Source organism: Escherichia sp. WS1265, assembly GCF_046487585.1.
In the GTDB taxonomy this organism is placed as follows: domain Bacteria; phylum Pseudomonadota; class Gammaproteobacteria; order Enterobacterales; family Enterobacteriaceae; genus Escherichia; species Escherichia coli.
This window is the reverse complement of the sequence record NZ_JBJQJE010000015.1, coordinates 1-57,671: the sequence shown is the minus strand read 5'-3', so window position 1 is coordinate 57,671 and position 57,671 is coordinate 1. Positions and strand designations below refer to the sequence as shown.

The window sequence follows — 57,671 nt, the reverse complement described above, 5'->3', positions numbered from 1 at the left end:
CGATGAGCGAATCACTCAATGATCTATTTTCATTAGTCAAATAAACTCAAAATCAGACGCCAGAACAAATATTCTGGCGTCTCAGAGAAAAGAATCTTATTAATTCTCTGTTACTCTATAAATTCTTAATCACTTCATTGATGGTATTTTATATGTTTAAAAAATCCGTTTTATTTGCAACACTATTATCTGGCGTTATGGCATTTTCCACCAATGCAGATGATAAAATAATTCTGAAACATATCAGCGTCTCGTCAGTATCAGCATCACCGACAGTTCTGGAGGATGCCATTGCTGATATAGCCAGAAAATATAATGCTTCATCCTGGAAAGTCACATCGATGCGAATTGATAATAATTCAACCGCAACAGCAGTATTGTATAAATAAGGATGTTCACAATGGAAAAATACCTGCACCTGTTAAGTCGGGGAGATAAAATTGGCCTGACATTGATTCGTCTGAGTATTGCGATTGTTTTTATGTGGATTGGGTTATTAAAGTTTGTCCCTTACGAGGCAGACAGCATTACACCATTCGTCGCAAACAGTCCACTAATGTCGTTCTTTTATGAACACCCGGAAGACTATAAACAGTATCTGACTCACGAAGGCGAATACAAACCAGAAGCAAGGGCATGGCAATCGGCCAATAATACCTATGGTTTTTCCAACGGTCTTGGCGTCGTGGAGGTGATTATTGCTCTGCTGGTTTTGGCTAATCCTGTCAATCGCTGGTTAGGTTTATTGGGAGGGCTGATGGCATTTACCACACCGTTGGTAACACTCTCATTTTTAATCACCACCCCGGAGGCATGGGTACCCGCATTGGGTGACGCTCATCATGGTTTCCCTTATTTATCTGGTGCTGGTCGCCTGGTATTGAAAGATACTCTGATGCTGGCAGGTGCTGTCATGATAATGGCAGATTCGGCGCGGGAAATTCTTAAACAACGCAGTAATGAATCCAGTTCAACGTTAAAAACTGAATATTGATAATCCGAACACTGTCTGTTGTTCACTTTTTCAGGCATCAGGCTTTCCTTGCTAATGGGTGAAGCCTGACGCCATATTACCGGAGATATGACAGAGTGAAGATCAATATCACTCCCCTGTTAAAAGATTCTTGTCGTCTCAGGTAAAATACATGATTAATATCAATCATGCATTTTTACAGCAAGACAACCACGAACAAATTCAGGATTAAAATGTTTTACCGACTCCCCAACATAACCCAAATCAAGCGAACTAATTTGTGCCATTTCTTTCTCTGTCAGTGAGAAATCCCAGATAGCAAAATTTTCTTCGATACGCTGTTGATGTGTCGATTTCGGAATAACGACCACTCCCCGTTGAATATTCCAACGCAGAATGACCTGAGAAATCGATTTTTGATGGGCATCTGCAATACTCTGAAGCAGATTATTTTCAAAGGGTTTATGTCGTCCACCACCTAACGGAGCCCATGCTTCAGGCTGCACGTTATAATACTTCATGGTTGCCAGCGCCTCTGGTTGGGCAAAATAGGGATGCAACTCGACCTGGTTGACCATCGGTTTAACTCTTACCGTTTCACAAAAGTTCGCCAGAACATGAGGGTAGAAATTGGAAACCCCAATCGCTTTTAATTTGCCCTCTTCATAGGCATCTTCGAGTGCACGCCACGCACTGAAATAATCGCGCATGGCCTGGTGCAATAAATAGAGATCGAAGTATTCCAGTCCCGATTTTTTTAATGATGCTTCAATACCTGCTGCTGCAATATCCTGATTCACCATATCCTGCACCCACAATTTAGACGTTATAAATAACTCTTCTCGGGTACATAAACCTTCAGATATGGCTTCACGAACGGCTTCACCGACGGCATCTTCATTACCGTATACCGCTGCAGTGTCGATGAGTCGATAACCCGTGCGGATAGCATTCAACACTGACTGTTTGCACACGTCTTTATCGGTAACCTGAAAAACACCAAATCCCATCATCGGCATTTTCAGATTGTTACTTAATACGGAAAATTCCACTGTCAGTCCCTCCATTAGGTATGAACAATGAGTCTACGTTAAAACGTAACCTCAAATTAGTATGTGGATTTTGATATCACTTATGCAAAAAATTCATTAATAATGTAGGACTGAAACCTCTCTATTTTCGGGGACAACGAAGCAGACGCTACCAGTGCTTTTGCCTTCGCCCTTGCTGTTTTTGATACACTTAGGGCCCAGGGCATAACGAAAATGTGCGATATGACAAAGAATTAACGGAGAATGTGATGATCAGGCAGAAGATTCTACAGCAGCTCCTGGAGTGGATTGAGTGCAATCTCGAACACCCTATTTCAATCGAAGATATCGCACAGAAATCTGGCTACAGCAGACGCAACATCCAGCTTCTGTTCCGAAATTTCATGCATGTGCCTTTGGGAGAATACATTCGCAAACGAAGGCTTTGTCGTGCCGCCATTCTTGTCCGGCTCTCCGCGAAATCTATGCTTGATATTGCACTCTCTTTGCATTTTGACTCACAGCAGTCATTCAGCCGCGAATTTAAAAAGTTATTCGGCTGCTCTCCCCGTGAATACCGCCACCGTGATTATTGGGATCTCGCAAATATCTTCCCTTCTTTTTTAATACGTCAACAGCAAAAGACGGAGTGTAGATTAGTCAACTTTCCTGAGACACCTATTTTTGGCAATTCATTTAAATATGACATTGAAGTGTCGAATAAATCACCGGATGAAGAAGTCAAACTGCGACGTCATCATTTAGCCAGATGTATGAAGAGTTTTAAGACGGATATCTATTTCGTCTCCACATTCGAACCGTCAACAAAATCGGTCGATTTGCTCACAGTTGAAACTTTTGCCGGTACGGTATGCAAACAAACCGATTCAGAGATGTCGAAAGAGTGGACAATTAACCGAGGACTGTATGCCTCTTTCCGCTATGAAGGTGAGTGGGAGCACTACCCTGAATGGGCGCGAAACCTCTATCTGATGGAATTACCCGCCAGGGGGTTAGCCAGAGTGAACGGCAGTGATATTGAGCGGTTTTATTACAATGAAGATTTCGTAGAAAAGGATAGCAATGATGTTGTTTGCGAAATTTTTATCCCCGTTCGTCCGGTTTAGTTGTCGCTATATCTAAATGAATATATAACGAGACTACTGTCAGGAAATTCAATAAATAATGGCGTTGAATATGTCAACGCCATTAATGTTTATTAGAATGCTACTTTCATATTCTTAAAATTATTTCATCGCCTCCTCGTCCTTTGCCGTATCGGCATCCACCGCGGTAATGGTCACCGTCACTGGCTTCATTTCGTACCCGCCATACGTCAGGGCGTTAAATGTGAACGTATAGACACCAGGCTTGCTGGTACTAAATTTACGCGTGATTTTTCCGCTCACGAAATGGTCATTTTTCGACGGCAGGAATTGATAATCCTTCTCCGTCACTCCTTCCGGAGCCTCAATGTCGACCCACACATTCCCCCCAACAGGGTTATTTGCCGAGAACAGGGTAACCGTCATTGTTGCGGTCTGTACCCCATCCGCCACCAGAGAAGTCACATCAGATGATGCGGCGAGCACCGCGTTTTTATCATCCGCGACGAATTTAGATTCAGCAGTTTTCGTCGATTCCTGACCGTTGGCCTGTTCCACTTTCGCCGTGAGTGTATATTTCGCTGCGACAGTGGTCGTGGCGGTGAAAATAGCCTGCCCTTGCTCATTAGTTTTCGCCGTCCCATCGGGATCCAGAGCTAAATTTGCCGGGCTAGCAGTCAGCGTCACCTCGCTATCTTTCAACAGGTTGTTATTGGCATCAGTCACCGTAACTTTATACGTCTGTTTGGCTTTGCCATCCGCCAGTGCATAGTTGCCAATCACCTCAATACCGGAGACGGTTGCGGTCGCCTTATCGGCCACAAACGTTATAGTCTGCGCATCCGAAGGCTGGTCATTTCCTGCCGATGCCGTGATCTCATACGTTCCGGCAGTCACTGAAACCACCTGCAACTCTGCTTTCCCCTCATCGTTGGCTTTCACCCAGACATTATCGCCTGTAAGCGGCTTGACACCCCGGGGCAGATTAAAGGTCACCAGGCTCCCTGGAACAGGGTTACCATTTTTATCCTCAACGGTCGCCGTCAGCGTAAAGGCATCTTTGCCGTTTGCCACTTTTTGAACGGCGGTGTCTACCTGCAGGTTTGCCTGACCGGTGCTGGCATCCGCGTTAAATTTCACCGTGACCGTCTTCTGAGCACCATTCACCGAAGCGGAAATATTGTGTTCTCCCGCAACCGTTGACATAAGCTCAATATCCGCTTTACCTGCCGCATTGGTTGTTACTGTATTCCCCGTCTTGCTCGTCACACCCTGCGGTAAAGTCAGCGTAACTTCTTGCCCCTGCAACGGGTTACCATAGCTGTCCACGACGGTCAAGGTTACCTGGTTAGCAGACTGTCCATTTGCCAGTTGGTTATTCATCTTCACCGCCATATCACTGATCACTGCCCGGGAAGCGTCGCCTGCAACATTCAGCACCAGTGGCTGAGCAACGGCATTTTGGCCGTTCACTCGCGGCATCACAGACAACTGACCCGCGGCAGATCCCAGCGTTAAGGTCGCCACGTAGACCCCATTACCTTTCTCTGTCCAGTTTCCTGCTGAAGGACGCTCACTCCCCGTGCTGGCGGCACCGCTAAACACTGGTGCATCTGGCTTCAGCCCGGTGACCGGGTTCCCGTACGCATCCTTCACGGTGAAGGTGAGTTCCGTCGTCGTTTTAACCGTTGGAGTCTTATTGTCCGCAACAAGCGTAGAGTTAGCTGATGACATATCTCCAGCGATGACCGTCAACTGCGCGGCTTCGGTGGCTGCTGGCTGGCCGTTGAAGAGAGGCATGACGCGAAGCTCGCCCGTCTTTCTGCCTGTAGTCAACGTAGCAACATAGGAACCGTCACCTTTTTCGGTCCAACTGGAAACGGTCGCCCCTTCAGAGGCGGTCCCCGTCAAACTTGCCGACAACGAAAGACCACTGATAGCGTTGCCATGTGCATCTTTTGCAATAAGCGTCACGGTTGTGCTTTCGCCGGCTTTTACGTGATCTTCTGCGACGGAGACTTTCGACTGGTTTGAAGATAACGCATCAGCCACCACGGTTACTTTTGCCGCGTTTGCTGCCGCATCCTGTCCATTTAGCTTCGGCATAACTTCTAATTCACCCGCCGTAGAGCCGAGAGTAATTTGCGCAGTCCACGTCCCATCACCATTATTTGTCCAGCCCGATGCCGTAGAACCTACAGCAGCGGCACCCGCTAATGACGGTGCATCCGGATTGAGGCCTGTTACAGGGTTGTCATTGGCATCTTTTGCCGTCCAGATTGCCGTAACTGTACCGCCGACCACCGGTTTATCAGGATTCAGGGTGATGGACGAATGTGCTGCATCAAGCGGCCCGGCAACAAACTTCAGCGTTTGTTGTAATGTGCCCAGCTGATACTGCTCGCTGAAGGCACGCACAACAACGTTTCCGGCACGGGTCGAAGAAACCGTGGCGCTGTAAACCCCTGGTTTTATTTCCGAAATGGCACCAACGGTAACACCATTAGTGTCTTGCGGAACAAGTCGCAGGCGGCTGGCTTCTCCCGTCACCGGATTACCCTCGGAGTCCACCGCAGTCAGCGTCAGCGTGTAGGCTTGCTGACCATCAGCAACCACGTCACCTGACGGCTCGTTAGCGCTCAGGGTGGAGTTTGCCACATCCATCATCGTGGCCCGCAGTTCTGCAGTGACGGTTTTGCTCATGCCATCAACGCTAACAGTAATCGTTGCCTCACATGACTGCGTTCCGGTAGTAAAGACAGACTGATACACCCCTGCTTCAGTTTCGGTGAACTCACCCAGTGTTGGCTTTGCCTGTGATTTAGTGGCCTTCAGAGAACGAGTCACAATATTTCCAGCCGGTTTGAAAGTTAGTTCAGTCTTGATCTGATCTTTCATGCCCGTGACTGGCTGACCCTCGGCGTCGCGCAGAGACAGCACCAGCGGCTTTTGCTCATTACCGTTAGCAAGCATTTGAATACGGCTCTGACCGTCAAGCGTTAACGCCGTACGATCGGCGTTCATACCAGCTCCGCTAATAACCACTTCTGTCTGCACACGTTTCGAGGCATTGCCTTTGTTATCGTAGGCAATCGCTGAAACCGCATAATAATTGTCTTTGCCTGCCTGATAAGCCGGGAGCGTCACTTGCCACTGATTGCCCTGCCCCGTAATTTTTCCGCCTGCGGCCAGCAAAGACGGCGCTTCCCATTGCACATTTTTCAGACCGTGAGTTGCTTTGCTGACCACAAGCCCCAGGGAAACCGTCTGGCCGCCCTTGCCTTCAATACGCTCAGGCAGAGCAATACGGATCACTTCAGATTTGCGATACTCAAGAACGATATTGTTATTACGCTCAACCAGGTCATAGCGGCTGCCTGCCAGCATTCGACGCTCGCGAATACTGTCTGTATCGAGTTGTTTTTCCAGAGGTTCGCCAATCCGATAATTAACTTCCAGGCCAAAGCGAGTGTCATTCTCACCACTCTTGCCCTGCTTATGCCCGGCGCTCAGTGTCAGAAGAGGCACTGGTGTATAGGTTACCTCGGCAGAAATAGCATGCGGGTCTTTCTGGCGTTTATCTTTACCAAACAGCCCGACTTCATCACCATAATACTGCTCATACATCAGGCTTGCGCCAAGCTGCGGCCAGGCAGGTAAATAGCCCTCAGCACGAATATCCCAGCCATTCGCCGGGCGTTCCTGATAATCCTCAACATCCGGTGATTTTTTCCAGCCAGAAGCCCGGATATAACCATTGGCGCTCAGTTTCAAATAATCACGCCAGTATTCCGCACCAACACCAATGCGGGTATGACTACGGGATAAATCATGATCGATAAAAGTATTCACCCCCGCCATCCAGTCATTTTCTGAAAAATGACGCCAGCCAAAACCAATATTTGACTGAGTACGATCGTCGGTACGATGTATTGCCCCCTGAGTGAACAACATATTTGTCGGTGTATCATAAATCGGATAAAGCATTTCCAGCGAAGAATCCTTCAGCGAGAAATCTTTATCGACATTCAGTTTGACGCGCGCAGTACCGTATTTCCCGAGCCACTCCTGAATTTCCTGGTTAGCTTTAGCGGTGGCCATTCCGGTAATAAAGTTACGTGTCGCATCGCTATCTGGCTGACTGCTTAAAAATGTCCCGGCATTTGCGGCAAACGACGCGACATTTTTCTCCACATTATTATCAGCAGCTACTGTGGTATTTTCCATGCTCAAACGTGGCTGAACCGTATGCTGCGCACGTGCTGCCATTACTGGCGTAAAGGTGACAGCGAGTGGAAAAAGAACCTGAACAGAGATATTTGCCCACGCCACGCAGCGGGCCAGAACTGAATAACGAAATCGTGGTTGTTTATGACCTGTTTTATAACGTGACATTGAGATAATTTCCTGATGAACGAATTAACGAACATAGGCAGACACAAATAATGGCGTCTGCTTGTCAGAAAAACCGGGAATTTCCCGGTTTCCTTTTCCGCAGAAAAGGAAATACCTTTATGTAAGAAAGTACACCGCCACCTAATATATCCAGTGTCTGTAGCCACTCATCAGGTGGTTGGGCGCGGGATTATATTTTTATTTATGGGTAAAAATTTAGATTTTTGTGCAAGTTATTAAATAGATACTTAAGTTATATTTCTTACTCTGCGGGCAGTGAATAATTCATTATTAAGAGTGAATAATAATGACCCGTCTTTAATTAACTGCTATTGGGAGTACGTCGAAGTGAGTATATACGCCAGGATAAACCAATATATTTTTTATGGACATTCATTTATATTCATCGGACTGTAAATTCCGGGGATATCGAACTTGCACGACTAATCTCAACCCTCAAACAGATTTATGAATTTTGTTCATAACCCCTGACAAATCCTGCCGTCTAATCGAGCTTTTCCCTTTACGTTATGCTTCTCATGAACGATAATGGAAGGATAACACCATGCAAAAAGTAAAACTGAACAACGGTATTGAAATGCCCCTGTTGGGCTTTGGTGTATTTCAGATGACCGATGCCGCCGAATGCGAAAGAGCGGTCATTGACGCTATTAACAGCGGTTATCGACTGATTGACACCGCCGCCTCTTATCAAAATGAAATCCAGGTCGGAAACGCACTGAAACAAAGCGGTATCGCCCGTAACGAACTCTTTGTCACCACGAAACTCTGGTTGCAGGATACCAGTTACGAAGGGGCCAAAGCCCAGTTCGAACGCTCTCTGAATCGACTGCAACTTGATTACGTTGACCTGTACTTGATTCACCAGCCATATGGCGATGTCCACGGAGCCTGGCGTGCCATGGAAGAGCTGCAACAGGCCGGTAAAATTCGCGCTATTGGCGTCAGTAACTTCCATCCTGACCGACTGGCTGACCTTATCGCCTTTAATAACGTCGTTCCGGCGGTAAACCAGGTTGAAGTTAACCCTTTCAATCAGCAGCTACAGGCCGTTCCCTGGATGCAAAGTCGTGGCATTCAGCCAGAAGCCTGGGCACCGTTTGCGGAAGGGAAAAATGGTCTGTTCCAGCATCCTGTTCTCACGGCAATTGGCGAGAAGTATGGCAAAAGCGTGGGCCAGGTTGTTCTGCGCTGGATCTACCAACGAGGCATTGTTTCACTGGCAAAATCAGTGCGAAAAGAACGCATGGAAGAGAACATCAACATTCTCGATTTTGAACTCAGCCCTGAAGATATGCTGCAAATTACCGCCCTGGATACCGCAACCAGCGCGTTCTTCTCTCACCGCGATCCCGCAATGGTGGAATGGCTGACTGGCCGCAAACTTGATGTTTAAGCCGCGATAAAAGAGGTATTCATTCAATGCAAAAACGTTATCTGGGTAAATCCGGACTCGAAGTCTCCGCCCTTGGGCTCGGTTGCATGGGCTTAAGCCACGGCTACGGCCCGGCGACCGATACCCGTCAGGCTATCGAACTTATTCGTGCTGCGGTTGAACGTGGTGTCACCTTCTTCGATACCGCCGAAGTGTATGGTCCGTATCTGAATGAAGAAGTGGTCGGCGAAGCCTTAAAACCGTTTCGTGACCGCGTGGTAATTGCCACTAAATTCGGTTTTACCTTCGGCGATGATAATAAGCAGCAGATTTTAAACAGCCGTCCGGAACATATCCGTGAAGCCGTTGAAGGATCATTACGTCGTCTGAAAACAGATGTTATTGACCTGCTGTATCAACACCGTGTTGATCCGGATGTTCCTATTGAAGATGTTGCAGGAACGGTGAAAGACCTCATCGCAGAAGGTAAGGTCAAACATTTCGGTCTGTCTGAAGCAGGAGCACAAACCATTCGTCGTGCACATGCGGTACAACCTGTCACCGCCCTGCAAAGCGAATATTCCATGTGGTGGCGTGAGCCTGAACAGGAAATTCTGCCGTTGCTGGAGGAACTGGGAATTGGTTTTGTCCCCTTCAGCCCACTAGGTAAAGGTTTCCTGACAGGGGCGATTAAGCCGGGAACCACTTTCGGCAAAGATGATTACCGCAGCACCGTACCGCGTTTCGCAACACAAGCCATTGAAGCCAATGAAAAACTGGTCACCTTGTTAGGTGAACTGGCTGCGGAGAAAGGGGTAACGTCTGCACAAATCGCACTGGCATGGCTATTAGCACAAAAGCCGTGGATTGTTCCCATCCCTGGCACCACTAAACTGAACCGGCTGGAAGAAAACCTGGCCGCTGCTGACATTGTTCTTTCGCAGAAAGATACGCAGCAGATAACCGAGGCGCTGGAAACAATTAAAATCGTCGGTGAACGTTACTCGCCTGAACATCAGGCACGCGTAGGCCGCTAATACCCAAACGGGTCCAGGATAAAGGACCCGTTATTCGGTGTAGCGAAGCGCATCGATCAACAGCGCAAAAGCTGGCGGATGCTGCTTGCGGCTGGGGTAGTAAAGATAATACCCAGGAAAAGTTGGACACCACTCCTGTAACACCTGAATAAGCTTGCCTGACTTTATATACTCCTGAACCATGTCTTCAGGGACACAAGCGATCCCAAACCCTGATAAGGCGGCATCAATTCTTTCTGGCAACGGACTACACGTCAGCTGCCCATCAACCTTAACGCGAAGCGGTTTCCCTTCTCGCTCGAACTCCCAGTGGTAAAGCCCACCGGCAGTTGGCAAACGCATGTTGATGCAGCGATGATTTTGTAGCTCGTGAGGCGTTTCAGGCGCAGGGTTTGCAGCAAAATACGCCGGAGCTCCCACCACAGCCATCCGCATATCTGGTCCAATCCTGACTGCAACCATATCTTTATCAACATTTTCACCCAGTCGTATCCCGGCATCAAAACGGCCTTCAACAATATCGACAAAACCGTTATCCACCACCAGTTCGACATTGATTTCGGGATACTCTCTGAGAAAAGGTTTTAGCTTCGGCCAGACCAGACTTCGCGCGGCATGTTCCCCGGCAGATAACCGAATATTCCCGGAGGGCGTGCCGTTCAATTGAATAAGTGATTCCAGTTCCTGTTCAAGCTCGTCAATACGCGGTTCAAGGCAGGCAATGATTCTCTCCCCCGCTTCTGTGGGAGCCACACTGCGGGTAGTTCGTGTCAGGAGGCGGATATTGAGCCTTTCCTCCAGAGCCTTCATTGCATGGCTAAGTGCAGACTGAGAGACGCCGAGTTTGCCCGCTGCTTTGGTAAAACTTCGCTCTCTTGCCACCACAAGAAAGATTTGCAGTTCGTTGAAGTTTTCTTTGAGCATTGGCGATTTCCTTGTAGAAGCATCCTCTTCACAGACACTCATGAAGAGGGGCATAGATGCTATTATTTTAACCACATTATTAGTAACAATGATAATCTGGCTGTATCGAAAATAATTCTAAACTTTCAGGAGATTTATTATGAATAAACGTATCCTCACGATTGCGCCATTCTTCTTACCGATATTCTGACACACATCATTAACTTTCTATTTTTACTCTTTTCTCCACCATAAAATCAATAAAAGCACGAACTTTAGAAGGCATTCTCACCCGTGATGAAACATAAATATAAAATCCAGGAAATGAAACAGCCCAATCCTCAAGAATCGGCTGTAACTTGCCCGCATTGATATGTTCAGCGATTGCAAAATCCAGATGTTGAATGATACCCGTTCCATTCAGCGCCATTCGTATCATGCTTTCGTCATCATTAGAAATATACTTACCTGAAACCTCTATTTCGAACTCTTCATTACCCCCCGCAACATTAGAAAACTCCCATGCAGAGAGTGCACCGCTACTTTTATGCCGCAACCGAAGGCAATTATGGTTACTCAGTTCCTGAGGCGTTTCAGGAATACCGTGTTCTTTTAAATAATCTGGCGATGCCACAGTAACCAGTTTAATAAGCGGAGAAACAGGAATGGCCGTCATATGCTCATCCAGTCCTTGCTCAAGACGTATGCCCACATCACAGCCGTCCGCAATAATGTTAGATAAACCGTCATCCATAATGAGTTCTATCTTTGTTTTGGGATAACGAGTAAGAAACTCGCCAATATGAGGCTCAACAAGCATCCGTGCTGCAACACGGGAGGAATTTATTCTCAACAGGCCTGTAGGTTCAAGTTGGGTATCACCAACATCTTTCAAAGCATCATCAATTTGCCCCAAAGCCGACACCAGCACTTCATACAGACGCTGTCCTTCCTCAGTAAGCGACATATTGCGGGTCGTACGGTATATCAGCTTGGTGTTAAGACGTTCCTCAAGAGATTTTAAATTCTGGGACAATGCGGCCCGCGTAATACCCATTTCAGAAGCGGCTCTGGAAAAACTGCCGGCACGAACAATCAGCGCAAACCAGGCAAGAGAAGGCAAAATTGAAGGCTCTATTTTCATCATTGTAAACCTTAACTTAACACTGTGATAGATATTAGACCATTGATGATAACCAATACAAGTCATACTATTACGCCGTTCTCGATATGAACACAAATGCCAGTTGCGGATAATAGAAATGATATTTAAATCTGTTTAGGCAAATCCCCGGAGCTTGAAATGAAAACTGTTTCGATAAAACACACTTACTGGGATATAGCTGCTGATATCTATTTCCCTGACGATTTTAATAGTGAAAAAAAGTATCCTGCCATTATCAGCGCCCATCCAATTGGAAGCTGCAAAGAACAGACATCGGGTAGTGTGTATGGTGCCGCCCTGGCAAAAGCTGGCTTTATCGTCATTGCTTTTGATGCCAGTTTTCAGGGAAGCAGCGGTGGAGAACCGCGTTATCTGGAAGATCCAACAATGCGAGTAAAAGACTTCAGCATTGTCGTTGATTACCTTACCACCTTACCTTACGTTGATGCCGGGCGTATTGGTGTACTGGGTATTTGTGGTGGAGGTGGATATGCCATTAATGCCGCAATGACAGAACGTCGGATTAAAGCCATTGGTACTGTCACGGGTGCAAACTACGGGCGTCTTATGCGTGAGGGATTTACAGCGTTTAATCCTATCGGAGCACTCGAAGCAATGGCGCAACAAAGAACAGACGAAGCTAACGGCGCAAAACTTCGCGTAGATGATTTGCTCCCTTCTTCTCCGGAAGCAGCTCTTGAAGCGGGATTAACAGAAATAGACCTTTTTGAAGCAACAGAATATTATCGTTCGCCACGAGGCTGTGCACCTAATGGGGTAAATCGTTCGCTATTCTCACATCAGACTGTTGCCGTGGGTTGGGATGCATTTCATCTTGCAGAAGTGCTGTTAACTCAACCAATAATGGTTGTGGTGGGCGATAGAGTGGGCGCATTTGGTGCCTACCGTGACGGCTGCGAAATTATTGGCCGCGCTGCCTCAAAACATAAAGAGCTGGTCGTGGTTGAAGGTTATTCACATTACGACCTGTATGATAAGCCAGAACCTGTGAAACAGGCACTCGACAAATTAATTCCTTTTTATAAAACACATTTGTAATAATCTTACAGGGAGATTCCTTATCTCCCTGACATTTATCCTTTATTGACTACACAACAATAATAAAATTACTCAAAAAGAAATTTCATTAAAGAAACAAAAAAGCAGCAACTCAATTATTAAGATTATTAGAAACCCTTTGAAGGAATTATAAATAAAGCCATAAATCTTGGTTCCAAAGCTGGCAACAACTAACCAGTTAAAACATACGCATCAAAATCAGATAAACATTTGAGGTATTGTTATGACAAATAAACACCCATCATTGTTTTCTCCTTTTATGCTGACAGAAAAAATAAAGCTACGTAATCGTATCGTTATGGCTCCTATGACGACCTGGTCAGCGAATCCTGATGGAACCATCTCTGAGCAAGAACTCGAATTTTATAAACGTCGCTCACAAAATGTTGGTTTAGTAATAACAGGATGTACCTATGTCACGCCAAGCGGCATTGGGTTTACTCATGAATTTGCCGCGTATGACGACCGTTTCATTAACAGCCTTGAAAAGTTAGCAGCGGCAGCCAAAAGTGGCGGTGCTCCGGCTATTTTGCAGATTTTCCACGCCGGTAATAAAGCCATCCCGGAGCTTGTACCAAATAACGATGTTATTAGTGCCAGCGCATCAAGCGTAAAATCTGGTGACTTTATGAATAGAGTGGTACAAAGCAGGGAAATGACTGAAAACGAAATTCAGGAAACCATTAGAGCATTCGGAGATGTCACAAAAAGGGCGATTAAAGCAGGTTTTGATGGCGTTGAACTTCATGGTGCGCACGGATTCCTTCTACAGAATTTCTTCTCCCCTCTATTTAACCAGCGTAATGACCGATGGGGAGGAGATCTCGAAGGACGTATGCGCTTCCCGCTGGCCGTATTACAGGAAGTAAAAAATGTAGTCTATGAATATGCGATAAAGCCCTTTGCCATCGGTTACAGAATATCTCCTGAAGAATCTGCAACAGGGGGGCTGCGGATAGAGGATACTTATAAACTCCTTGATCGGCTCATTTCATCCGGTATTTCGTATATACATACCTCGCTGGTCAGTATTAACGATAGCTACCCTGTTGAGTCGCCAAATGGCCCCCGAACTATTGAATTGATTTTAAATCATATTGCAGGCAGAGTGCCGGTAATCGCCGCAGGTAAAATACGCACACCGTCTCAGGCTCAAGAAGCAATTTCCGCTGGCCTGCCACTTGTTGCGATCGGTAAAGGGCTGGTGATAAATCCAGAATGGGTGACTTTAGCTGAATCAGGTAGAAGCCATGAAATTCAAACAACCCTTAATCCACAACTTGTTCCTGAATTAACCATTCCGGATAAACTATGGGATCAAATTCAGGCATCTAGAGGAACTGGCTGGTTTCCGTTAATGGATTAAATATCTATTACTCTCCCGAGAGTAAAACTATCAAATCAATGAGTAACCGATACAGCCTCACAAATTCTTTCAGATAATTAACCCGTCACTGCGGCACGTTCTCTCATAAGGCGTGCCTGCAGTGTAATCCAGTATGTATCCGGCATAGTTGACGGTTTAATAAAGCTCAATTCCTCGCCCAGGTTACCAACAACGATATCTTGTATAACACCCCAGGAGATACGACATTATGATGAGATGAGGTATGCTCCTCAGCGCCAATCAACGCCAGGACTGGGCCAGTCTTGAGATCAGACTCATTCCCGGAACTGACTTCAGGCGACATATATCAATGACGTTGGGGCAATAAAAGATAGCCGATGTAATACATCTATTCAAATTTGTGATACATGTCAAAAAATTGGTTGACCAAACTCGTTATTTATATAAGGGCACTTACGAAGTGCGCTCTTTTTTAAAGCGAGGAAGTACCAATGAAAGAGAATAAAGTACAACAAATCAGTCATAAACTGATTAATATCGTTGTTTTTGTCGCAATTGTAGAATACGCCTATTTATTTCTCCATTTCTATTAATAACGGCAGTAAACTGTTCACTGCAGTGATATTTAAAATATGCATCCTCTCCCTTTTTGTAAGTAATTATTATATCCGTGGGAGAGGAATACACGCTGTCAAGTAATCAATCAAACTGCGATAAATCATCGGCCAGTAAAGTGGAGATAGCCTCCATTCTCGAAAAATTCATACTCTCAGCGAAACCATCATCAATCACTCATCCAGGCGTTTATGGGAGCGTCGCCAATGGCTGCTAACAATGCCAGACTTCCCCGTTGCGGAAATTCCACATCCCACAAATGGTCACAGTGATTGGGTGTTGAAATGATCCGGATGAGCATGTATCTTTACGGTTATGTTATAACATAACAGGTAAAAATGATGAAGCCCAATATCCATCCTGAGTATCGTACTGTGGTGTTCCACGACACCAGTGTTGATGAGTACTTTAAAATCGGCTCGACTATCAAAACAGACCGTGAGATTGAGCTGGATGGCGTAACGTATCCGTACGTAACAATTGATGTCTCTTCTAAATCGCACCCGTTCTATACAGGGAAGCTGAGAACAGTGGCATCAGAAGGAAATGTTGCACGATTCACCCAACGTTTTGGTCGTTTTGTTAGCACGAAAAAGGGGGCATGATGAAAGTCCTTAACTCTCTGCGTACCGCAAAAGAACGCCATCCAGACTGTCAGATTGTGAAGCGAAAAGGACGGCTATATGTGATTTGTAAATCTAATCCACGTTTTAAGGCCGTTCAGGGTCGTAAGAAAAAACGTTGATTCAAAATTCGACGAATTAACGATATTTGTCTGATTAATAATCAGACCGGATTAATGTTGGTGTATTTATTACACCAGCATTAATTTTCCTGAGGATGTATCTTCCTGTTCATTTAAGGTCAACTGCCTGACGTTTCTCTCCGAATATTCCATTATATTAATGTTGACTTGTTGACCAGGTGCGCCCTGTATGCTGGCATCAACTCTCTTTTAGACTGAACACGCCACTCAGTTTCCTCCCTTTGCGACGCAGCCTGCATTTACACTCAAACGGTTAAGATGATAAATGTGGTAAATCTGTTGGTACTGACATAAAAACGTTTACGCCACAGGAACGGCCTGATCCACCGGTAACCCCATCGCCGACGTTCGAGTGCCAGTTAGAGTAACGCGCACAGATGACTGAATGCAGTGCCCTGGCAAAGAGGCCATCGTTCCTGTGACAACTGGCAGTCTTCGTTTAACTTCACTTAATTTGGCTCTTAGGGGGCTTACCGGACAGATGACGTACTTACACCTGTTTAATTTTTCATCACTTATTGGGATGAACACCCATAACCATTTTGTGCGGCATGTTAATCCATTAAAACACCTTACTGATTGGCAAATCATCTTTAATTATGACTCATGATAGTTTTATATTCTATTTCTTATCATTTAAACTTGTTTTTTTACTAGTCCATTACACAACACATTAAGACTATTCCTAACACCTCAGGGCAAAGTTCCTGGCTAATATAAAATGCAAGTAAGAATTGAACGTTATATTGCCAATAACCTTATGAAACTGAATGTCTTTTTCTTCTTATCAAAAAAGCAATATTTTCATTTTTTGTAAATATTGACTTAACCATGGAATTCCTTTTCTGTTCACATATTGACACTCATCAGGAAAAAAAACATAAATTTAAACCTAATCGAAATAATTAAAACTTAATCTCGTTTAACCTATATTGATATGTGCTACGTATCTTATTTACTTCCGATTTACTAAAGAAACTGAATGTACCTGTAAAAATTACAGGTTTGGAAAGTAGTGACATGGCAAAATGATTACAGCAGGGACTATGAGGTTAAAAACCATATGGAATGTCAAAACCGTTCTGATAAATACATCTGGTCTCCCCATGACGCCTACTTCTATAAAGGACTATCTGAACTGATTGTGGATATCGACAGATTAATTTATCTATCGCTGGAGAAAATCAGAAAAGATTTCGTGTTTATCAATCTCAATACGGATTCTTTAACTGAGTTTATAAACCGTGATAATGAGTGGTTATCCGCGGTAAAGGGGAAACAGGTCGTATTGATTGCGGCCAGAAAGTCAGAAGCCTTAGCAAATTATTGGTATTACAACAGCAATATTAGGGGCGTGGTATACGCTGGACTGAGTCGTGATATTAGAAAAGAACTGGCCTATGTGATTAATGGCAGGTTCCTGAGAAAAGATATTAAGAAAGATAAAATCACTGACCGGGAAATGGAAATTATCCGCATGACGGCTCAGGGAATGCTGCCTAAATCGATTGCCAGAATTGAAAATTGTAGTGTGAAGACAGTGTATACCCATCGGCGTAATGCTGAGGCCAAGCTGTACTCAAAAATATATAAGTTGGTTCCGTAAACTCCAGGCAAGTTAGTTTTAAAAAATGACTCACAGGGACATCACGTCCTCAATTCAACTCGGGAAGAAAAGCAATGAAAAAAAAGGTTCTGGCAATAGCTCTGGTAACGGTGTTTACCGGCATGGGTGTGGCGCAGGCTGCTGACGTAACAGCTCAGGCTGTAGCGACCTGGTCAGCAACAGCCAAAAAAGACACCACCAGTAAGCTGGTTGTGACGCCACTCGGTAGTCTGGCGTTCCAGTATGCCGAAGGCATTAAAGGTTTTAACTCACAGAAAGGTCTATTTGACGTAGCTATCGAGGGTGACTCAACGGCTACCGCCTTTAAACTGACCTCACGTCTTATCACCAACACCTTAACCCAGTTGGATACCTCAGGTTCCACACTGAATGTGGGCGTTGATTATAACGGCGCGGCAGTCGAAAAAACTGGCGATACCGTGATGATCGATACCGCCAACGGCGTACTGGGCGGCAACCTTAGCCCACTGGCTAACGGTTACAATGCCAGCAATCGTACCACCGCACAGGATGGTTTCACTTTCTCCATCATCAGCGGCACCACCAATGGTACCACCGCAGTAACCGATTACAGCACTCTACCGGAAGGCATCTGGAGCGGCGACGTTAGCGTACAGTTCGACGCTACCTGGACCAGTTAATCTCTCTGATGTACCAGCAGGGGTACCCCCCTGCTTTATTCCTGGACGGAATTGTTATGAAAAAGCACCTTCTGCCTCTCGCTCTGCTGTTTTCCGGAATATCTCCGGCCCAGGCGCTGGATGTCGGCGATATATCATCGTTTATGAACAGTGACAGCAGCACGCTGAGCAAAACGATCCAAAACAGTACCGACAGTGGCCGCCTCATCAATATCCGTCTCGAACGGCTCTCTTCACCGCTTGACGACGGGCAGGTTATCGCAATGGACAAGCCGGATGAGTTGCTACTCACTCCCGCTAGCTTGCTGCTACCCGCCCAAGCCAGCGAAGTGATCCGCTTCTTCTATAAGGGACCAGCAGATGAAAAAGAGCGCTACTACCGCATTGTCTGGTTCGATCAGGCCCTCAGTGATGCGCAGCGCGATAATGCCAACCGCAGCGCTGTAGCCACTGCTTCCGCCCGCATCGGCACCATTCTGGTCGTCGCCCCCCGCCAGGCGAACTACCGCTTTCAGTACGCCAACGGCTCCCTGACGAATACAGGAAATGCGACGCTGCGGATCCTCGCCTACGGCCCCTGCCTGAAAGCCGCCAATGGTAAGGAGTGTAAAGAGAATTACTACCTGATGCCGGGTAAGTCGCGTCGTTTTACCCGCGTGGATACGGCGGATAACAAAGGACGGGTTGCACTTTGGCAGGGTGATAAGTTCATTCCCGTGAAATAGATAGCTGTGCAGATGGATAACGACAATGCCTTTACGACGGTTCTCCCCAGGACTGAAAGCCCAGTTTGCCTTCGGCATGGTCTTTTTGTTCGTTCAGCCCGATGCCAGCGCTGCTGACATAAGTGCGCAGCAAATCGGTGGGGTGATTATTCCGCAGGCCTTCAGTCAGGCGCTTCAGGACGGCATGAGCGTCCCGCTCTATATTCATCTTGCCGGTAGCCAGGGTCGCCAGGACGATCAGCGAATCGGCAGCGCTTTTATCTGGTTGGATGATGGACAGCTACGCATCCGGAAAATACAGCTGGAAGAGAGTGAAGATAACGCCAGTGTCAGCGAACAAACTCGACAGCAGCTGATGGCTCTGGCCAACGCCCCGTTCAATGAGGCCCTTACCATCCCCCTGACTGACAACGCGCAGCTGGATCTCAGCTTGCGCCAACTGCTGCTGCAGCTGGTGGTCAAGCGCGAAGCGCTGGGCACCGTACTACGCTCACGTAGCGAAGACATCGGGCAGTCCAGTGTTAACACCCTCAGCAGTAATCTGAGCTATAACTTCGGCGTCTATAACAACCAGTTGCGTAACGGCGGGAGCAACACATCCAGCTATCTGTCGCTGAATAACGTTACTGCGCTGCGCGAACATCATGTGGTGCTCGACGGCTCGCTGTACGGGATCGGTAGCGGTCAACAGGACAGTGAATTATATAAAGCGATGTATGAACGCGATTTTGCCGGTCACCGATTTGCCGGTGGAATGCTCGACACCTGGAACTTGCAGTCCTTAGGGCCGATGACCGCCATTTCAGCAGGGAAGATTTACGGCCTTTCCTGGGGAAACCAGGCCAGCTCCACCATCTTCGACAGCAGCCAGTCGGCCACGCCAGTGATCGCCTTTTTACCGGCGGCGGGCGAAGTACATCTCACCCGTGATGGGCGGCTACTAAGCGTTCAGAACTTCACTATGGGCAATCATGAAGTGGATACCCGGGGTCTACCGTACGGGATTTACGATGTGGAAGTTGAGGTCATCGTTAACGGTCGCGTGTTCAGCAAACGCACCCAGCGGGTCAATAAGCTGTTTAGCCGGGGGCGCGGCGTCGGTGCACCACTGGCGTGGCAGATATGGGGCGGTAGCTTTCATATGGATCGCTGGTCGGAAAACGGGAAAAAGACGCGACCAGCTAAAGAGAGCTGGCTGGCAGGTGCTTCGACCTCCGGCTCACTGAGTACGCTTAGCTGGGCGGCAACGGGATATGGATACGATAATCAGGCCGTGGGTGAAACCCGTCTGACGCTGCCGCTTGGGGGGGCGATCAACGTTAACCTGCAAAATATGCTGGCCAGTGACAGCTCATGGAGCAGCATCGGCAGCATCAGCGCCACTCTACCGGGAGGCTTTAGTTCGCTGTGGGTTAATCAGGAAAAAACCCGCATTGGCAATCAATTGCGACGTAGCGATGCCGACAACCGTGCAATCGGCGGCACACTCAACCTGAACTCACTGTGGTCGAAGCTGGGTACGTTCAGCATCAGCTACAATGATGACCGCCGCTACAACAGCCATTATTACACGGCAGATTACTATCAAAGTGTCTACAGCGGTACCTTTGGTTCGCTTGGCCTGCGGGCCGGTATTCAGCGCTATAACAACGGCGACAGCAGCGCCAATACAGGGAAATATATCGCTCTCGATCTCTCGCTACCACTGGGCAACTGGTTTAGCGCAGGGATGACCCATCAAAACGGCTACACCATGGCAAACCTGTCAGCACGCAAACAGTTTGATGAAGGAACCATTCGCACTGTTGGTGCCAATCTGTCACGAGCCATCTCCGGCGATACCGGTGATGACAAAACCCTCAGCGGTGGGGCGTATGCACAGTTCGACGCTCGTTACGCCAGCGGAACGCTGAACGTCAATAGCGCGGCGGACGGCTACATCAATACCAATTTGACCGCCAACGGCAGCGTCGGCTGGCAAGGTAAAAACATCGCTGCCAGCGGGCGGACCGATGGCAATGCTGGGGTGATATTCGACACTGGCCTAGAGAACGATGGTCAGATCAGCGCCAAAATCAACGGGCGGATTTTCCCGCTTAACGGCAAGCGTAACTATCTCCCGCTCTCTCCCTATGGAAGATATGAGGTGGAGTTACAGAACAGCAAAAACTCACTCGACAGTTACGATATCGTCAGCGGTCGCAAAAGCCATCTGACTCTCTATCCAGGCAATGTCGCTGTCATTGAGCCAGAGGTGAAGCAGATGGTTACCGTCTCCGGTCGTATCCGTGCGGAAGACGGCACACTGCTGGCTAACGCACGGATTAACAACCATATCGGCCGAACCCGAACCGATGAAAACGGCGAGTTTGTCATGGACGTGGACAAGAAATACCCCACTATCGATTTTCGCTACAGTGGCAATAAAACCTGCGAAGTGGCACTGGAACTCAACCAGGCGCGCGGTGCCGTCTGGGTCGGTGATGTGGTCTGCAGCGGTCTCTCATCGTGGGCGGCGGTGACGCAGACAGGAGAAGAGAATGAGAGTTAACCTACTGATAGCGATGATAATCTTTGCGCTAATCTGGCCTGCAGCCGCGCTCAGAGCGGCAGTGAGCAAAACAACCTGGGCGGATGCTCCGGCACGCGAGTTTGTGTTTGTCGAAAACAACTCAGACGACAACTTTTTCGTCACTCCTGGCGGGGCGCTGGATCCGCGCCTGACCGGTGCCAACCGCTGGACCGGTTTAAAATACAATGGTTCAGGAACCATCTATCAGCAAAGCCTCGGCTACATTGATAACGGTTACAACACCGGCCTTTATACCAACTGGAAGTTTGATATGTGGCTGGAAAATTCACCAGTTTCATCTCCTTTAACTGGCTTGCGCTGCATCAACTGGTACGCTGGGTGTAATATGACCACCAGTCTTATCCTGCCGCAAACCACCGACGCCAGTGGATTTTATGGCGCGACGGTGACCAGCGGCGGCGCGAAGTGGATGCACGGCATGTTGTCAGACGCGTTTTACCAGTATCTGCAACAAATGCCCGTCGGCAGCAGCTTTACAATGACCATCAATGCCTGCCAGACCTCTGTGAACTATGACGCCAGCAGCGGCGCACGCTGTAAGGATCAGGCCTCCGGCAACTGGTATGTTCGCAACGTCACCCATACGAAAGCAGCAAATCTACGGTTGATAAATACCCACTCGCTGGCGGAGGTGTTTATCAACAGCGACGGAGTACCGACTCTGGGCGAAGGGAACGCCGACTGCCGGACGCAAACCATCGGCAGCCGTTCAGGATTAAGTTGTAAGATGGTTAACTATACCCTGCAAACAAACGGACTCAGCAACACCTCAATCCATATCTTCCCGGCGATCGCCAACTCGTCGTTAGCCTCGGCCGTCGGGGCGTACGATATGCAGTTCAGTCTGAATGGCAGTTCATGGAAACCGGTGAGCAATACTGCCTATTACTACACCTTCAACGAGATGAAGAGCGCAGACTCGATCTATGTTTTCTTCTCGAGCAACTTCTTTAAACAGATGGTGAACCTCGGGATCAGCGATATCAACACCAAAGATCTGTTCAACTTTCGCTTTCAGAACACCACATCACCGGAGTCTGGCTGGTATGAATTTTCTACCTCCAACACGCTGATTATCAAACCCCGTGATTTCAGCATCAGTATTATCTCCGATGAATATACTCAGACACCGTCGCGGGAGGGATATGTCGGCAGCGGCGAGTCGGCACTCGATTTCGGCTATATCGTAACCACCAGCGGTAAAACAGCTGCCGACGAAGTGCTGATCAAGGTGACCGGACCCGCGCAGGTGATTGGCGGGCGCTCCTATTGTGTCTTCAGCTCCGATGATGGTAAGGCGAAAGTACCGTTCCCGGCGACGCTTTCCTTTATTACCCGCAGCGGAGCTACAAAAACCTACGATGCCGGGTGCGATGATAGCTGGCGGGATATGACCGATGCGCTGTGGCTGACCACACCGTGGACTGATACCTCTGGCGAAGTGGGGCAGATGGATAAGACCACAGTCAAATTTTCGATTCCAATGGATAACGCCATTTCGCTGCGTACGGTAGATGATAACGGCTGGTTTGGCGAAGTCAGCGCTTCAGGAGAGATTCATGTTCAGGCGACGTGGCGTAACATTAACTAAGGCCCTGCTGACAGTGGTCTGTATGCTGGCGGCACCTTTGACACAGGCGATTTCGGTCGGCAATCTGACTTTTTCACTGCCGTCCGAGACTGACTTTGTCAGCAAACGTGTAGTGAATAACAACAAAAGCGCACGGATATACCGTATTGCCATCAGTGCTATTGATAGCCCGGGCAGCAGTGAATTGCGCACCCGACCGGTGGATGGTGAACTGCTTTTCGCCCCCCGCCAGCTGGCGTTGCAGGCTGGTGAGAGCGAGTATTTTAAATTTTACTATCATGGTCCACGGGATAACCGCGAGCGCTACTACCGGGTCTCATTTCGCGAGGTCCCCACTCGTAACCTGACAAAACGCAGCCCTACCGGCGGTGAGGTCAGCACGGAGCCGGTGGTGGTGATGGATACCATTCTGGTAGTACGACCACGTCAGGTTCAGTTTAAATGGTCCTTCGACCAGGTGACAGGAACGGTAAGTAACACTGGCAACACATGGTTTAAGCTACTGATTAAGCCAGGATGTGATTCGACCGAAGAGGAAGGCGATGCCTGGTATCTACGTCCGGGAGAGGTGGTTCATCAGCCTGAGTTACGTCAGCCGGGGAATCATTATCTGGTCTATAACGACAAATTCATTAAGATTAGCGATTCCTGTCCGGCTAAGCCCCCTTCGGCGGACTAAGACTTATCCATCGGTCAAGGGAAGAACTCCACCTCAGAGACTCAAAAATCGTTTAAATAATGTGGAAGCGATCGTCAATGTCACCTGTAACGATGGGCTTTCTCATATGTACACCATAGTGTTCAGGAGACGCGGAAAGGTACCAGGCAGCCTGCTAACGAGTGGTTTATTCACGAATTAGTACGTAAAATCGGTAACGGCTGGAAATCATTCAATACTCACACTATCGAAAGTTCCCCAGCCAACCGCGGTACGTTCTTACATACGATGTACCGCTGTTCTCTTTACGATTTATAGCTGTACTGGTGAATTATGAGCAATCTGAATCCATGCATGACGTGTGGTGCCTGTTGTGCATTTTTCCGCGTCTCTTTTTACTGGGCCGAAGCCGACGATGCTGGCGGTACCATTCCCGCCAGGCTCACTGAACAAATATCCCCTTTTCACCGATGCATGAGCGGTACCAATCAGAAAAACCCCCGATGTATTGCCCTTGCAGGAACACCGGGCAAAAATGCCTGCTGCACGATATATAAAAATCGATCGTCCACGTGCAGAGAATTCGCCATGTCTGGTGAGAACGGAGTCGTCAATGAGGCTTGCAATCGTGCAAGAGCTAAATACGGGCTGACACCGTTATAAATATGCAATAATTAATTGCACTGCCCCGCCAGCTATAATCGCGGGGCTTCGTTTTTCAGGGATAACAAAACCCGAAACTTCTTCCATCTGCCAGCAACAATGCCTCTTCCTCTATAGTGTTCTCCGGATCTACAGCATCCTGAAGTAGCGCGATGTACTCACGGGCTATCTGCTTCAGAAAGTAAAAAGCAATGTTTTTAACCTATAAAAATGGCGCTGCATTTGCGCCATTTTTATTATTCAATGCATTATCTGTTTGAGCCTAAAGGGATCTCAGGGTCTGGCTCATGAGTAATTCTGTTTCGTAAATCTCTGCGAATAATTTCAATGGACCAGAACCAGACTAAATGTCCAAAAATTTCAGAAACATTCTCATACCACGGGAGATCAAACAGAGGTGGCGTCAGTCCCATGAGAGGGAATGAAATCATATGAACAAAAAGTTGGGCTAAAGCACCTGCCAGTAAGCCCTGCCAGAGTTTAATTTTTGGAAATACTTCAGCGACCACACAATAACCGACAGCAAACACTATCGAAAAGATAATGTGCGTAACACCAACCCAGTTAAAGACATGCCCGGCAAAGGTATAAACAGCCGCATTGGGATCTGTCAGCCCCAACCAGTCTCGAAGAAAAATATACGGAGGATTGAGAAAATTACGGGAGCAATCAATTTGCCCAGCAGCCCTGATTAATGATTCCGGGCCACACGCTGCATTAAACATATCCACCGGGCTACGTGGCGGCAATGGAACTTCAGCCCCCCACTTCACAAATGCGGAAACAACGCCAGCAATCAGCCCAATGAATGCAGCAAGACCATAACGTCTGCGGTTCGGTGGAGTTTGTTCAAATATATTCATATCTACCCTGCTTGTACCATTATGTTATACACCTCTTCAGGAGTATTCATAAAATAAGACAAATGTAAAGAACTGTATTGTTTTGTATAATGCAATGGTGACTAATCGCCAATGAATATAAGCACCATCATTTCTCCCTATTTTTATATTAAAAGTGACAACGATTTACAGGGTGATGCTGAGCTGACAATCACAGGTTTCCTTATCGGTTTTTGCATCGCACAACTAAAGCAATAAACTAGCTCCCGTCATCGGCGAATATGAATTAATTAGCCGGGCTCATAGCTGCATTCGCGTTTTAAGAATAATCCTCCTGCTCTCACCGACTATGCTTAACGTTTAAAAAAGTATCAGCACTCTCGCAACGCACTCTTATTTTCCCCTTTAGAATACCGGAGGCCTGGTATGAGCAACCAAGGCGAATACCCCGAAGATAATCGGGTTGGGAAGCACGAGCCGCACGATTTTAGTTTGACCCGTCGCGATCTGATTAAAGTCAGCGCCGCAACGGCGGCGACCGCCGTGGTTTATCCTCATTCTACGCTTGCGGCAAGCGTTCCGGCAGCTACACCCGCGCCAGAGATAATGCCCCTGACACTTAAGGTGAACGGCAAAACCGAGCAGTTGGACGTTGATACCCGAACCACGCTACTGGACGCTTTGCGTGAAAATCTGCATCTGATCGGTACCAAGAAAGGTTGCGATCACGGACAGTGCGGAGCCTGTACCGTGCTGGTCAATGGTCGAAGGCTTAATGCCTGCCTGACGCTTGCAGTCATGCATCAGGGGGCCGAGATCACCACCATTGAAGGCCTGGGTTCACCAGACCATCTTCATCCTATGCAGGCGGCCTTTATCAGACATGATGGCTTCCAGTGCGGCTACTGCACCTCCGGGCAAATTTGCTCATCAGTAGCGGTGCTAAAAGAGATTCAGGACGGCATTCCCAGTCACGTCACGGTCGATTTGGTTTCCCCTCCAGAAAGAACTGCCGATGAGATCCGTGAACGTATGAGCGGCAACATCTGTCGCTGTGGTGCATACGCTAACATCCTTGCCGCCATTGAAGACGCTGCGGGGGAGATAAAATCATGAAGGCGTTTACCTATGAACGTGTGAACACCCCTGCCGAGGCGGCACTTAGTGCTCAGCGCGTACCCGGCGCAAAATTTATCGCGGGCGGGACCAATCTGCTGGACCTGATGAAGCTGGAAATTGAAACGCCCCCCCACCTTATCGATGTGAACGGGCTCGGGCTCGATAAGATTGAAGTGACCGACGCGGGTGGGCTGCGCATCGGCGCACTGGTACGGAACACCGACCTGGCGGCTCACGAGCGCGTGCGTCGTGATTATGCGGTACTCTCCCGCGCCCTGCTCGCTGGCGCGTCTGGTCAGTTACGTAATCAGGCAACCACCGCAGGTAATCTGCTCCAGCGCACGCGCTGCCCCTATTTTTACGACACCAATCAGCCCTGCAATAAGCGCCTGCCCGGGAGCGGCTGCGCGGCACTTGAAGGCTTTAGCCGTCAGCACGCGGTGGTAGGCGTAAGCGAAGCCTGCATTGCCACCCATCCGAGCGATATGGCGGTCGCAATGCGGTTGCTGGATGCGGTAGTGGAAACCATCACGCCGGAGGGAAAGACTCGCAGTATCACACTGGCTGATTTTTATCACCCTCCGGGAAAAACGCCGCACATTGAAACCGCCCTGCTTCCCGGTGAGCTTATCGTTGCGGTGGCATTACCTCCGCCGCTCGGCGGAAAACATATCTACCGCAAGGTGCGCGATCGCGCCTCCTACGCCTTTGCCCTGGTATCGGTCGCGGCGATTATTCAGCCTGACGGCAGCGGGCGCGTCGCGCTGGGCGGAGTAGCACATAAGCCCTGGCGCATTGAGGCTGCGGATGCTCAGCTATCCCAGGGGGCGCAGGCCGTGTATGACGCGCTGTTCGCCAGCGCCCATCCCACCGCTGAAAACACCTTTAAACTCCTGTTGGCGAAGCGAACGCTTGCCTCCGTACTGGCTGAAGCGAGGGCACTGGCATGAAATTTGATAAACCCGCAGGGGAAAACCCGATCGATCAGCTGAAGGTTGTCGGTCGTCCCCATGACCGCATCGACGGACCGCTGAAAACTACCGGCACGGCACGCTACGCCTACGAATGGCATGAAGAAGCCCCCAACGCCGCCTATGGTTATATCGTCAGTTCCGCCATTGCCAAAGGACGCCTCACCGCCCTTGATACGGACGCCGCGCAAAAAGCGCCGGGCGTACTGGCTGTCATTACCGCCAGTAACGCTGGGGCACTCGGCAAAGGCGACAAAAACACCGCCAGGCTGTTAGGCGGCCCCACTATTGAGCACTATCATCAGGCCATTGCGCTGGTAGTGGCTGAGACCTTCGAACAGGCGCGAGCGGCGGCCTCGCTGGTGCAGGCGCACTATCGCCGTAATAAAGGAGCTTACTCCCTGGCGGACGAGAAACAGGCCGTCAGTCAGCCGCCGGAAGACACGCCCGATAAAAATGTTGGTGACTTTGACGGGGCTTTCACCTCCGCTGCGGTAAAGATTGATGCTACCTACACGACCCCGGACCAGAGCCATATGGCGATGGAGCCGCATGCCTCGATGGCCGTCTGGGATGGGAATAAGCTTACCCTCTGGACCTCAAATCAGATGATTGACTGGTGCCGCACCGATCTGGCAAAAACGCTGAAAGTGCCCGTGGAGAATGTGCGTATTATCTCCCCGTATATCGGCGGAGGGTTTGGCGGCAAGCTGTTCCTGAGAAGCGATGCGCTGCTGGCGGCCCTCGCCGCCCGTGCGGTGAAACGTCCGGTTAAAGTGATGCTCCCCCGCCCCACTATTCCCAATAACACCACGCACCGCCCCGCCACCCTTCAGCACTTGCGTATCGGTACTGACCAGAGCGGGAAAATCACCGCTATCTCACATGAAAGCTGGTCCGGAAACCTGCCCGGTGGCACGCCGGAAACGGCGGTACAGCAAAGCGAATTACTCTACGCAGGGGCAAACCGTCATACCGGCCTGCGGCTCGCCACGCTTGATTTGCCGGAAGGGAACGCCATGCGTGCGCCCGGCGAAGCCCCCGGTCTGATGGCGCTCGAAATCGCGATCGACGAACTGGCGGAAAAAGCGGGCATCGATCCCGTCGAGTTTCGCATCCTGAATGACACTCAGGTTGACCCCGCCGACCCGACGCGCCGCTTCTCTCGCCGTCAGCTTATCGAGTGCTTGCGCACCGGAGCGGATAAATTTGGCTGGAAGCTGCGCAACGCCACACCCGGACAGGTACGCGACGGGGAGTGGCTAGTCGGCCACGGTGTTGCGGCGGGCTTTCGCAATAATCTGCTGGAAAAATCGGGTGCGCGGGTTCACCTAGAACAAAACGGCACCGTTACCGTGGAAACGGACATGACCGATATTGGCACTGGCAGCTACACCATTCTGGCCCAGACGGCAGCGGAAATGCTTGGCGTACCGCTGGAGCAGGTTGCGGTTCACCTCGGCGATTCCAGTTTCCCGGTTTCTGCGGGTTCTGGTGGACAATGGGGCGCGAATACCTCCACCTCCGGCGTTTACGCCGCCTGTGTGAAGCTTCGCGAAATGATTGCCTCGGCAGTCGGGTTTGATCCTGAGCAGTCGCAGTTTGCCGACGGCAAGATTACCAACGGTACCCGAAGCGCCATGCTACATGAGGCCACCGCAGGCGGCAGACTGACAGCGGAAGAGAGCATTGAATTCGGAACACTGAGCAAGGAGTACCAGCAGTCGACCTTTGCCGGGCATTTTGTGGAGGTCGGCGTGCATAGCGCGACGGGAGAAGTTCGGGTCCGGCGTATGCTCGCTGTGTGTGCTGCAGGACGCATCCTGAATCCGAAAACTGCACGCAGCCAGGTCATTGGCGCAATGACTATGGGCATGGGTGCGGCACTGATGGAGGAGCTGGCGGTGGATAACCGTTTGGGCTACTTCGTTAATCACGATATGGCGGGGTATGAGGTGCCGGTCCATGCGGATATCCCAAAACAGGAGGTGATTTTCCTGGATGATACCGACCCCATCTCCTCCCCGATGAAGGCCAAAGGTGTCGGTGAGCTGGGCCTGTGCGGCGTGAGCGCGGCTATCGCCAACGCGGTGTATAACGCCACCGGTATTCGGGTACGGGATTATCCCATCACTCTGGATAAGCTGCTCGATAAACTGCCGGATGTGGTTTAAGGAGGAACAATGTCATACTCGCTTTTTGACAAAGACGAGCACTGGCATAAGCCAGAGCAGGCGTTTCTCACCGATGACCACCGGACCATTCTGCGCTTCGCCGTAGAGGCGCTAATGTCCGGTAAAGGAGCGGTGCTGGTGACGCTGGTGGAAATACGCGGCGGCGCGGCGCGCCCGCTCGGGGCTCAGATGGTGGTGCGCGAAGATGGTCGTTACTGCGGTTTTGTCTCTGGCGGCTGCGTGGAGGCCGCTGCCGCTTTTGAAGCGCTGGAGATGATGGGCTCAGGCCGCGATCGCGAAATTCGCTATGGCGAAGGTTCGCCGTGGTTTGACATCGTTCTGCCCTGCGGCGGTGGGATCACGCTGACGCTCCATAAACTACGCTCGGCACAGCCTCTGCTCGCCGTGCTGAACCGCCTGGAACAGAGAAAACCGGCGGGTCTGCGCTACGATCCGCAAGCACAATCGCTGGTGTGCCTGCCCACGCAAACCCGGACAGGCTGGAATCTCAATGGCTTTGAGGTGGAGTTCAGGCCATGCGTCAGGCTGATGATTTACGGACGTTCTCTTGAGGCGCAGGCAACCGCGAGTCTTGCAGCAGCCACAGGCTATGACAGCCATATCTTCGATCTTTTTCCGGCCTCAGCCAGCGCTCAGGTCGATACCGATACGGCGGTCATTTTGCTGTGCCATGATCTCAACCGGGAGCTGCCAGTGTTGCAGGCCGCGCGAGAAGCAAAACCCTTTTATCTCGGCGCATTGGGCAGCTATCGAACCCACACTTTACGTCTGCAAAAGCTCCACGAGCTGGGATGGTCCAGGGAGGAGACAGCGCAAATCCGGGCACCCGTCGGGATATTCCCCAAAGCCCAGGATGCGCATACACTGGCCCTCTCCGTGCTGGCAGAAGTCGCCTCTGTACGTCTCCATCAGGATGAGGATTCATGCCTGCCCCCGTCGTCCTGATCCTTGCGGCCGGGCGTGGAGAGCGCTTTCTCGCCTCCGGGGGAAATACCCATAAATTAAGAGAAAAATCTGCAGTAGCCGTTTTAGAAAATCACCTAAATCGTTTAAAAGAGCACCCAACCCATAGTGGGCGCTCATCGCCTTGTGTAACTTATTCAGCAACGCGCGCCCTCGCCGGACTAAAGCGCACCGGCCTTCTGGCGTGCGGTAACAAAGGTCAGTACGCCAGCGCAAAGGAGCAGCACGCTACTCATAGCAAACGTGCTCTGCCAGCCAAGGCGGTCAAATACGATGCCTCCTGCTGTTGATCCAAGGGCGATGGAGAGCTGAATCACCGCGACCATGAGCCCGCCTCCGGCTTCGGCGTTGTCAGGCAACGTACGCGCAATCCATGTCCACCATCCGGTTGGCGCGGCGGTGGCCAGCATGCCCCAGAGTCCTAACAGCAGCGAGACCGTCCAGACGTGATGCCCGGTCAGCATCAGACCGATAGCAATGACGGCCATCAGTCCGGGTATGGCCATCAGCGTGGGGTAGAATTTTCTGTTGAGAAATGCCGAAACAACCAGCGTGCCAATAAAACCGGCCACGCCGATAATCAGCAAAATCGACGACAAGCCTAAGGAATTAACCCGTGTCACCGACTCCAGAAACGGGCGCACATAGGTGAATAGCGCAAACTGCCCCATGAAAAACAGGCCACAAGCTATCATGCCGACCACAACCATGCGGCGGCTAAATAAGCGGAATACCGCGCCACATGAAGTGTGGCTTTTATTCGCATCCATGCTTGGCAGGCTGATGCACTGCCAGATAAAGGCGACAACCGCGATGGGCACCAGGCACAAGAAAGCGCCTCGCCATCCGACCGTAGCCCCCAGATAGCTTCCCAGCGGTGCGGCCACGACCGTCGCCAGCGCATTACCGGCGTTGAAAATTGCCAGCGCACGCGTGACCTGATGCTGCGGCACCAGACGAATCGCCGTTGCCGCTGACATCGACCAGAATCCGCCAATAGCCACACCAATCATCGCACGACCGACCATATACATCAGATAACTGGAAGCCAGCGCAATAATAAGCCCCGATACGGCCATCAGAACCGTCATCCCCAGCAGCAGGAACTTACGATTCATCTTTCCAGCTAGCGTTGAAAGCGTCAGGCTGGTCAGAACCGCCAGCGCGCCGGAGATAGCAATCCCCTGCCCTGCAAGCCCCTCCGTCACGCCTAAATCGCGGGTAATCGGCGTGAGCAGGCTGACGGGCATAAATTCAGAAGCAATCAGCACAAACACGCACAGGGTCATGGCAAAAATACCGCCCCAGTATGCGTGCTGATGATGAGGTGATGGTGTTTGGCTTAGTGTCGACATAGTGAAATTTCACAAAGATCAGGATAAAAGCCACCAGCCTATGGCCGGTGGCTTTGCATCAATTCAGGAGAGGTTTTATTTCAGTTTGGTCTGGAAAAATTGTTCGAACTTCGCGAAAGGTATTTTTCCGGCCACGTTATCGTACAGGTCCACGTGATTTGCCCCTGGTACCACCACCAGCTCTTTGTCTTTACTGCCAACCGCCTTGTAAGCATCTTCAGCAAAATAGCGTGAATGCGCTTTCTCACCGGTCACAATCAGCGTCGGAATGGTGATTTCACTGGAGTAGCTCAACAGCGGCATATTCATAAATGACAGCGGCATCGTTGCCGTCCACGCCCCGGTAGAGTTAACGGAACGTTCGTGGAAGCCGCGCGGCATGCGATAGTAGTCAAAGAACTCTTTCAGTACCGGATGAGGATTTGCCGGCAGCGTTTCTGGCAGAATGCGCTCGCCCGCACTGACCTTGCCGTTGCTGTCGACATTAATATCATGACCACCGTGAGCGAACGTTCCGCTCTGCGCATCCTTCCAGCGCTGTTCATTCAGATATTGCAGAACAGCACGACGGTCGGCGGTAGAATAACGGTCTTCGCCATCCCCCACACCATGGCCCATCGCCCGGCTCATGTCATACATCACGCTGGTAGCAACCGCTTTAACGCGGGTATCCATCGCCACGTCGTTCAGCGCCATGCCGCCCCAGCCACAAATACCGAGCAGCCCGATACGGTTGCGATCTACCTCTTTTTGCAGCCCTAAGAAATCCACCGCCGCGCTGAAATCTTCAGTGTTGATATCCGGTGAGGCGACGTTTCGCGGATAGCCGCCGCTTTCCCCGGTGTAAGAAGGATCGAACGCCAGGGTAACAAACCCTCGTTCCGCCAGCGTCTGCGCATACAGGCCGCTGGATTGCTCTTTCACCGCGCCAAATGGCCCACTGACCGCAATCGCCGCCAGCTTGCGATCGCCACGGTCTTTAGGCAGGTAAAGATCGCCCACTAAGGTGATGCCATATCGGTTCGGGAACGAGACTTTACGGTGATCGACTTTCTGGCTCTCGGCGAACGTTTTATCCCATTTATCTGTCATGGACACAGGGGCATTAGGATTGGTTGAATCAGCATAACTCATTGTCGTGACTCCACTTAATGATGCGAAAAGCAGCATGGTCGGCATCGCGGTTTTTAGCGTGCGGGTGAAGGCTTTCATAAAAATCCCCATAAAAAACAACAGAGAGATACAGGTTTCCGACGGACAACGCTGCGGTGCTTTACTTTGATGGGGTCATTATAGTGAGCAGAATTAGTGCTGATTAGGGGGCGATTAATGCTAAGATTAATACCATATTGTTATAAATTAATGTGGAGATTGCCGGCATGAAGGGGGGATGTTTCAATGGCGAAAAGGGAGAACTACAACGAGCTGTACCTGTTTATGCAGGTGGTGCGGGAAGGCAGCTTTACCGCAGCGGCTCAGCGGCTGGGTCTTGCTCAGTCAGGAGTCAGCCGTTCTGTTCGCGAGCTTGAAGAAAGGCTGGGTGTCCAGCTGCTAGTGCGCACCACGCGTAAACTGTCGCTGACACAAGCAGGCGAGCAGCTCTACCAGAAGACGGCATCTGGATTTGAAATGTTAGATCTTGGGCTTGCCACGCTGGCGCACTATCGAGAGACGCCCTCCGGCACGGTGCGTATCAATGCCAGCCAGCACGCGATTGATAAATGCCTGCTGCCAAAGCTGGCGGTATTTAAACAGAGATATCCTGATATCCGGCTTGAACTGATAAATGAGAGCCGGTTCGTCGATATCATCGAGGAAAGATTCGATGCAGGTGTCCGCCTGGGGCCTGAAGTCGGCCAGGGTATGGTCGCGGTACGCATCACGCCCGATATGGAGATGGCAATTGTGGGGACTCCGGAACATTTTCGTCGCTATGGTTTTCCGCAAACCCCGGCGGATTTAAAGGCGCATCCCTGTATCGCCTATCAGTTTGCCGACGGCAGCGTATACCAGTGGGAACTCAATCAGGATGATAAAAAAATCACTCATCGCCCTGAAGGGCAATGGGCCTTATCCGACAGCTATATGGAAGCAGAAGCCGCCCGGCTGGGCCTCGGATTGGCCTATGTTCCTGTTGAACTGGTCGCGGATGATTTAGAACACGGTAAGCTTATCAGGGTGTTGCAGCGTTACAGCCTGCGAATGGAGGGATTGTTTCTCTATTACCCTCATCGCAACGTCTCCCCCGCCCTGCGGATGGTCATTGATACATTGAAAATCTGAACGTTAATAACGACCGACTCTTCACTGTGCAAAATTGTGTCAGGTAGTCCCTCTGCGTTCAATTCCAGGGTCTGCTTTGAGCGAGAAAGAGGGGACTATCCAGCAATGGAGATCACCCAAAAGAAAAAACCACCTGGCTCCCTCGACAACCTTCATCCGGGCATTTAGCCTCAATCAACATTTTTATATCTGTCAGGTTACTTCATTATGAAAACTGATCATCATCGTTGTTTTTGTTGCAATAGTAGAATACGCGTATTTATTCCTCCATCTCTATTAATAACGGCAATAAACTGTCCACTTCACTGATATTTAAAATATGTATCCTTTTCAAGCTGTTCAGCGGCGTAAGAAAAAGTATTAATTATGAATTCGATGATTTAACCATATCTGTCTGATTGGTAATCATCCGTGATTAATGCTGGTCTATTGATTACGCCTGCATTAACCGCTTAGGGATGTATTCTTCCTGTTGATATACAGCCCTCGAAAAAGAGAGAAAATAAAACTGTGTCCAATATTAATTTACCACTCCAGACCGAAGCATCGGTGGGATTAGCAGGACGACTGGTACAGAAGGATGGTATAGCGTCATTTGTCGGGCATTCCATTGCCATAATAATGACAATTTTGAATCAATAGACATGCTTCTTGATCATGTCTTAAAAATTAGACCATGAGCCTTACGAAGCATCATTTTTACTGACTGGTATTAACTTTGCTATCATATAAACTCTATTCTTAAAAAACGCGCCCAGAATTTTATATGATTTTCCTTGTTTTGCTGCCTGTAAAGAAATTTCTTTTTCAGTGCTGTCGATGGTTGAACCGACGGCAGTAATCGTTTTGGCGACGCTACTGAAGGATATTAAAGACAGTGTAACCACAACAATTAAAGAATAGATAATATTCATGCTAATTCTCCTGACAATTGAGAGGATGAGTTTTATATACAAAGGCATTAAATATGAGTCATGTTTACTCCCTGTGAAAATAATCTTACTGTAATTAAACCTTCATCTCCTTCGGAGTGAGCAATGCATAATATAATGCATCTTGCTATTCAAAACAGTGGATATAAATTTTCCTTCCGACCTATTTAATAAAACGTGAATATAAAAGTTATTCTTCAGTTTGCAGATGCAGTAGGTCTGATGGTAATTTCGGTTGTATCAACGCTTTCGGGAGATTCAATAATATGCCTTACAGCACGGGCAATATCCGCGGGTTGAAGTGCAACAGAACGGTAGGCGTCCATTGACTTCATGGTTTCCACATGGGTAATGGTTGAAGCCAGTTCACTTTCTACAACCCCAGGATTTACGCAGGTCACACGGATTTTCGAGCTTTCCTGCCGTAAGCCATCCGAAATAGCCCGTACTGCAAATTTTGACGCGCAATAGACTGCGCCTGTGGGCACAACAGAAAGGGCACCAATAGAACCAAGATTGATTATCTGACCGGAACCCTGTGCTTCCATCACCGGAAGTACAGCGCCAATTCCCCAAAGTACACCTTTGATATTCACGTCAATAGTGAGTTCCCATTCATCTTGTTTTCCTGCTGCAAGCGGTGAAAGCGGCATAACGCCCGCATTATTGATAAGAACATCAACTCGCCCCCAGCTATCCAGCGCTGCTTGCACGAAATCTGCCATGGACTGTCGGTCTGTGACATCCAACTTGCATTTTCAGAAATGGGAGGCTGGGAGTCTATCGAAATGGTTCGTCGATATGCTCACCTCGCGCCTAATCACCTTACCGAACACGCACGGCAAATAGACTCAGTCCTGAACCCATCGGTCCCAAATTTGTCCCAGTCAAAAAAAAAGGAAGGTACTAATTATGTGTAACTTATTGATTTAAATGGTGCCGATAATAGGAGTCGAACCTACGACCTTCGCATTACGAATGCGCTGCTCTACCAACTGAGCTATATCGGCCCTGAAAGGACATGTTCACGAACGTGAATCACGGTGGACAAGGTTAAAACTAACCGGGCGATGCGTCAATGGCCTTGTGAATCAAATGGCTACTTTTGCATCACCCGATTTTATTTACGCACGAATGGTGTAATCACCAATGCCGATCCACTTGTAAGTGGTCAGCGCTTCCAGCCCCATTGGGCCACGCGCGTGGAGTTTTTGTGTGCTTACCGCCACTTCCGCGCCCAGTCCAAACTGGCCGCCGTCGGTAAAACGCGTAGAGGCGTTAACGTAAACAGCGGATGAATCTACTTCATTAACAAAACGCTGGGCGTTGCGCATATCGCGGGTCAGGATCGAATCGGAGTGTTGTGTGCCGTGTTCACGAATATGAGCGATGGCATCGTCAAGATCGCTGACGATTTTGACGTTCAAATCTAATGACAGAAACTCATCGTCATACTCTTCAGCTTTAACAGCAACCACCTTCGCGGGACCTGCCTGCAATTGCGTCAGTGCGGTAGCATCGGCGTGTAACGTCACACCGCTTTCAGCCATCTGTTTGCTTAACACAGGCAGGAAGCTATCGGCGATGTTTTTATTCACCAGCAACGTTTCTACCGTATTACATGTGCTCGGACGCTGAGTTTTCGCGTTGACGATTACTTTCAGGGCTTCAGCGATCTCTGCACTTTCATCAACGTAAATATGGCATACGCCTATACCACCTGTGATCACCGGGATCGTCGACTGTTCGCGGCACAGTTTATGCAGGCCAGCGCCACCACGCGGGATCAGCATGTCGATGTATTTATCCATACGCAGCATTTCACTGACCAGCGCACGGTCAGGATTATCAATCGCCTGCACGGCACCCGCCGGTAAGCCGCAGGATTTCAGGGCGTCCTGAATCACCGCCACCGTTGCAGCGTTAGTGCGACAGGTTTCTTTGCCACCACGCAGGATCACTGCGTTACCGGTTTTCAGGCACAGGGAAGCAACATCAACCGTCACGTTCGGGCGCGCTTCATAAATCACGCCAATCACCCCCAGCGGTACGCGACGACGCTCAAGACGCAGGCCGCTGTCCAGTACGCCGCCATCGATTACCTGCCCCACCGGATCGGCAAGGTTACACACCTGGCGCACATCGTCAGCAATGCCTTTCAGCCGTGCGGGCGTCAGTGCCAGACGGTCAAGCATCGCTTCGCTAAGGCCATTGGCACGCGCGTCAGCAACATCCTGGGCGTTAGCGTTGAGGATGATTTCGCTTTGTGCTTCCAGTTCATCGGCGATTTTTTCCAGCACACGATTTTTTTCGCGGCTGGAGAGTTGCGCTAATTTATACGAGGCTTGCTTTGCGGCAATGCCCATTTGTTCCAGCATCGGCCAGCTCCTTAACGGGTAATCATGTCATCACGGTGAACGGCAACCGGGCCGTATTCATATCCCAGTATTGCATCAATTTCTTGCGAGTGGTGTCCGGCAATGCGGCGTAATGCATCGCTGTTGTAACGACTGACGCCGTGAGCGATATCGCGACCTTCGAGGTTGCAAATGCGGATGACTTCACCACGCGAGAAGTTGCCAGTCACGCTTTTAATACCTTTCGGCAACAGGGAGCTGCCGCGTTCAAGAATGGCGGCGGTTGCCCCTTCATCTACCGTGATTTCACCCGCAGGTGGTGCACCGAAAATCCAGCGTTTGCGGTTTTCAAGCGGAGTCGCCTGGGCATGGAACAACGTACCGACGGAGATGCCTTCCATCACATCACCAATAACGCCCGGCTTGCTGCCCGCGGCAATAATGGTGTCGATACCCGCACGGCAAGCCACGTCTGCGGCCTGCAATTTGGAACTCATGCCGCCAGTTCCGAGGCCTGAAACGCTGTCGCCAGCAATCGCGCGCAGTGCGTCATCAATGCCGTAAACATCTTTAATCAGTTCTGCCTGCGGATTGCTGCGCGGGTCAGCGGTATACAAACCTTTTTGATCGGTCAGCAGCAACAGTTTATCGGCACCCGCCAGAATCGCCGCCAGCGCAGAAAGATTGTCGTTATCGCCGACCTTAATCTCTGCAGTAGCGACAGCATCGTTCTCATTGATTACCGGAACGATATTGTTATCGAGCAACGCACGCAGGGTGTCGCGGGCGTTCAGGAAGCGTTCACGGTCTTCCATATCAGCACGGGTCAGCAGCATTTGCCCGACGTGAATGCCATAAATAGAAAACAGCTGTTCCCACAGTTGAATCAGTCGACTCTGCCCTACCGCCGCCAGCAGTTGTTTCGAGGCGATAGTCGCTGGCAGTTCCGGGTAACCCAGGTGCTCACGTCCGGCGGCGATCGCGCCCGACGTCACAATAACAATCCGATGCCCGGCGGCATGTAACTGCGCGCACTGGCGAACAAGTTCAACGATATGGGCACGGTTCAGACGGCGCGATCCGCCTGTTAGCACACTGGTGCCGAGTTTTACCACCAGCGTCTGGCTGTCACTCATGATTCTCTGCCATTCAATTTTAGGAAAAATGATATCAAACGAACGTTTTAGCAGGACTGTCGTCGGTTGCCAACCATCTGCGAGCAAAGCATGGTGTTTTGTTGCGCGGGATCAGCAAGCGTAGCGGCAGTTGTTTACGCTTTTATTACAGATTTAATAAATTACCACATTTTAAGAATATTATTAATCTGTAATATATCTTTAACAATCTCAGGTTAAAACTTTCCTGTTTTCAACGGGACTCTCCCGCTGAATATTCGCGCGTTAATTAATATCAGGAATGAAGATGAAAAAGAGCACTCTGGCATTAGTGGTGATGGGCATTGTGGCATCTGCATCCGTACAGGCCGCAGAAATATATAACAAAGACGGTAATAAACTGGATGTCTATGGCAAAGTTAAAGCCATGCATTATATGAGTGATAACGACAGTAAAGATGGCGACCAGAGTTATATCCGTTTTGGTTTTAAAGGCGAAACACAAATTAACGATCAACTGACGGGTTATGGTCGTTGGGAAGCAGAGTTTGCCGGTAATAAAGCGGAGAGTGATACTGCACAGCAAAAAACGCGTCTCGCTTTTGCCGGGTTGAAATATAAAGATTTGGGTTCTTTCGATTATGGTCGTAACCTGGGCGCGCTGTATGACGTGGAAGCCTGGACCGATATGTTCCCGGAATTTGGTGGCGACTCCTCGGCGCAGACCGACAACTTTATGACCAAACGCGCCAGCGGTCTGGCGACGTATCGGAACACCGACTTCTTCGGCGTTATCGATGGCCTGAACTTAACCCTGCAATATCAAGGGAAAAACGAAAACCGCGACGTTAAAAAGCAAAACGGCGATGGCTTCGGTACGTCATTGACATATGACTTTGGTGGCAGCGATTTCGCCATCAGTGGGGCCTATACCAACTCCGATCGCACTAACGAGCAGAACCTGCAAAGCCGTGGCACAGGCAAGCGTGCAGAAGCATGGGCAACAGGTCTGAAATACGATGCCAATAATATTTATCTGGCAACTTTCTATTCTGAAACACGCAAAATGACGCCAATAACTGGCGGCTTTGCCAATAAGACACAGAACTTTGAAGCGGTCGCCCAATACCAGTTTGACTTTGGTCTGCGTCCGTCGCTGGGTTATGTCTTATCGAAAGGGAAAGATATTGAAGGCATCGGTGATGAAGATCTGGTCAATTATATCGACGTCGGTGCTACATATTATTTCAACAAAAATATGTCAGCGTTTGTTGATTATAAAATCAACCAACTGGATAGCGATAATAAGCTGAACATCAATAATGATGATATTGTCGCGGTTGGTATGACCTATCAGTTTTAATGGATATTGCCGGATGTGATGCATCCGGCACATTTCACTCACGCCGTTAACTTCACCGGTTCATCACGAAAATCATCCGCCGGTTCCAGCTTCAGATTCAGCGTCGCCAGCAGCTCACGCAGCTTCTCGTGAAATTCACGCAGGGTGTGCTCCAGTCGTTCAACCACTTCGGCATCTTTTATCTGAACACTCGTCCAGTCGCCTGCTTTATCGAACAGACCAAACTGGTAACTGTAGGTAAAACGGGATTCCTGCGCTTCCAGTTCCATCCACCAGCCCCAGAACTCACGCACTTCCGGTGCCGGTTTCACGTTGACGCATACAGCCAGACAATCGAAAAAGAATCGATTATCTTCGCACTTACCTTCACGAATATACGGGCCTAGTGCGGTAAATTTTTTGATCAATCTGCTCTTCGGGTGTCCACTCGGTAACGTCATTGCAATCTCCTGTTGTGATGCAACTGTTTTACCAAATTGGCAAAATTTAGCAAATTTTTAACACAATCGTTTTTCAATCCAGTCTGTGATTTCCTGAAGGCCTTTGTCAAAATTCCGATACACCGGGTTAAATGGGATCTCTAATAATTTACCGTCAGCAGATGATGAGGTGATTAAGCGTGAGTCCTCTTCCGGGCTGAACGGATCGTTCTTCCAGTAGCCTGATAACATTGGCGTTGGGCAACGACGTCCCAGCAATCCTTGCACTTTTAATGAATAGCGATTCAACTCCACGCGTAACGCTTCGTCGGAAGCATCATGCATACCCAAACGACTCGCCAGAACGTCAAGATACATTTCCGGCACCTGTTGCTGGCACTTAAAATCACTCAACAGGGTATGAACTACCGGACCAAGACAGGCAACCGCTTTCAGACGCGGCGATTCAAGGTATGCCAGACGTACGGCAACGTTAGCGCCGAAACGGAAACCAAAGGCCGCGACGCGAGTGTGATCTACCCACGGTACGTTAGGCAGCGCCTTTAAGACGTGCTGATGCAACAGGCTGGAGTCCTGGGTGAGCTTCCATTTTGAAGAAAAGCCCACCGACGGCATATCAATAGTCAGCATCGCAATGCCGCGCGGCGCAAAATAACGTTCATACAGGCTGTAATAGTCCGTCTGCATCGCATCCAGACCACCACACATTAATACTGTCGGGAACGGGCCATCCCCTTTCGGCATATGCAAAAAGCCGGTGCTGGGCGCACCGCCGGGTACGGTAAACTCCATCTGCCGCATGGTGCCCGGCAGACGCTGGGCGGCCTCTTCATAGGCGCGGTTTGACAAAGCCTGCGCTTGCTCGGCCAGGTCATCTCCTTTTAGATGAGGATAGGCGGCAATGTTGTACAACGTAGCCGCATGCAGCCAGTGACGACCACTGAGTTGCGGATCTTCTTCTGCACAGGCTTTTTGTTGCCACACCATCGCCTGGGTGGCCCACTCATAAATCCAGTTGCCACCACGGTAGCCAATCACCGTATCGTATAAATCATCGTCGGTACGTTCGGCATCGCTCATCACAATACGTGCCTGGACGTCGAGGATTTCACGTGGGTCAATGCCGCGCCAGATCCACATCAGACGGTTAATCATGCGATACCAGTGAGGGATGGTTTTACCATCAAGGGCCGACTGCACAGGCGGTTGTGCGCCGTGATTAAAGCGGCGGACTAGCGTCGAGGTTTCAGGATGTTTAAAGCGGGGTTTGAACAGGGTTTCGCTCAGGTTTGCCTGTGTCATGGATGCAGCCTCCAGAATACTTACTGGAAACTATTGTAACCTGCCTGAAGTTAAAAAGAACAACGCCCGGCAGTGCCAGGCGTTGAAAAGATTAGCGACCGGAGATTGGCGGGACGAATACGACGCCCATATCCCACGGCTGTTCGATCCAGGTATCTTGCGGGATATCAACAACATAATCATCAACCAGCGGGCGACCAGCCGGTTTTGCGAAGATGGTGACAAAGTGCGCTTTTGGATACATTTCACGAATCGCAACCGCAGTACCACCGGTATCCACCAGGTCATCAATAACGATGAAGCCTTCGCCATCGCCTTCTGCGCGTTTCAGCACTTTAAGCTCGCGCTGGTTGTCGTGATCGTAGCTGGAAATACAAACGGTATCGACATGACGAATACCCAGTTCACGCGCCAGTAACGCACCCGGTACCAGACCGCCACGGCTTACGGCAATAATGCCTTTCCATTGTTCAGAAGGCATCAGTCGGCTTGCGAGTTTACGTGCATGGATCTGCAACATGTCCCAGGTGACGATGTATTTTTCGCTCATGTGAAGTGTCCCAGCCTGTTTATCTACGGCTTAAAAAGTGTTCGAGGGGAAAATAGGTTGCGCGAGATTATAGAGATCTGGCGCACTAAAAACCAGTATTTCACATGAGTCCGCGTCTTTTTACGCACTGCCTCTCCCTGACGCGGGATAAAGTGGTATTCTCAAACATATCTCGCAAGCCTGTCTTGTGTTGACAACATTTTCTGCTAACCCTGTGACCTGCAATACTGTTTTGCGGGTGATCGACAAGGAGACTTAACGTGTCTGAACTGTCTCAATTATCTCCACAGCCGCTGTGGGATATTTTTGCCAAAATCTGTTCTATTCCTCACCCGTCCTATCATGAAGAGCAACTCGCTGAATACATTGTTGGTTGGGCAAAAGAGAAAGGTTTCCATGTCGAACGCGATCAGGTAGGTAATATCCTGATTCGTAAACCTGCTACCGCAGGTATGGAAAATCGTAAACCGGTCGTCTTGCAGGCCCACCTCGATATGGTGCCACAGAAAAATAACGACACCGTGCATGACTTCACTAAAGATCCTATCCAGCCTTATATTGATGGCGAATGGGTTAAAGCGCGCGGCACCACGCTGGGTGCGGATAACGGCATTGGTATGGCGTCTGCGCTGGCGGTTCTGGCTGACGAAAACGTGGTTCACGGCCCGCTGGAAGTGCTGCTGACCATGACCGAAGAAGCCGGTATGGATGGTGCTTTTGGCTTACAGAGCAACTGGTTGCAGGCTGATATTCTGATTAACACCGACTCCGAAGAGGAAGGTGAAATCTACATGGGTTGCGCGGGGGGTATCGACTTCACCTCCAACCTGCATTTAGATCGTGAAGCGGTTCCAGCTGGTTTTGAAACCTTCAAGTTAACCTTAAAAGGCCTGAAAGGCGGTCACTCCGGCGGTGAAATCCACGTTGGCCTGGGTAATGCCAACAAACTGCTGGTGCGCTTCCTGGCGGGTCATGCAGAAGAGCTGGACCTGCGCCTTATCGATTTCAACGGTGGCACACTGCGTAACGCCATCCCGCGTGAAGCCTTTGCGACCATTGCTGTCGCAGCTGATAAAGTCGACGCCCTGAAATCTCTGGTGAATACCTATCAGGAGATCCTGAAAAACGAGCTGGCAGAGAAAGAGAAAAATCTGGCATTGCTGCTGGACTCTGTTGCGAACGATAAAGCTGCCCTGATTGCGAAATCTCGCGATACCTTTATTCGTCTGCTGAACGCCACCCCGAACGGTGTGATCCGCAATTCCGATGTGGCAAAAGGTGTGGTGGAAACCTCCCTGAACGTCGGTGTGGTGACCATGACTGACAATAACGTAGAAATTCACTGCCTGATCCGTTCTCTGATCGACAGCGGTAAAGACTACGTGGTGAGCATGCTGGATTCGCTGGGTAAACTGGCTGGCGCGAAAACCGAAGCGAAAGGCGCATATCCTGGCTGGCAGCCGGACGCTAATTCTCCGGTGATGCATCTGGTACGTGAAACTTATCAGCGTCTGTTCAACAAGACGCCGAACATCCAGATTATCCACGCGGGCCTGGAATGTGGTCTGTTCAAAAAACCGTATCCGGAAATGGACATGGTTTCTATCGGGCCAACAATCACCGGTCCACACTCTCCGGATGAGCAAGTTCACATCGAAAGCGTAGGCCATTACTGGACACTGCTGACTGAGCTGCTGAAAGAAATTCCGGCGAAGTAATTATTTGATTTGCTGCCGGATGGCGTTTAATCGCCTTCCGGCAGTTTCATCCTTCATTATCCTTCGATAAAAGCCATCCCTGTAAATGTCCGTCTCGGGTTGCCACGTTCAATCTGGTGATGGAACATTCGCCGCCGCGATTTCAGCACCGCGCTATTTTCCTGTTGCTGTTGTTCCAGCGTCCAGGCAATCAGCAATCGCGCCAGCCGCTTGTTAGCATGCCCAGAAACAAGTTTTTGCGCCCATGATGAGGCCGATACGGACTCGGACAAATCCACTGAATAGTGCCGCACCAACTTTCGCTTAATGCCCATGCGTTATCGCCATCCAGAGAAATCAGCGCCGAACGCAGCGTGTCAGAGTAGCGGCCCGTTTCTGTTTCCAGCACCGTTACCGCGACGTCTTGCCGGGTAAAAACGACCAACAGAGAATAACGCTGCGCCAATCGGGTAGCCGCGTCCGGGGTGTAAATCTGGCATCCCTACTACGCGCTGCATGTTGGGTAAATTTGCCGTGGTGTGTAATTGTTGAATCGCTAAACTCTCGATCCACAGGTCATCAGATGCGATGGTAAATACCGCATCGGATAAGGGACGAATATATTTGCCCATGTATCATTCCATTTATACTCGTCATACTTCAAGTTGCATGTACTGCGACTCGAATTATTTAGAGTATATAAATATAAAAATCAGGAAATGGCAGACGAATCCAGGGCAAGAAAAAAGAATTAATCCTGGAAAGGTCTGCAAAGAGTCATTGATAAAGGATTTGTCATGATTTACCTCCTTGCAGTTTGTGGAATAAGAAAACGCGCACATACCAGGCGGGCGTTATTTTCATTGCAAGCTGGATTTAATGTTGCGGTTTATATCGCATAGAAAAATTAGTAAACCACGCTCCCCTGCATTCAACGCGCTGCTGCTTAACTGTCTGAAAACCATAACGTTCAAAAAAGGGTTTTGCGGTTATGCTGGCGTCCACTGTAAGTTCGGATTCAGACTTAATCAAAGGTTTTAACAAAGCGCTGGCAACCCCACGGCGGGTGTATTCAGGGTCAACAAATAACATATCGATATAGTGTTCAACGCAGGTAATAAAGCCGACCAGTTTTGCATTAATGACTGCAACCCGCACTTGTGATTTCGCGAGTTTCTCCTTCCAGCGAGATTCGTCAATCTGCGCCCAGGCGGCAATTTGTTGTGGTGAATAATGCTGACTGGCGGTCATCGTAACCGCTCTAAGGAAAATAGCGCATAGTTGCTGAAAATCGCCAGGCTGATAGTTTCTTATTTGTATGTTATTCATAATATAAATTCAAAAACGCATGCGAAACGCTTCTGCCATTTTCCCAATTTTATGCATTTGGTTGTTATCTCGAGCCAGTTTATGAGGTTCAGGTTTCAGAATGGCAATGAGCAACCATGCTTGCTCATCAAACGCACCCTGACAATATACCAAATGCGCTTCGTCATTCGTTCTGCTGAATTGGCGCAACTGTGGCGGAAATGGATTATTCACATTTGCCAGATGAATATGAGCAACTCGCTCAAATTTGATTAATGGCCAGGTAAACGAGTCGTCGTAGAGTGCATCGCGACCAAATATATCTGGCAAAACACCGTCACGCTTATAGGAAATAAAATCCGCCGTTAACGCATCAAGTTCCTCTGCTGTAAGTTGCAGGCAAATAAGTTTTGTTTTGAATACCCGCATCCTTATTCCTTAAAGTCATTGAAATCATCATCCGTCATATCATTAAGATATTGTTCAGCGCGGCGTGTAATTTCCTCTAATCTTGCGGCACTCGGACGGAAGCGCGCCTTAACCAGTTTTTTCTCCTCTTGTTCAGCAAGCATGTCCATTAACGCTTCGAATGCGCTGGCACTTAAGAGATATCCTGCGGGGCGATTATTAGAAAGAACCGCAACCGGTTGATCAATAAAGTATTTAGCTGGGTTTTTACGTAACTCAGTGATATTGACCGATTTTTCAGCGAGAATTCGATGCATACAGTGATCCCCTCATAATAATGCACACCAGAATAGACATAATAGTATACATCATAATCCCAGCACCAGTTGTCTTTCCATTTGAGGGTCAAGCAACGTCACATGCAGCCCCACCAGTCGCACACCGCGCCCGCCGCGGCGTTCATCCCAGGTTTTACGTGCGGTGGCGATTAGATCAGCTTTATTCAGCCGCGGCCAGACGTGCTCCTGAGTGGTTTGCTGAAAATCATCAAACTTTAATTTCACCCCCTGGCGAGCAATCAGTAAATCAGGTTTCACCTTTGCCAGACGGCGTTCAAGTTCCGGATACAGCCGCTCGATAATCGCTTCACATTCAGACCAGTGATGAATATCTTCCGCCATCGTGCGTTCCACGCCGACGGATTTTCGCAACCGTTCGCTGTTAACATCGCGTTCGTCAATCCCCTGACTACGCTCCCACAAAATGCGGCCAAATTTGCCAAAGCGTTTAAGCAGCATCACCAGATCACACTTTTGTACATCACCGCAGGTCCGCAGCCCCATCGCTTCCAGTTTTGCCGCCGAGACTTTGCCGACGCCGGGGATTTTTGCCAGTGGTAAGGTTTGTAAAAATGCCGGAACTTCTGCCGGCGTAATCACAAACTGGCCGTTGGGTTTATTCATGTCGGAGGCGATTTTGGCGAGAAACTTTACTGGTGCCACGCCCGCAGACGCCGTCAGTTGCAGCTCGCTGAAAATCGTCTGGCGGATTTCCTGGGCGATGAGGGTCGCAGAACCGTGGCAATGGACGCTATCAGTGACATCGAGATAGGCTTCATCCAGTGACAACGGTTCAATACGCGAGGTGTAGCGCGAGAAGATTTCACGGATATGATTTGAGGCTTCTTTGTAGGCGTCAAAGCGCCCCGGAAGCAAGGTGAGATGTGGGCATAATTTGAGCGCCATCCCTGTCGGCATAGCGCTACGTACGCCAAATTTACGCGCGGGATAATTGGCGGTGCTGATCACCCCCCGACGTTCGCGGCTGCCGCCAATAGCAATAGGGATATCGCGCAGGGCGGGATTGTCGCGCATCTCCACCGCTGCGAAAAAGCAGTCCATATCCACATGAATGATTTTACGCATTGCTCACCTCTCAACACTGGTAAAGTATACAGTGATTTCAGGGTTTGAGAAATGCGTAAAGATTCAGCATCTAGCGCGTTCGCTGCGAATGCACCTGCTGCTTATCCAGCTTTTGCACCAGCGGCTGCACCACTTTATCCCCATGCTGACCAAAGTATTGATACAGCGTATCGGACGCACTTTTGGTCAGCACCATAATCTCAATGCGTCGGTTGCCCGCGCTTTGCGGATTTTTCGCGTCCAGCAGCATCTGGTCCGCCATCGCGCTCACCTGCATCACTTTATCTTCCGGCATTCCGGCCTCTTCCAGCACCCGACGAGCCGAAAGCGCGCGATCGCCCGAAAGGTTCCAGTTGTTGTAGATATTGTTTTTGTAGGCCATCGCATCGGTATGCCCGGTAATAATAATTTTGTTATCGAGCGAGTCGAACACTGGCGCGAGCTCCACCAGCAAAGTTTTAAAGAACGGCATAATCTGTGCGCTGCCGCGTTCAAACATATTGCGGTTCTGGTCATCTTTAATCAGCACGCGCAGTCCCTGGGGAACAATCTCCATCTCCAGATTCGCTTCCATATGTGCATCACGGGCAATGGTGTTGATACTGGTCGCCAGCTCGCCAAGCTCAGTGGCTGATTTCTTCTTCAGCAGCGCCGTTTTCTCATTGACGTCACGCGCTTTTTTCTCCGTCTCTTCCGGCACCGCCACGGTGGCAGGTTTTGGCGGATGAGACGGGCTGATTTTATTTAACGGCGACAACCCGCCGCCATTGAAAATCGACTGCCCGTGCAGCGCGGCGATAATGCTTTCACGCTCGGATTTACTGACGCTGTTGACAATCAACTTTATTGTCGTCACCAAAGGGGCCGAGCGTATTTCCGAGGTTTCTGCCCGCTTTACCCTGGACGCGATGCCCGGTAAACAGATGGCGATTGACGCCGATCTTAACGCTGGGTTGATCAACCAGGCGCAGGCGCAAACCCGGCGTAAAGATGTTGCCAGCGAGGCCGATTTCTACGGCGCGATGGACGGGGCATCGAAGTTTGTGCGCGGGGACGCCATCGCCGGGATGATGATTCTGGCGATCAACCTGATCGGCGGCGTCTGTATCGGGATCTTCAAATACAACCTGAGCGCCGATGCCGCCTTCCAGCAATATGTGCTGATGACCATCGGCGACGGGCTGGTGGCGCAGATCCCGTCCCTGCTGCTCTCCACCGCGGCGGCAATTATCGTCACCCGCGTCAGCGACAACGGCGATATCGCCCATGACGTGCACCACCAGCTACTGGCAAGCCCGTCGGTGCTCTACACCGCCACCGGGATCATGTTTGTGCTGGCGGTGGTGCCGGGGATGCCGCATCTGCCGTTTTTGCTGTTCAGCGCCCTGTTGGGTTTTACCGGCTGGCGGATGAGCAAACGCCCGCAGGCGGCGGAGGCAGAAGAGAAAAGCCTCGAAACGCTGACCCGGACTATCACCGAAACCAGCGAGCAACAGGTCAGTTGGGAAACCATTCCGCTGATCGAGCCTATCAGTTTAAGTCTCGGCTACAAGCTGGTGGCGTTGGTGGACAAAGCACAGGGCAACCCGCTCACCCAGCGAATTCGCGGCGTGCGGCAGGTGATTTCCGACGGCAACGGCGTGCTGCTGCCGGAGATCCGCATTCGGGAAAACTTCCGCCTCAAGCCCAGCCAGTACGCCATTTTCATCAATGGCATTAAGGCTGATGAAGCGGATATTCCGGCGGATAAACTGATGGCCCTGCCCTCCAGCGAAACCTACGGCGAGATTGACGGCGTGCTGGGGAACGACCCGGCGTACGGGATGCCGGTGACCTGGATCCAGCCCGCGCAGAAAGCGAAAGCGCTGAATATGGGGTATCAGGTGATCGACAGCGCCAGCGTGATTGCCACGCATGTGAACAAGATTGTGCGCAGCTATATTCCTGATCTATTTAACTATGATGACATCACGCAGTTGCATAACCGTTTGTCGTCGATGGCACCGCGCCTGGCGGAGGATTTAAGCGCGGCGCTCAATTACAGCCAGTTGCTGAAAGTGTACCGGGCGCTGCTGACCGAAGGCGTTTCCCTGCGCGATATTGTCGCCATCGCCACCGTGCTGGTCGCCAGTAGCACAGTGACCAAAGATCATATTCTGCTGGCAGCTGATGTGCGCCTGGCGCTGCGGCGCAGCATTACTCATCCGTTCGTTCGCAAACAGGAGCTGACGGTGTATACGCTGAATAATGAGCTGGAAAATCTGCTGACCAACGTGGTGAATCAGGCGCAACAGGGCGGGAAAGTGATGCTCGACAGCGTACCGGTTGACCCGAATATGCTCAACCAGTTTCAGATCACGATGCCGCAGGTGAAGGAGCAGATGAAAGCGGCGGGGAAAGACCCGGTGCTGCTGGTGCCGCCGCAGTTGCGTCCTTTGCTGGCGCGCTATGCGAGATTGTTTGCGCCGGGGCTGCATGTGCTGTCGTATAACGAAGTGCCGGACGAGCTGGAGTTGAAGATTATGGGGGCGTTGAGTTGATGGGGGAGACTATATAAGGTCTCGGACTGTCCCCTCGCCCCTTTGGGGAGAGGGTTAGGGTGAGGGGAAAGTGCGCGCTGAGTCCCTCACCCCGGCCCTCTCCCCAAAGGGGCGAGGGAGAAAAACGTGTACGACTTTAACTTTTTCGCAGTATTGCCGTCCTACAAAATCGTCTCTTCCGTCAAAATCCTGCGCGCGCCTAAAAAATGATCCTGCCAGAAAGGTTCAGCTAACCGACTTACCCGAATGGTTTCCCCCGTGCGCGGCGACTCGATAAACTGACCGTCTCCCAGATACACGCCCATATGATCGGCAATCTCGCGGCTGTGGATATGGAAAAACAGCAAATCTCCCCGGCGCAGGTCGTTGTTCGCCACAATCGTTGCCCGATGGTAGTGATACATCTCATTGGCCGTGCGCGGGAGCTTCGCCTCGAGGATCTTGTTGTAGGCATAAAAAACCAACCCGCTACAGTCGAAGCCTTGATCGGGCCGCGTGCCGCCCCAGACGTAAGGCTTACCAAGCTGCTGCTCCAGGCGGTGAATCGCCACTTCGGTGATGTTGTGTAGATGGTCGCTGCTTAAGAAATGGTTGTTCTCCGCCAGCGCCTGCCAGCGTCTGTCACTCGCCTTGAGCGGCGCAGGAAACCATTCTGGATGCTGTTTTATCTGTTCGCGGTTGTGCTGGCGCAGCGCCTTTCTGCTTTCGGCATTGCCTTCCACAATGTAGCTGGCCTGCTTTTTCAGATGGGTTTGGTACTGTTTTAATAAACGCGCACGGTTTTGCATCCGCTGGCGGGCGGCGTAGCTGAATGAGATATGTGATGTGGTGGCGCTGGCGAGTAAAGGGAGCAAAACGCATAACGAAAACACGCCTGGATGCAGAAATCTGCCGTGAAAGAACGAAGACATGAAGGACATAAACCGGCTGAATGAAGGTGAGAATTTTAAAAGACCGGAGGAGTAAACGGGATTATTAATTGCTTATTTGCATATTACTATTGAGGTTTCATAATCTTAGGAAATAAATGATACATGCGCTTTTCGGACTATTGAAAACTGCCCCTGTGCTAAATTTGTAAACCCTGCGCCGACAGGCTTGCGTAAAACTCTTTTGGTGATAATGTGAGCCTTCCAAATCCAGACTATTCCGATTTGGGATCTATTTTGCCGTCCTGGCGTGTGTAACCGTTTTATCAAGGAATAAGCAGTATGCGTAAAATCGCATTAATTCTTGCGATGTTGTTGATCCCGTGCGTTTCGTTTGCCGGTTTGCTGGGCAGCAGTAGCTCGACCACGCCAGTGAGCAAAGAGTATAAGCAGCAGTTGATGGGATCCCCTGTCTACATCCAGATCTTCAAGGAAGAACGTACGCTCGATCTCTACGTCAAAATGGGCGAGCAATATCAACTGCTCGACAGCTATAAAATCTGTAAATATTCCGGCGGCTTAGGACCAAAACAGCGTCAGGGCGATTTCAAAAGCCCGGAAGGGTTTTATAGCGTCCAGCGTAATCAGTTAAAACCAGACAGCCGTTACTACAAAGCGATTAATATTGGATTCCCCAATGCCTATGACCGTGCGCATGGTTATGAAGGGAAATATCTGATGATCCACGGCGATTGTGTTTCCATCGGCTGCTACGCGATGACCAATCAGGGTATTGATGAGATCTTCCAGTTCGTTACTGGTGCGCTGGTTTTTGGTCAGCCGAGCGTGCAAGTGAGTATTTACCCGTTCCGCATGACCGACGCCAATATGAAGCGCCATAAATATTCCAACTTTAAGGACTTCTGGGAGCAACTGAAGCCGGGCTACGACTACTTTGAGCAAACCCGTAAGCCACCGACCGTTTCTGTGGTCAATGGCCGTTACGTGGTCAGCAAGCCGTTAAGCCACGAAGTTGTGCAACCACAGCTGGCATCAAACTACACGCTCCCCGAGGCAAAATAAGCGCCATTCGCCTGGCATAATCTTTTGCCAGGTTTCATTGCTCGTCAGCGGCTGTGTCGCAATCACCGTGACCACATCATTCGGTGTGGTCTGCGAGCTGAAGTCGATTTCCACATCCTGATCCAGCAACGTTGCCACGCCAAACGGCGCGCGGCGGGTGATCCAGTGTAAATTAGTCGAGCAATACGCCATTACATAGCGCCCGTCAGAAAGCAGCATGTTGAAAACGCCCTTCTGCCGCAGTTCATCCGCCAGTGAGGCGATATATTTAAACACTGCCGCCATGTTGCCCGGTGTGCGCGGGTAACGCTGCGTTAATTTATGCAGGAGCCAGCAGAAGGCTTTTTCGCTGTCGGTTTCACCGACCGGGCGGAAGTTGCCGGTTTCCAGTGATTTGTACCCCGTCAGTTGTCCGTTATGGGCATAAGTCCAGTTACGCCCCCATAACTCGCGGGTAAACGGGTGAGTATTTTCCAGCGCCACCTCGCCCCGATTCGCCTGGCGAATATGAGCCACCACCGAACAGGATTTTATCGGGTAGTCCTGGACAAGTTTGGCGATGGGGGAATTAAAGCTGGGTTGCGGATCTTTAAATGTGCGACAGCCTTTACCTTCGTAAAAGGTAATGCCCCAGCCATCTTTATGTGGCCCGGTTCCACCACCACGCTGCACCAGACCGGTGAAACTAAAGCAGATATCGGTAGGGACGTTGGCGCTCATCCCGAGCAATTCGCACATGGGTAACCTCCACAACAGCGGGAGCGCATGGCCCCCGGCGAAGATTGATTTAAGTATTTTCAGGTCGGATGCGGCGTAAACGCATTATTCGGCCTACGCCAGACTTACTTAACCATCTCTTTTTCAATTAACTGGATCAGGATATGGATAACTTTAATGTGGATCTCCTGAATGCGGTCGGCATAACCAAAGTGCGGTACGCGAATTTCGATATCCGCTGTGCCAGCCATTTTACCGCCGTCTTTACCGGTCAGGGTGATCACTTTCATCCCCTTCTCACGCGCCGCCGCGATCGCTTTGATCACGTTTGCAGAGTTACCGGAGGTGGAGATCCCCAGCAGTACATCGCCTTCGCGACCTACCGCTTCAACGTAACGGGAGAAAATATCATTGAAACCAAAATCGTTACCGACGCAGGAAATATGACTAACGTCAGAAATGGCAATCGCCGGGTAGCCCGGACGGTTTTCACGGTAGCGACCGGTCAACTCTTCGGCAAAGTGCATAGCGTCGCAATGGGAGCCGCCGTTGCCGCAGGAAAGCACTTTGCCACCGGCTTTAAAGCTGTCTGCTAACAGGACCGCCGCGCGCTGAATGGCGTGAATATTGGCGTCATCTTTTAAAAAGTTAGCCAGCGTTTCCGCCGCTTCGTTCAGTTCGTTACGAATAAGATCCTGGTACATGAGGATATCCTTCAGCATAAATGTAATAGACAAAATGCAGTGTACCGGATACCGCCAAAAGCGAGAAGTACGGGCAGGTGCTATGACCAGGACTTTTTGACCTGAAGTGCGGATAAAAACAGCAACAATGTGAGCTTTGTTGTAATTATATTGTAAACACATTGCTAAATGTTTTTACATCCACTACAACCATATCATCACAAGTGGTCAGACCTCCTACAAGTAAGGGGCTTTTCGTTATGATGATTTTGAGTATTCTCGCTACGGTTGTCCTGCTCGGCGCGTTGTTCTATCACCGCGTGAGCTTATTTATCAGCAGTCTGATTTTGCTCGCCTGGACAGCCGCCCTCGGCGTTGCTGGTCTGTGGTCGGCGTGGGTACTGGTGCCTCTGGCCATTATCCTCGTGCCATTTAACTTTGCGCCTATGCGTAAGTCGATGATTTCCGCGCCGGTATTTCGCGGTTTCCGTAAGGTAATGCCGCCGATGTCGCGCACTGAGAAAGAAGCGATTGATGCGGGCACCACCTGGTGGGAGGGCGACTTGTTCCAGGGCAAGCCGGACTGGAAAAAGCTGCATAACTATCCGCAGCCGCGCCTGACCGCAGAAGAGCAAGCGTTTCTCGACGGCCCGGTAGAAGAAGCCTGCCGGATGGCGAATGATTTCCAGATTACTCATGAGCTGGCGGATCTGCCGCCGGAGTTGTGGGCGTACCTTAAAGAGCATCGTTTCTTCGCGATGATCATCAAAAAAGAGTACGGCGGGCTGGAGTTCTCGGCTTATGCCCAGTCTCGCGTACTGCAAAAACTCTCCGGCGTGAGCGGGATCCTGGCGATTACCGTCGGCGTGCCGAACTCATTAGGCCCGGGCGAGCTACTGCAACATTACGGCACTGATGAGCAGAAAGATCACTATCTGCCACGCCTGGCGCGTGGTCAGGAGATCCCTTGCTTTGCACTGACCAGCCCGGAAGCGGGTTCCGATGCGGGCGCGATTCCGGACACCGGGATTGTCTGCATGGGGGAATGGCAGGGCCAGCAGGTGCTGGGGATGCGTCTGACCTGGAACAAACGTTACATTACGCTCGCACCGATTGCGACCGTGCTTGGTCTGGCGTTTAAACTCTCCGACCCGGAAAAACTGCTGGGTGGCGCAGAAGATTTAGGTATTACCTGTGCGCTGATCCCGACCACCACGCCGGGCGTGGAAATTGGTCGTCGCCACTTCCCGCTGAACGTGCCGTTCCAGAACGGACCGACGCGCGGTAAAGATGTCTTCGTACCGATCGATTACATTATCGGCGGACCAAAAATGGCCGGGCAAGGCTGGAGGATGCTGGTGGAGTGTCTCTCGGTAGGCCGCGGCATCACCCTGCCTTCCAACTCAACCGGCGGCGTGAAATCGGTAGCGCTGGCAACGGGTGCGTATGCGCACATCCGCCGTCAGTTCAAAATCTCTATTGGTAAGATGGAAGGGATTGAAGAGCCGCTGGCGCGTATTGCCGGAAACGCTTATGTAATGGATGCTGCGGCCTCGCTGATTACCTACGGCATTATGCTTGGTGAAAAACCTGCCGTGCTGTCGGCTATCGTTAAGTATCACTGTACCCACCGTGGGCAGCAGTCGATTATTGATGCGATGGATATCACTGGTGGCAAAGGCATTATGCTCGGGCAGAGCAACTTCCTGGCGCGTGCTTACCAGGGCGCGCCGATTGCCATCACCGTTGAAGGGGCTAACATTCTGACCCGCAGCATGATGATCTTCGGACAAGGAGCGATTCGTTGCCATCCGTACGTGCTGGAAGAGATGGAAGCGGCGAAGAACAATGACGTCAACGCGTTCGATAAACTGCTGTTTAAACATATCGGTCACGTCGGTAGCAACAAAGTTCGCAGCTTCTGGCTGGGCCTGACGCGCGGTTTAACCAGCAGCACGCCAACCGGCGATGCCACTAAACGCTACTATCAGCATCTGAACCGCCTGAGCGCCAACCTCGCCCTGCTTTCTGATGTCTCGATGGCGGTGCTGGGCGGCAGCCTGAAACGTCGCGAGCGTATCTCGGCACGTCTGGGGGATATTTTAAGCCAGCTTTACCTCGCCTCTGCCGTTCTGAAGCGTTATGACGACGAAGGCCGTAATGAAGCCGACCTGCCGCTGGTGCACTGGGGCGTACAGGATGCGCTGTATCAGGCTGAACAGGCGATGGATGATTTACTGCAAAACTTCCCGAACCGCGTGGTTGCCGGGCTGCTGAATGTGGTGATCTTCCCGACCGGACGTCATTATCTGGCACCGTCTGACAAGCTGGATCATAAAGTGGCGAAGATTTTACAAGTGCCGAACGCCACTCGTTCACGTATTGGTCGCGGTCAGTACCTGACGCCAAGCGAGCATAACCCGGTTGGTTTACTGGAAGAGGCGCTAGTGGATGTGATTGCCGCCGACCCGATTCATCAGCGGATCTGTAAAGAGCTGGGTAAAAATCTGCCATTTACCCGTCTGGATGAACTGGCGCACAACGCGCTGGCGAAGGGGCTGATTGATAAAGATGAAGCCGCTATTCTGGTGAAAGCTGAAGAAAGCCGTCTGCGCAGTATTAACGTTGATGACTTTGATCCGGAAGAGCTGGCGACGAAGCCGGTAAAGTTGCCGGAGAAAGTGCGGAAAGTTGAAGCCGCGTAATTGAATAACGGAGCCGAAAGGCTCCGTTTCTTTATCCGCTAATTATTTAAAATTAAAGCCATCCGGATGGTTTTCCAGGCTGCCGGTCAACGCCGCGAACAGCACCGTTTTACCATCAATCGAAAGCGCATCGTTCACATTCAACCAGGTGAGTTTCTCTTGCGACGTTTTCTCATCAATAGTCGAGAACAGCCCCGTCATCTGATTAGATTTCTCGGACCACATCACAGCGATACGTTGCGAGCCACAGTCATGCGGTTTGCACGCGCTCATCACCTGATACGTCTCATCTCCCAACGTTACGGTTTGTGCAGGGGTATAAGTCCCGCCTTTCATCACCCAGGCAGGCAGCTTATGCCCTTGCACCATCTGATTAAACGCAGCTTTGGTGGTTTCGCCCTTTGCAAGGCTGCTAATGGTTAAATCATCCTGCGCCATTGCACTGGTGGCGATGACCAGAGCGGCGACTGTCGTTATTGCCTTAAACATCATTCCTCCCGAGCTTATCCTGCCCATGTTATTAACCTCCTAAAGCCTGGCGATAACACGATAATTTGCAAATCAGATATTTCCAATATCAGCATTTGTTATCAATTTATTCTGCGCTAAGGCAACTGCCTGATAAGGTGTTAGAGTTATAAAACCCTTCGCATAAAGGAGTTGTACACCGTGCCTGGTTTGAAGATTACGCTTTTGCAGCAACCACTGGTGTGGATGGATGGTCCTGCCAACCTGCGTCATTTTGATCGTCAACTGGAAGGTATTACCGGGCGCGATGTGATCGTTCTACCGGAGATGTTTACCAGCGGCTTTGCCATGGAAGCGGCAGCTTCGTCGCTAGCACAAGATGACGTAGTGAACTGGATGACAGCTAAAGCGCAGCAGTGCAATGCGCTGATTGCAGGCAGTGTTGCATTACAAACGGAGTCTGGTTCGGTTAACCGCTTTTTGCTGGTTGAGCCGGGCGGCACGGTACATTTTTATGATAAGCGTCATCTGTTCCGCATGGCAGATGAGCATCTGCATTATAAAGCGGGCAATGCGCGAGTGATTGTGGAATGGCGCGGCTGGCGTATTTTGCCGCTGGTGTGCTACGACTTACGTTTTCCGGTGTGGTCGCGCAATCTCAACGATTATGACCTCGCCCTGTACGTCGCCAACTGGCCTGCTCCGCGCTCTCTGCACTGGCAGGCATTGCTGACGGCCCGCGCGATTGAGAATCAGGCGTATGTGGCGGGATGCAATCGCGTCGGCAGCGATGGCAACGGCTGCCATTATCGTGGTGACAGCCGGGTGATTAATCCGCAAGGCGAGATTATCGCTACTGCCGACGCGCATCAGGCAACGCGCATTGATGCGGAGCTGTCGATGGTGGCGTTGCGGGAGTATAGAGAGAAATTTCCGGCATGGCGGGATGCGGATGAGTTTAGGTTGTGGTGAGTGGGGGTTGTGTTTAGGGCCGGGGGAGAGTCAGGGTAAGACTACGAAAGCCCGCTCCCCGCAAGGACTGATGCCAGGTAGTTTCTGTGAGTCTGTTTACCATTCTGTGTAAATGCCTTTCTCAGAAGTGACCGTCAAGGCGGTCACCGAATTCGATAATAAAGCCAGGGCAAGATTACGAAAGCCCGCTCCCTGCAAGGACTGACGCCAGGTAGTTTCTGTCCATGGCTGCTTTTCGCATCTTACGTCTTAACCCTGCCTTGAATACATTATCATTCGTTAAAATATTAATAGCGATGTGCCGGGTAATGACTCCAACTTATTGATAGTGTTTTATGTTCAGATAATGCCCGATGACTTTGTCATGCAGCTCCACCGATTTTGAGAACGACAGCGACTTCCGTCCCAGCCGTGCCAGGTGCTGCCTCAGATTCAGGTTATGCCGCTCAATTCGCTGCGTATATCGCTTGCTGATTACGTGCAGCTTTCCCTTCAGGCGGGATTCATACAGCGGCCAGCCATCCGTCATCCATATCACCACGTCAAAGGGTGACAGCAGGCTCATAAGACGCCCCAGCGTCGCCATAGTGCGTTCACCGAATACGTGCGCAACAACCGTCTTCCGGAGCCTGTCATACGCGTAAAACAGCCAGCGCTGGCGCGATTTAGCCCCGACGTATCCCCACTGTTCGTCCAT

General features: G+C 50.2%; 50 protein-coding genes, 1 tRNA gene and 9 pseudogenes (1 of these 60 running past the window's edge). 31 read left to right on the top strand and 29 right to left on the bottom strand.

Going from position 1 to position 57,671, the window contains the following annotated elements; genetic code table 11:
* From rclA to rclC, 3 genes are all read left to right on the top strand, one after another.
* On the top strand, positions 1–44 hold the end of the coding sequence (gene rclA, locus ACJHX3_RS15770; protein ID WP_001046322.1) for a reactive chlorine resistance oxidoreductase RclA. The gene continues 1,282 nt to the left of window position 1, outside the view; only the last 44 of its 1,326 coding nucleotides appear in the window; the start codon falls outside the window, past its left edge; it ends in the stop codon at positions 42–44.
* 108 nt (positions 45–152) lie between these two features.
* Complete coding sequence (gene rclB / locus ACJHX3_RS15765; RefSeq protein WP_000474077.1) at positions 153–389, top strand: reactive chlorine resistance periplasmic protein RclB; 237 nt, start codon at positions 153–155, stop codon at positions 387–389.
* Positions 390–400: 11 nt separating this feature from the next.
* A complete protein-coding gene (rclC, locus tag ACJHX3_RS15760) occupies positions 401–994 on the top strand; it encodes a reactive chlorine species resistance protein RclC (protein WP_001306921.1) in 594 nt (197 codons plus the stop codon).
* A 161-nt stretch (positions 995–1,155) separates the two neighbouring features.
* Here rclC and ACJHX3_RS15755 read toward each other — a convergent pair whose 3' ends face one another.
* Positions 1,156–2,025, bottom strand: coding sequence for an aldo/keto reductase (locus ACJHX3_RS15755; protein WP_140427149.1), 870 nt, complete (start codon positions 2,023–2,025; stop codon positions 1,156–1,158).
* Between the two features lie 248 nt (positions 2,026–2,273).
* On the opposite strand from ACJHX3_RS15755, the gene ACJHX3_RS15750 reads away from it, so the two are divergent.
* Entirely contained in the window at positions 2,274–3,131 is an 858-nt protein-coding gene (locus tag ACJHX3_RS15750; protein ID WP_140427150.1) for a helix-turn-helix domain-containing protein, read from the top strand.
* Positions 3,132–3,251: 120 nt separating this feature from the next.
* On the opposite strand, the gene fdeC is transcribed toward ACJHX3_RS15750, so the two are convergent.
* Positions 3,252–7,505 carry an inverse autotransporter adhesin FdeC gene (gene fdeC, locus ACJHX3_RS15745; RefSeq protein WP_094321709.1) on the bottom strand — a complete coding sequence of 1,418 codons (4,254 nt, stop codon included), beginning with the start codon at positions 7,503–7,505 and terminating at the stop codon, positions 3,252–3,254.
* Between the two features lie 565 nt (positions 7,506–8,070).
* On the opposite strand from fdeC, the gene ACJHX3_RS15740 reads away from it, so the two are divergent.
* Together ACJHX3_RS15740 and ACJHX3_RS15735 are read left to right on the top strand one after the other, a co-directional pair.
* The gene (locus tag ACJHX3_RS15740) at positions 8,071–8,922 is read left to right on the top strand and encodes an aldo/keto reductase (RefSeq protein WP_001174452.1); all 852 of its coding nucleotides are present in this window, start codon (positions 8,071–8,073) and stop codon (positions 8,920–8,922) included.
* A 26-nt stretch (positions 8,923–8,948) separates the two neighbouring features.
* Positions 8,949–9,938 carry an aldo/keto reductase gene (locus tag ACJHX3_RS15735; RefSeq protein ID WP_001172288.1) on the top strand — a complete coding sequence of 330 codons (990 nt, stop codon included), beginning with the start codon at positions 8,949–8,951 and terminating at the stop codon, positions 9,936–9,938.
* A gap of 30 nt (positions 9,939–9,968) precedes the next feature.
* On the opposite strand, the gene ACJHX3_RS15730 is transcribed toward ACJHX3_RS15735, so the two are convergent.
* Together ACJHX3_RS15730 and ACJHX3_RS15725 are read right to left on the bottom strand one after the other, a co-directional pair.
* The gene (locus ACJHX3_RS15730) at positions 9,969–10,862 is read right to left on the bottom strand and encodes a LysR family transcriptional regulator (RefSeq protein WP_000910713.1); all 894 of its coding nucleotides are present in this window, start codon (positions 10,860–10,862) and stop codon (positions 9,969–9,971) included.
* 199 nt (positions 10,863–11,061) lie between these two features.
* Positions 11,062–11,988: a LysR family transcriptional regulator gene (locus ACJHX3_RS15725; protein ID WP_042096679.1), complete on the bottom strand. Its 927-nt coding sequence runs from the start codon at positions 11,986–11,988 to the stop codon at positions 11,062–11,064.
* A 156-nt stretch (positions 11,989–12,144) separates the two neighbouring features.
* Here ACJHX3_RS15725 and ACJHX3_RS15720 point away from each other — a divergent pair, with 156 nt between their 5' ends.
* From ACJHX3_RS15720 to ykgO, 5 genes are all read left to right on the top strand, one after another.
* Positions 12,145–13,065, top strand: a complete 921-nt coding sequence (locus ACJHX3_RS15720) for an alpha/beta hydrolase (protein WP_042096678.1) — start codon at positions 12,145–12,147, stop codon at positions 13,063–13,065.
* Between the two features lie 244 nt (positions 13,066–13,309).
* Positions 13,310–14,452: an NADH-dependent flavin oxidoreductase gene (locus ACJHX3_RS15715; RefSeq protein ID WP_094308338.1), complete on the top strand. Its 1,143-nt coding sequence runs from the start codon at positions 13,310–13,312 to the stop codon at positions 14,450–14,452.
* A 473-nt stretch (positions 14,453–14,925) separates the two neighbouring features.
* Positions 14,926–15,027, top strand: coding sequence for a small membrane protein YkgR (gene ykgR / locus ACJHX3_RS15710; protein WP_000662258.1), 102 nt, complete (start codon positions 14,926–14,928; stop codon positions 15,025–15,027).
* 363 nt (positions 15,028–15,390) lie between these two features.
* A complete protein-coding gene (locus ACJHX3_RS15705; RefSeq protein WP_000803998.1) occupies positions 15,391–15,654 on the top strand; it encodes a type B 50S ribosomal protein L31 in 264 nt (87 codons plus the stop codon).
* Complete coding sequence (gene ykgO / locus ACJHX3_RS15700; RefSeq protein ID WP_000866436.1) at positions 15,654–15,794, top strand: type B 50S ribosomal protein L36; 141 nt, start codon at positions 15,654–15,656, stop codon at positions 15,792–15,794. Before ACJHX3_RS15705 ends, ykgO begins: the two co-directional genes overlap by 1 nt.
* Before the next feature lie 34 nt (positions 15,795–15,828).
* On the opposite strand, the pseudogene ykgL reads toward ykgO, so the two are convergent.
* Positions 15,829–16,054: pseudogene (gene ykgL / locus ACJHX3_RS15695) on the bottom strand (protein YkgL).
* A gap of 824 nt (positions 16,055–16,878) precedes the next feature.
* Between ykgL and ecpR the strand changes: the two are divergent.
* From ecpR to ACJHX3_RS15660, 7 genes are all read left to right on the top strand, one after another.
* Positions 16,879–17,421 (top strand): ECP biosynthesis operon DNA-binding transcriptional regulator EcpR, encoded by a 543-nt coding sequence (gene ecpR, locus ACJHX3_RS15690; protein ID WP_001305433.1) that lies wholly within the window; start codon positions 16,879–16,881, stop codon positions 17,419–17,421.
* 74 nt (positions 17,422–17,495) lie between these two features.
* A complete protein-coding gene (ecpA, locus tag ACJHX3_RS15685; protein ID WP_000730972.1) occupies positions 17,496–18,083 on the top strand; it encodes a common pilus major fimbrillin subunit EcpA in 588 nt (195 codons plus the stop codon).
* A gap of 56 nt (positions 18,084–18,139) precedes the next feature.
* A complete protein-coding gene (gene ecpB / locus ACJHX3_RS15680; RefSeq protein WP_001521922.1) occupies positions 18,140–18,808 on the top strand; it encodes a fimbrial chaperone EcpB in 669 nt (222 codons plus the stop codon).
* Between the two features lie 25 nt (positions 18,809–18,833).
* Positions 18,834–21,359 (top strand): fimbrial usher EcpC, encoded by a 2,526-nt coding sequence (gene ecpC, locus ACJHX3_RS15675; protein WP_042096674.1) that lies wholly within the window; start codon positions 18,834–18,836, stop codon positions 21,357–21,359.
* Positions 21,349–22,992, top strand: coding sequence for a fimbrial adhesin EcpD (gene ecpD, locus ACJHX3_RS15670; RefSeq protein WP_094321710.1), 1,644 nt, complete (start codon positions 21,349–21,351; stop codon positions 22,990–22,992). Before ecpC ends, ecpD begins: the two co-directional genes overlap by 11 nt.
* A complete protein-coding gene (gene ecpE / locus ACJHX3_RS15665; RefSeq protein ID WP_001586708.1) occupies positions 22,961–23,671 on the top strand; it encodes a fimbrial chaperone EcpE in 711 nt (236 codons plus the stop codon). The genes ecpD and ecpE overlap by 32 nt, the downstream gene beginning before the upstream one ends.
* A gap of 312 nt (positions 23,672–23,983) precedes the next feature.
* Entirely contained in the window at positions 23,984–24,313 is a 330-nt protein-coding gene (locus ACJHX3_RS15660) for a YkgJ family cysteine cluster protein (protein WP_001303809.1), read from the top strand.
* Positions 24,314–24,561: 248 nt separating this feature from the next.
* On the opposite strand, the gene ACJHX3_RS15655 is transcribed toward ACJHX3_RS15660, so the two are convergent.
* On the bottom strand, positions 24,562–25,176 hold the full coding sequence (locus ACJHX3_RS15655; RefSeq protein WP_001019920.1) for a YagU family protein: 615 nt from the start codon (positions 25,174–25,176) through the stop codon (positions 24,562–24,564).
* A gap of 405 nt (positions 25,177–25,581) precedes the next feature.
* On the opposite strand from ACJHX3_RS15655, the gene paoA reads away from it, so the two are divergent.
* From paoA to paoD, 4 genes are read left to right on the top strand one after another with little or no spacing between them, the layout of a single operon-like run.
* On the top strand, positions 25,582–26,271 hold the full coding sequence (gene paoA, locus ACJHX3_RS15650) for an aldehyde dehydrogenase iron-sulfur subunit PaoA (RefSeq protein ID WP_001589762.1): 690 nt from the start codon (positions 25,582–25,584) through the stop codon (positions 26,269–26,271).
* On the top strand, positions 26,268–27,224 hold the full coding sequence (gene paoB, locus ACJHX3_RS15645; RefSeq protein WP_094321711.1) for an aldehyde oxidoreductase FAD-binding subunit PaoB: 957 nt from the start codon (positions 26,268–26,270) through the stop codon (positions 27,222–27,224). The genes paoA and paoB overlap by 4 nt, the downstream gene beginning before the upstream one ends.
* Positions 27,221–29,419: an aldehyde oxidoreductase molybdenum-binding subunit PaoC gene (gene paoC / locus ACJHX3_RS15640; protein WP_094308340.1), complete on the top strand. Its 2,199-nt coding sequence runs from the start codon at positions 27,221–27,223 to the stop codon at positions 29,417–29,419. The genes paoB and paoC overlap by 4 nt, the downstream gene beginning before the upstream one ends.
* A 9-nt stretch (positions 29,420–29,428) precedes the next feature.
* A complete protein-coding gene (gene paoD / locus ACJHX3_RS15635) occupies positions 29,429–30,385 on the top strand; it encodes a molybdenum cofactor insertion chaperone PaoD (RefSeq protein ID WP_094321712.1) in 957 nt (318 codons plus the stop codon).
* 179 nt (positions 30,386–30,564) lie between these two features.
* Here paoD and ACJHX3_RS15630 read toward each other — a convergent pair whose 3' ends face one another.
* A complete protein-coding gene (locus ACJHX3_RS15630) occupies positions 30,565–31,692 on the bottom strand; it encodes an MFS transporter (protein WP_140427151.1) in 1,128 nt (375 codons plus the stop codon).
* 141 nt (positions 31,693–31,833) lie between these two features.
* A complete protein-coding gene (locus ACJHX3_RS15625) occupies positions 31,834–32,892 on the bottom strand; it encodes an alpha/beta hydrolase (RefSeq protein WP_122990195.1) in 1,059 nt (352 codons plus the stop codon).
* Positions 32,893–33,156: 264 nt separating this feature from the next.
* Between ACJHX3_RS15625 and ACJHX3_RS15620 the strand changes: the two genes are divergently transcribed.
* Positions 33,157–34,041 (top strand): LysR family transcriptional regulator, encoded by an 885-nt coding sequence (locus ACJHX3_RS15620; protein WP_001119037.1) that lies wholly within the window; start codon positions 33,157–33,159, stop codon positions 34,039–34,041.
* Positions 34,042–34,252: 211 nt separating this feature from the next.
* Positions 34,253–34,321 (top strand): annotated as a pseudogene (locus ACJHX3_RS15615) (hypothetical protein); the annotation flags it as partial.
* 403 nt (positions 34,322–34,724) lie between these two features.
* On the opposite strand, the gene ACJHX3_RS15610 reads toward ACJHX3_RS15615, so the two are convergent.
* Both ACJHX3_RS15610 and ACJHX3_RS15605 read right to left on the bottom strand, forming a co-directional pair.
* The gene (locus ACJHX3_RS15610; RefSeq protein WP_024177850.1) at positions 34,725–35,003 is read right to left on the bottom strand and encodes a hypothetical protein; all 279 of its coding nucleotides are present in this window, start codon (positions 35,001–35,003) and stop codon (positions 34,725–34,727) included.
* A gap of 167 nt (positions 35,004–35,170) precedes the next feature.
* Positions 35,171–35,725: pseudogene (locus tag ACJHX3_RS15605) on the bottom strand (SDR family oxidoreductase); the annotation flags it as partial.
* Positions 35,726–35,734: 9 nt separating this feature from the next.
* Here ACJHX3_RS15605 and ACJHX3_RS15600 point away from each other — a divergent pair.
* Positions 35,735–35,893 (top strand): annotated as a pseudogene (locus ACJHX3_RS15600) (integrase); the annotation flags it as partial.
* A gap of 14 nt (positions 35,894–35,907) precedes the next feature.
* Here ACJHX3_RS15600 and ACJHX3_RS15595 read toward each other — a convergent pair.
* The 3 genes from ACJHX3_RS15595 to proB form a co-directional block, all read right to left on the bottom strand.
* A tRNA-Thr gene (locus ACJHX3_RS15595) sits at positions 35,908–35,983 on the bottom strand.
* 114 nt (positions 35,984–36,097) lie between these two features.
* A complete protein-coding gene (proA, locus tag ACJHX3_RS15590; protein WP_094308343.1) occupies positions 36,098–37,351 on the bottom strand; it encodes a glutamate-5-semialdehyde dehydrogenase in 1,254 nt (417 codons plus the stop codon).
* A gap of 11 nt (positions 37,352–37,362) precedes the next feature.
* Positions 37,363–38,466 (bottom strand): glutamate 5-kinase, encoded by a 1,104-nt coding sequence (proB, locus tag ACJHX3_RS15585; protein ID WP_094308344.1) that lies wholly within the window; start codon positions 38,464–38,466, stop codon positions 37,363–37,365.
* A gap of 286 nt (positions 38,467–38,752) precedes the next feature.
* Between proB and phoE the strand changes: the two genes are divergently transcribed.
* A complete protein-coding gene (phoE, locus tag ACJHX3_RS15580; RefSeq protein ID WP_000749881.1) occupies positions 38,753–39,808 on the top strand; it encodes a phosphoporin PhoE in 1,056 nt (351 codons plus the stop codon).
* Positions 39,809–39,846: 38 nt separating this feature from the next.
* Here phoE and crl read toward each other — a convergent pair whose 3' ends face one another.
* The 3 genes from crl to gpt form a co-directional block, all read right to left on the bottom strand.
* Complete coding sequence (gene crl / locus ACJHX3_RS15575; protein ID WP_000174684.1) at positions 39,847–40,248, bottom strand: sigma factor-binding protein Crl; 402 nt, start codon at positions 40,246–40,248, stop codon at positions 39,847–39,849.
* 57 nt (positions 40,249–40,305) lie between these two features.
* Positions 40,306–41,550, bottom strand: a complete 1,245-nt coding sequence (gene frsA / locus ACJHX3_RS15570; RefSeq protein WP_001589754.1) for an esterase FrsA — start codon at positions 41,548–41,550, stop codon at positions 40,306–40,308.
* A 91-nt stretch (positions 41,551–41,641) separates the two neighbouring features.
* Entirely contained in the window at positions 41,642–42,100 is a 459-nt protein-coding gene (gpt, locus tag ACJHX3_RS15565; protein ID WP_001291990.1) for a xanthine phosphoribosyltransferase, read from the bottom strand.
* 260 nt (positions 42,101–42,360) lie between these two features.
* On the opposite strand from gpt, the gene pepD reads away from it, so the two are divergent.
* Positions 42,361–43,818 (top strand): cytosol nonspecific dipeptidase, encoded by a 1,458-nt coding sequence (gene pepD / locus ACJHX3_RS15560; RefSeq protein WP_001293009.1) that lies wholly within the window; start codon positions 42,361–42,363, stop codon positions 43,816–43,818.
* Positions 43,819–43,874: 56 nt separating this feature from the next.
* Here the strand turns inward: pepD and prfH are convergent.
* The 7 genes and pseudogenes from prfH to lafU form a co-directional block, all read right to left on the bottom strand.
* A pseudogene (gene prfH / locus ACJHX3_RS15555) lies at positions 43,875–44,227 on the bottom strand (peptide chain release factor H); the annotation flags it as partial.
* Positions 44,223–44,429, bottom strand: a pseudogene (locus tag ACJHX3_RS15550) (RNA ligase RtcB family protein); the annotation flags it as partial. The pseudogenes prfH and ACJHX3_RS15550, both read right to left, overlap by 5 nt.
* A gap of 244 nt (positions 44,430–44,673) precedes the next feature.
* A complete protein-coding gene (locus ACJHX3_RS15545; RefSeq protein WP_094308346.1) occupies positions 44,674–45,126 on the bottom strand; it encodes a GNAT family N-acetyltransferase in 453 nt (150 codons plus the stop codon).
* Positions 45,127–45,135: 9 nt separating this feature from the next.
* The gene (yafO, locus tag ACJHX3_RS15540; RefSeq protein WP_001263484.1) at positions 45,136–45,534 is read right to left on the bottom strand and encodes a type II toxin-antitoxin system mRNA interferase toxin YafO; all 399 of its coding nucleotides are present in this window, start codon (positions 45,532–45,534) and stop codon (positions 45,136–45,138) included.
* Positions 45,535–45,536: 2 nt separating this feature from the next.
* Positions 45,537–45,830 carry a type I toxin-antitoxin system antitoxin YafN gene (yafN, locus tag ACJHX3_RS15535; RefSeq protein ID WP_000554755.1) on the bottom strand — a complete coding sequence of 98 codons (294 nt, stop codon included), beginning with the start codon at positions 45,828–45,830 and terminating at the stop codon, positions 45,537–45,539.
* A gap of 51 nt (positions 45,831–45,881) precedes the next feature.
* Positions 45,882–46,937: a DNA polymerase IV gene (gene dinB, locus ACJHX3_RS15530; protein WP_001226183.1), complete on the bottom strand. Its 1,056-nt coding sequence runs from the start codon at positions 46,935–46,937 to the stop codon at positions 45,882–45,884.
* Between the two features lie 70 nt (positions 46,938–47,007).
* Positions 47,008–47,793 carry a putative lateral flagellar export/assembly protein LafU gene (gene lafU, locus ACJHX3_RS15525; RefSeq protein WP_000207554.1) on the bottom strand — a complete coding sequence of 262 codons (786 nt, stop codon included), beginning with the start codon at positions 47,791–47,793 and terminating at the stop codon, positions 47,008–47,010.
* Between lafU and ACJHX3_RS15520 the strand changes: the two are divergent.
* Positions 47,759–49,477: pseudogene (locus ACJHX3_RS15520) on the top strand (flagellar biosynthesis protein FlhA); the annotation flags it as partial. The gene lafU and the pseudogene ACJHX3_RS15520 overlap by 35 nt on opposite strands.
* 161 nt (positions 49,478–49,638) lie before the next feature.
* Here the strand turns inward: ACJHX3_RS15520 and ACJHX3_RS15515 are convergent.
* The gene (locus ACJHX3_RS15515; protein WP_000093873.1) at positions 49,639–50,388 is read right to left on the bottom strand and encodes a C40 family peptidase; all 750 of its coding nucleotides are present in this window, start codon (positions 50,386–50,388) and stop codon (positions 49,639–49,641) included.
* A 300-nt stretch (positions 50,389–50,688) separates the two neighbouring features.
* Here ACJHX3_RS15515 and dpaA point away from each other — a divergent pair, with 300 nt between their 5' ends.
* Entirely contained in the window at positions 50,689–51,429 is a 741-nt protein-coding gene (dpaA, locus tag ACJHX3_RS15510) for a peptidoglycan meso-diaminopimelic acid protein amidase (RefSeq protein WP_001225679.1), read from the top strand.
* Here the strand turns inward: dpaA and ACJHX3_RS15505 are convergent.
* Both ACJHX3_RS15505 and lpcA read right to left on the bottom strand, forming a co-directional pair.
* Positions 51,400–52,167: a class II glutamine amidotransferase gene (locus tag ACJHX3_RS15505; protein ID WP_094308347.1), complete on the bottom strand. Its 768-nt coding sequence runs from the start codon at positions 52,165–52,167 to the stop codon at positions 51,400–51,402. The genes dpaA and ACJHX3_RS15505 overlap by 30 nt on opposite strands.
* Positions 52,168–52,271: 104 nt before the next feature.
* Positions 52,272–52,850, bottom strand: a complete 579-nt coding sequence (lpcA, locus tag ACJHX3_RS15500) for a D-sedoheptulose 7-phosphate isomerase (RefSeq protein ID WP_000284050.1) — start codon at positions 52,848–52,850, stop codon at positions 52,272–52,274.
* A 239-nt stretch (positions 52,851–53,089) separates the two neighbouring features.
* On the opposite strand from lpcA, the gene fadE reads away from it, so the two are divergent.
* A complete protein-coding gene (fadE, locus tag ACJHX3_RS15495) occupies positions 53,090–55,534 on the top strand; it encodes an acyl-CoA dehydrogenase FadE (protein ID WP_000973081.1) in 2,445 nt (814 codons plus the stop codon).
* Between the two features lie 42 nt (positions 55,535–55,576).
* Here fadE and ivy read toward each other — a convergent pair whose 3' ends face one another.
* Positions 55,577–56,023, bottom strand: a complete 447-nt coding sequence (gene ivy / locus ACJHX3_RS15490) for an Ivy family C-type lysozyme inhibitor (protein ID WP_001308392.1) — start codon at positions 56,021–56,023, stop codon at positions 55,577–55,579.
* Between the two features lie 180 nt (positions 56,024–56,203).
* On the opposite strand from ivy, the gene yafV reads away from it, so the two are divergent.
* The gene (yafV, locus tag ACJHX3_RS15485; protein ID WP_001118043.1) at positions 56,204–56,974 is read left to right on the top strand and encodes a 2-oxoglutaramate amidase; all 771 of its coding nucleotides are present in this window, start codon (positions 56,204–56,206) and stop codon (positions 56,972–56,974) included.
* Positions 56,975–57,149: 175 nt separating this feature from the next.
* Here yafV and ACJHX3_RS15480 read toward each other — a convergent pair.
* Both ACJHX3_RS15480 and ACJHX3_RS15475 read right to left on the bottom strand, forming a co-directional pair.
* Positions 57,150–57,278, bottom strand: a pseudogene (locus ACJHX3_RS15480) (ISAs1 family transposase); the annotation flags it as partial.
* 15 nt (positions 57,279–57,293) lie between these two features.
* Positions 57,294–57,671: pseudogene (locus ACJHX3_RS15475) on the bottom strand (IS1-like element IS1B family transposase); the annotation flags it as partial.

What these genes read in the sequence shown, in the direction of transcription:
- ACJHX3_RS15720 (WP_042096678.1), top strand. Translation starts at nt 12,145, where the DNA reads ATGAAAACTGTTTCGATAAAACACACTTACTGGGATATAGCTGCTGAT.
- ACJHX3_RS15625 (WP_122990195.1), bottom strand. Translation starts at nt 32,892, where the DNA reads ATGAGTTATGCTGATTCAACCAATCCTAATGCCCCTGTGTCCATGACA.
- ecpA (WP_000730972.1), top strand. Translation starts at nt 17,496, where the DNA reads ATGAAAAAAAAGGTTCTGGCAATAGCTCTGGTAACGGTGTTTACCGGC.
- paoA (WP_001589762.1), top strand. Translation starts at nt 25,582, where the DNA reads ATGAGCAACCAAGGCGAATACCCCGAAGATAATCGGGTTGGGAAGCAC.
- frsA (WP_001589754.1), bottom strand. Translation starts at nt 41,550, where the DNA reads ATGACACAGGCAAACCTGAGCGAAACCCTGTTCAAACCCCGCTTTAAA.
- ACJHX3_RS15750 (WP_140427150.1), top strand. Translation starts at nt 2,274, where the DNA reads ATGATCAGGCAGAAGATTCTACAGCAGCTCCTGGAGTGGATTGAGTGC.
- ACJHX3_RS15740 (WP_001174452.1), top strand. Translation starts at nt 8,071, where the DNA reads ATGCAAAAAGTAAAACTGAACAACGGTATTGAAATGCCCCTGTTGGGC.
- crl (WP_000174684.1), bottom strand. Translation starts at nt 40,248, where the DNA reads ATGACGTTACCGAGTGGACACCCGAAGAGCAGATTGATCAAAAAATTT.
- ACJHX3_RS15505 (WP_094308347.1), bottom strand. Translation starts at nt 52,167, where the DNA reads ATGTGCGAATTGCTCGGGATGAGCGCCAACGTCCCTACCGATATCTGC.
- ACJHX3_RS15730 (WP_000910713.1), bottom strand. Translation starts at nt 10,862, where the DNA reads ATGCTCAAAGAAAACTTCAACGAACTGCAAATCTTTCTTGTGGTGGCA.
- ACJHX3_RS15705 (WP_000803998.1), top strand. Translation starts at nt 15,391, where the DNA reads ATGAAGCCCAATATCCATCCTGAGTATCGTACTGTGGTGTTCCACGAC.
- ACJHX3_RS15630 (WP_140427151.1), bottom strand. Translation starts at nt 31,692, where the DNA reads ATGACCCTGTGCGTGTTTGTGCTGATTGCTTCTGAATTTATGCCCGTC.
- lpcA (WP_000284050.1), bottom strand. Translation starts at nt 52,850, where the DNA reads ATGTACCAGGATCTTATTCGTAACGAACTGAACGAAGCGGCGGAAACG.
- ACJHX3_RS15725 (WP_042096679.1), bottom strand. Translation starts at nt 11,988, where the DNA reads ATGATGAAAATAGAGCCTTCAATTTTGCCTTCTCTTGCCTGGTTTGCG.
- ecpB (WP_001521922.1), top strand. Translation starts at nt 18,140, where the DNA reads ATGAAAAAGCACCTTCTGCCTCTCGCTCTGCTGTTTTCCGGAATATCT.
- proA (WP_094308343.1), bottom strand. Translation starts at nt 37,351, where the DNA reads ATGCTGGAACAAATGGGCATTGCCGCAAAGCAAGCCTCGTATAAATTA.
- ykgR (WP_000662258.1), top strand. Translation starts at nt 14,926, where the DNA reads ATGAAAGAGAATAAAGTACAACAAATCAGTCATAAACTGATTAATATC.
- ecpD (WP_094321710.1), top strand. Translation starts at nt 21,349, where the DNA reads ATGAGAGTTAACCTACTGATAGCGATGATAATCTTTGCGCTAATCTGG.
- rclB (WP_000474077.1), top strand. Translation starts at nt 153, where the DNA reads ATGTTTAAAAAATCCGTTTTATTTGCAACACTATTATCTGGCGTTATG.
- ykgO (WP_000866436.1), top strand. Translation starts at nt 15,654, where the DNA reads ATGAAAGTCCTTAACTCTCTGCGTACCGCAAAAGAACGCCATCCAGAC.
- ecpR (WP_001305433.1), top strand. Translation starts at nt 16,879, where the DNA reads ATGGAATGTCAAAACCGTTCTGATAAATACATCTGGTCTCCCCATGAC.
- dpaA (WP_001225679.1), top strand. Translation starts at nt 50,689, where the DNA reads ATGCGTAAAATCGCATTAATTCTTGCGATGTTGTTGATCCCGTGCGTT.
- ACJHX3_RS15610 (WP_024177850.1), bottom strand. Translation starts at nt 35,003, where the DNA reads ATGCCTTTGTATATAAAACTCATCCTCTCAATTGTCAGGAGAATTAGC.
- ACJHX3_RS15515 (WP_000093873.1), bottom strand. Translation starts at nt 50,388, where the DNA reads ATGTCTTCGTTCTTTCACGGCAGATTTCTGCATCCAGGCGTGTTTTCG.
- ACJHX3_RS15545 (WP_094308346.1), bottom strand. Translation starts at nt 45,126, where the DNA reads ATGAATAACATACAAATAAGAAACTATCAGCCTGGCGATTTTCAGCAA.
- ecpE (WP_001586708.1), top strand. Translation starts at nt 22,961, where the DNA reads ATGTTCAGGCGACGTGGCGTAACATTAACTAAGGCCCTGCTGACAGTG.
- fadE (WP_000973081.1), top strand. Translation starts at nt 53,090, where the DNA reads ATGATGATTTTGAGTATTCTCGCTACGGTTGTCCTGCTCGGCGCGTTG.
- yafO (WP_001263484.1), bottom strand. Translation starts at nt 45,534, where the DNA reads ATGCGGGTATTCAAAACAAAACTTATTTGCCTGCAACTTACAGCAGAG.
- rclC (WP_001306921.1), top strand. Translation starts at nt 401, where the DNA reads ATGGAAAAATACCTGCACCTGTTAAGTCGGGGAGATAAAATTGGCCTG.
- ACJHX3_RS15715 (WP_094308338.1), top strand. Translation starts at nt 13,310, where the DNA reads ATGACAAATAAACACCCATCATTGTTTTCTCCTTTTATGCTGACAGAA.
- paoB (WP_094321711.1), top strand. Translation starts at nt 26,268, where the DNA reads ATGAAGGCGTTTACCTATGAACGTGTGAACACCCCTGCCGAGGCGGCA.
- gpt (WP_001291990.1), bottom strand. Translation starts at nt 42,100, where the DNA reads ATGAGCGAAAAATACATCGTCACCTGGGACATGTTGCAGATCCATGCA.
- phoE (WP_000749881.1), top strand. Translation starts at nt 38,753, where the DNA reads ATGAAAAAGAGCACTCTGGCATTAGTGGTGATGGGCATTGTGGCATCT.
- fdeC (WP_094321709.1), bottom strand. Translation starts at nt 7,505, where the DNA reads ATGTCACGTTATAAAACAGGTCATAAACAACCACGATTTCGTTATTCA.
- ACJHX3_RS15735 (WP_001172288.1), top strand. Translation starts at nt 8,949, where the DNA reads ATGCAAAAACGTTATCTGGGTAAATCCGGACTCGAAGTCTCCGCCCTT.
- paoC (WP_094308340.1), top strand. Translation starts at nt 27,221, where the DNA reads ATGAAATTTGATAAACCCGCAGGGGAAAACCCGATCGATCAGCTGAAG.
- ACJHX3_RS15655 (WP_001019920.1), bottom strand. Translation starts at nt 25,176, where the DNA reads ATGAATATATTTGAACAAACTCCACCGAACCGCAGACGTTATGGTCTT.
- ivy (WP_001308392.1), bottom strand. Translation starts at nt 56,023, where the DNA reads ATGTTTAAGGCAATAACGACAGTCGCCGCTCTGGTCATCGCCACCAGT.
- ACJHX3_RS15660 (WP_001303809.1), top strand. Translation starts at nt 23,984, where the DNA reads ATGAGCAATCTGAATCCATGCATGACGTGTGGTGCCTGTTGTGCATTT.
- proB (WP_094308344.1), bottom strand. Translation starts at nt 38,466, where the DNA reads ATGAGTGACAGCCAGACGCTGGTGGTAAAACTCGGCACCAGTGTGCTA.
- dinB (WP_001226183.1), bottom strand. Translation starts at nt 46,937, where the DNA reads ATGCGTAAAATCATTCATGTGGATATGGACTGCTTTTTCGCAGCGGTG.
- ACJHX3_RS15620 (WP_001119037.1), top strand. Translation starts at nt 33,157, where the DNA reads ATGGCGAAAAGGGAGAACTACAACGAGCTGTACCTGTTTATGCAGGTG.
- yafN (WP_000554755.1), bottom strand. Translation starts at nt 45,830, where the DNA reads ATGCATCGAATTCTCGCTGAAAAATCGGTCAATATCACTGAGTTACGT.
- paoD (WP_094321712.1), top strand. Translation starts at nt 29,429, where the DNA reads ATGTCATACTCGCTTTTTGACAAAGACGAGCACTGGCATAAGCCAGAG.
- ecpC (WP_042096674.1), top strand. Translation starts at nt 18,834, where the DNA reads ATGCCTTTACGACGGTTCTCCCCAGGACTGAAAGCCCAGTTTGCCTTC.